45 protein-coding genes and 3 tRNA genes (1 of these 48 running past the window's edge) are annotated in these 51,406 nt (G+C 35.5%); 26 read left to right on the top strand and 22 right to left on the bottom strand.

Annotation, left to right across the window (positions count from 1 at the left end; genetic code table 11):
- Positions 1-62: 62 nt before the first annotated feature.
- Positions 63-443 carry a cupredoxin domain-containing protein gene (locus tag ABD792_RS03855; RefSeq protein WP_345004479.1) on the top strand — a complete coding sequence of 127 codons (381 nt, stop codon included), beginning with the start codon at positions 63-65 and terminating at the stop codon, positions 441-443.
- Positions 444-559: 116 nt separating this feature from the next.
- Here the strand turns inward: ABD792_RS03855 and ABD792_RS03850 are convergent, their stop codons facing one another.
- Together ABD792_RS03850 and ABD792_RS03845 are read right to left on the bottom strand one after the other, a co-directional pair.
- Positions 560-1,717 (bottom strand): hypothetical protein, encoded by a 1,158-nt coding sequence (locus tag ABD792_RS03850; protein ID WP_345004478.1) that lies wholly within the window; start codon positions 1,715-1,717, stop codon positions 560-562.
- A complete protein-coding gene (locus ABD792_RS03845; protein WP_345004477.1) occupies positions 1,698-2,621 on the bottom strand; it encodes a family 20 glycosylhydrolase in 924 nt (307 codons plus the stop codon). The genes ABD792_RS03850 and ABD792_RS03845 overlap by 20 nt, the downstream gene beginning before the upstream one ends.
- Positions 2,622-2,846: 225 nt before the next feature.
- On the opposite strand from ABD792_RS03845, the gene ABD792_RS03840 reads away from it, so the two are divergent.
- The 5 genes from ABD792_RS03840 (at position 2,847) to ABD792_RS03820 (ending at position 8,152) form a co-directional block, all read left to right on the top strand.
- Positions 2,847-3,365: a ferritin gene (locus ABD792_RS03840; protein ID WP_345004476.1), complete on the top strand. Its 519-nt coding sequence runs from the start codon at positions 2,847-2,849 to the stop codon at positions 3,363-3,365.
- A 452-nt stretch (positions 3,366-3,817) separates the two neighbouring features.
- Positions 3,818-4,288 carry a lipocalin gene (locus ABD792_RS03835; RefSeq protein ID WP_345004475.1) on the top strand — a complete coding sequence of 157 codons (471 nt, stop codon included), beginning with the start codon at positions 3,818-3,820 and terminating at the stop codon, positions 4,286-4,288.
- Between the two features lie 16 nt (positions 4,289-4,304).
- Complete coding sequence (locus ABD792_RS03830) at positions 4,305-5,009, top strand: YiaD family glycine zipper/OmpA-like lipoprotein (RefSeq protein WP_345004474.1); 705 nt, start codon at positions 4,305-4,307, stop codon at positions 5,007-5,009.
- A gap of 114 nt (positions 5,010-5,123) precedes the next feature.
- Entirely contained in the window at positions 5,124-7,250 is a 2,127-nt protein-coding gene (locus ABD792_RS03825) for a Tex family protein (RefSeq protein ID WP_345004473.1), read from the top strand.
- A 56-nt stretch (positions 7,251-7,306) separates the two neighbouring features.
- The gene (locus tag ABD792_RS03820; protein ID WP_345004472.1) at positions 7,307-8,152 is read left to right on the top strand and encodes a hypothetical protein; all 846 of its coding nucleotides are present in this window, start codon (positions 7,307-7,309) and stop codon (positions 8,150-8,152) included.
- 73 nt (positions 8,153-8,225) lie between these two features.
- Here ABD792_RS03820 and ABD792_RS03815 read toward each other — a convergent pair whose 3' ends face one another.
- Entirely contained in the window at positions 8,226-8,657 is a 432-nt protein-coding gene (locus tag ABD792_RS03815) for a tellurite resistance TerB family protein (RefSeq protein ID WP_345004471.1), read from the bottom strand.
- 238 nt (positions 8,658-8,895) lie between these two features.
- Between ABD792_RS03815 and mfd the strand changes: the two genes are divergently transcribed.
- Entirely contained in the window at positions 8,896-12,246 is a 3,351-nt protein-coding gene (mfd, locus tag ABD792_RS03810) for a transcription-repair coupling factor (RefSeq protein WP_345004469.1), read from the top strand.
- Between the two features lie 30 nt (positions 12,247-12,276).
- Complete coding sequence (locus ABD792_RS03805) at positions 12,277-13,608, top strand: TlpA family protein disulfide reductase (protein WP_345004468.1); 1,332 nt, start codon at positions 12,277-12,279, stop codon at positions 13,606-13,608.
- Between the two features lie 21 nt (positions 13,609-13,629).
- On the opposite strand, the gene ABD792_RS03800 is transcribed toward ABD792_RS03805, so the two are convergent.
- The 6 genes from ABD792_RS03800 to ABD792_RS03775 form a co-directional block, all read right to left on the bottom strand.
- Complete coding sequence (locus tag ABD792_RS03800) at positions 13,630-13,989, bottom strand: YraN family protein (protein WP_345004467.1); 360 nt, start codon at positions 13,987-13,989, stop codon at positions 13,630-13,632.
- A 79-nt stretch (positions 13,990-14,068) separates the two neighbouring features.
- On the bottom strand, positions 14,069-15,229 hold the full coding sequence (locus ABD792_RS03795; RefSeq protein WP_345004466.1) for a metal ABC transporter permease: 1,161 nt from the start codon (positions 15,227-15,229) through the stop codon (positions 14,069-14,071).
- Entirely contained in the window at positions 15,222-16,349 is a 1,128-nt protein-coding gene (locus ABD792_RS03790; protein ID WP_345004483.1) for a metal ABC transporter permease, read from the bottom strand. Before ABD792_RS03790 ends, ABD792_RS03795 begins: the two co-directional genes overlap by 8 nt.
- A gap of 93 nt (positions 16,350-16,442) precedes the next feature.
- On the bottom strand, positions 16,443-17,177 hold the full coding sequence (locus ABD792_RS03785) for a metal ABC transporter ATP-binding protein (protein ID WP_345004465.1): 735 nt from the start codon (positions 17,175-17,177) through the stop codon (positions 16,443-16,445).
- A 33-nt stretch (positions 17,178-17,210) separates the two neighbouring features.
- Entirely contained in the window at positions 17,211-18,119 is a 909-nt protein-coding gene (locus ABD792_RS03780) for a metal ABC transporter solute-binding protein, Zn/Mn family (protein ID WP_345004464.1), read from the bottom strand.
- Positions 18,120-18,172: 53 nt separating this feature from the next.
- Positions 18,173-20,416, bottom strand: a complete 2,244-nt coding sequence (locus ABD792_RS03775; protein WP_345004463.1) for a TonB-dependent receptor — start codon at positions 20,414-20,416, stop codon at positions 18,173-18,175.
- Between the two features lie 149 nt (positions 20,417-20,565).
- Between ABD792_RS03775 and ABD792_RS03770 the strand changes: the two genes are divergently transcribed.
- Positions 20,566-21,222, top strand: coding sequence for a metal-dependent transcriptional regulator (locus ABD792_RS03770; RefSeq protein WP_345004462.1), 657 nt, complete (start codon positions 20,566-20,568; stop codon positions 21,220-21,222).
- A gap of 11 nt (positions 21,223-21,233) precedes the next feature.
- On the opposite strand, the gene ABD792_RS19230 is transcribed toward ABD792_RS03770, so the two are convergent.
- The 4 genes from ABD792_RS19230 to ABD792_RS03755 all read right to left on the bottom strand — a co-directional run bounded on the left by ABD792_RS19230 (position 21,234) and on the right by ABD792_RS03755 (position 24,571).
- Entirely contained in the window at positions 21,234-21,371 is a 138-nt protein-coding gene (locus ABD792_RS19230) for a FeoB-associated Cys-rich membrane protein (RefSeq protein WP_486387619.1), read from the bottom strand.
- A gap of 53 nt (positions 21,372-21,424) precedes the next feature.
- The gene (gene feoB / locus ABD792_RS03765) at positions 21,425-23,524 is read right to left on the bottom strand and encodes a ferrous iron transport protein B (protein WP_345004461.1); all 2,100 of its coding nucleotides are present in this window, start codon (positions 23,522-23,524) and stop codon (positions 21,425-21,427) included.
- Complete coding sequence (locus ABD792_RS03760; protein WP_345004460.1) at positions 23,517-23,753, bottom strand: FeoA family protein; 237 nt, start codon at positions 23,751-23,753, stop codon at positions 23,517-23,519. The genes feoB and ABD792_RS03760 overlap by 8 nt, the downstream gene beginning before the upstream one ends.
- A 149-nt stretch (positions 23,754-23,902) precedes the next feature.
- Positions 23,903-24,571, bottom strand: coding sequence for an SCO family protein (locus ABD792_RS03755; protein ID WP_345004459.1), 669 nt, complete (start codon positions 24,569-24,571; stop codon positions 23,903-23,905).
- 162 nt (positions 24,572-24,733) lie between these two features.
- Here ABD792_RS03755 and rseP point away from each other — a divergent pair, with 162 nt between their 5' ends.
- The 3 genes from rseP to ABD792_RS03740 all read left to right on the top strand — a co-directional run bounded on the left by rseP (position 24,734) and on the right by ABD792_RS03740 (position 26,378).
- Entirely contained in the window at positions 24,734-26,080 is a 1,347-nt protein-coding gene (rseP, locus tag ABD792_RS03750; protein WP_345004482.1) for an RIP metalloprotease RseP, read from the top strand.
- A 72-nt stretch (positions 26,081-26,152) separates the two neighbouring features.
- Positions 26,153-26,226 (top strand) — tRNA-Asn (locus ABD792_RS03745).
- 78 nt (positions 26,227-26,304) lie between these two features.
- Positions 26,305-26,378, top strand: a tRNA-Asn gene (locus tag ABD792_RS03740).
- A gap of 56 nt (positions 26,379-26,434) precedes the next feature.
- Here the strand turns inward: ABD792_RS03740 and ABD792_RS03735 are convergent.
- Entirely contained in the window at positions 26,435-27,178 is a 744-nt protein-coding gene (locus ABD792_RS03735; RefSeq protein ID WP_345004458.1) for a hypothetical protein, read from the bottom strand.
- 291 nt (positions 27,179-27,469) lie between these two features.
- On the opposite strand from ABD792_RS03735, the gene ABD792_RS03730 reads away from it, so the two are divergent.
- Positions 27,470-27,541: transfer RNA gene (locus ABD792_RS03730), tRNA-Arg, on the top strand.
- A gap of 206 nt (positions 27,542-27,747) precedes the next feature.
- Here ABD792_RS03730 and ABD792_RS03725 read toward each other — a convergent pair.
- A complete protein-coding gene (locus tag ABD792_RS03725; protein ID WP_345004457.1) occupies positions 27,748-28,338 on the bottom strand; it encodes a hypothetical protein in 591 nt (196 codons plus the stop codon).
- Positions 28,339-28,645: 307 nt separating this feature from the next.
- Between ABD792_RS03725 and ABD792_RS03720 the strand changes: the two genes are divergently transcribed.
- Complete coding sequence (locus ABD792_RS03720) at positions 28,646-29,866, top strand: sulfite oxidase (RefSeq protein WP_345004456.1); 1,221 nt, start codon at positions 28,646-28,648, stop codon at positions 29,864-29,866.
- Between the two features lie 53 nt (positions 29,867-29,919).
- The gene (locus tag ABD792_RS03715; protein WP_345004455.1) at positions 29,920-30,357 is read left to right on the top strand and encodes a monoheme cytochrome C; all 438 of its coding nucleotides are present in this window, start codon (positions 29,920-29,922) and stop codon (positions 30,355-30,357) included.
- 36 nt (positions 30,358-30,393) lie between these two features.
- On the opposite strand, the gene ABD792_RS03710 is transcribed toward ABD792_RS03715, so the two are convergent.
- A complete protein-coding gene (locus ABD792_RS03710; RefSeq protein WP_345004454.1) occupies positions 30,394-30,750 on the bottom strand; it encodes an arsenate reductase family protein in 357 nt (118 codons plus the stop codon).
- A 156-nt stretch (positions 30,751-30,906) separates the two neighbouring features.
- On the opposite strand from ABD792_RS03710, the gene ABD792_RS03705 reads away from it, so the two are divergent.
- On the top strand, positions 30,907-31,371 hold the full coding sequence (locus ABD792_RS03705) for a DinB family protein (protein WP_345004453.1): 465 nt from the start codon (positions 30,907-30,909) through the stop codon (positions 31,369-31,371).
- Here the strand turns inward: ABD792_RS03705 and ABD792_RS03700 are convergent.
- The gene (locus ABD792_RS03700; protein WP_345004451.1) at positions 31,351-32,061 is read right to left on the bottom strand and encodes a DUF3298 and DUF4163 domain-containing protein; all 711 of its coding nucleotides are present in this window, start codon (positions 32,059-32,061) and stop codon (positions 31,351-31,353) included. The two genes, ABD792_RS03705 and ABD792_RS03700, sit on opposite strands and share 21 nt — an antisense overlap.
- Before the next feature lie 58 nt (positions 32,062-32,119).
- Positions 32,120-32,950, bottom strand: a complete 831-nt coding sequence (locus tag ABD792_RS03695; protein WP_425568108.1) for a THC0290_0291 family protein — start codon at positions 32,948-32,950, stop codon at positions 32,120-32,122.
- A 200-nt stretch (positions 32,951-33,150) separates the two neighbouring features.
- Here ABD792_RS03695 and gdhA point away from each other — a divergent pair, with 200 nt between their 5' ends.
- The 4 genes from gdhA (at position 33,151) to ABD792_RS03675 (ending at position 40,103) form a co-directional block, all read left to right on the top strand.
- Positions 33,151-34,494, top strand: a complete 1,344-nt coding sequence (gene gdhA / locus ABD792_RS03690; protein ID WP_345004449.1) for an NADP-specific glutamate dehydrogenase — start codon at positions 33,151-33,153, stop codon at positions 34,492-34,494.
- 123 nt (positions 34,495-34,617) lie between these two features.
- A complete protein-coding gene (porZ, locus tag ABD792_RS03685; RefSeq protein ID WP_345004448.1) occupies positions 34,618-36,969 on the top strand; it encodes a type IX secretion system anionic LPS delivery protein PorZ in 2,352 nt (783 codons plus the stop codon).
- Positions 36,969-37,688: a DNA repair protein RecO gene (gene recO, locus ABD792_RS03680; protein ID WP_345004447.1), complete on the top strand. Its 720-nt coding sequence runs from the start codon at positions 36,969-36,971 to the stop codon at positions 37,686-37,688. The genes porZ and recO overlap by 1 nt, the downstream gene beginning before the upstream one ends.
- A gap of 3 nt (positions 37,689-37,691) precedes the next feature.
- Complete coding sequence (locus tag ABD792_RS03675; protein ID WP_345004446.1) at positions 37,692-40,103, top strand: TonB-dependent receptor plug domain-containing protein; 2,412 nt, start codon at positions 37,692-37,694, stop codon at positions 40,101-40,103.
- Between the two features lie 45 nt (positions 40,104-40,148).
- Here ABD792_RS03675 and ABD792_RS03670 read toward each other — a convergent pair whose 3' ends face one another.
- Complete coding sequence (locus ABD792_RS03670) at positions 40,149-42,491, bottom strand: hypothetical protein (protein ID WP_345004445.1); 2,343 nt, start codon at positions 42,489-42,491, stop codon at positions 40,149-40,151.
- 118 nt (positions 42,492-42,609) lie between these two features.
- Between ABD792_RS03670 and ABD792_RS03665 the strand changes: the two genes are divergently transcribed.
- Both ABD792_RS03665 and ABD792_RS03660 read left to right on the top strand, forming a co-directional pair.
- Positions 42,610-43,083, top strand: coding sequence for a regulatory protein RecX (locus ABD792_RS03665; protein WP_345004444.1), 474 nt, complete (start codon positions 42,610-42,612; stop codon positions 43,081-43,083).
- Between the two features lie 28 nt (positions 43,084-43,111).
- The gene (locus ABD792_RS03660) at positions 43,112-44,518 is read left to right on the top strand and encodes a Gfo/Idh/MocA family protein (RefSeq protein WP_345004443.1); all 1,407 of its coding nucleotides are present in this window, start codon (positions 43,112-43,114) and stop codon (positions 44,516-44,518) included.
- A gap of 75 nt (positions 44,519-44,593) precedes the next feature.
- Here the strand turns inward: ABD792_RS03660 and ABD792_RS03655 are convergent, their stop codons facing one another.
- From ABD792_RS03655 to bioB, 3 genes are all read right to left on the bottom strand, one after another.
- Entirely contained in the window at positions 44,594-45,085 is a 492-nt protein-coding gene (locus ABD792_RS03655) for a DUF6646 family protein (protein WP_345004442.1), read from the bottom strand.
- Between the two features lie 27 nt (positions 45,086-45,112).
- Entirely contained in the window at positions 45,113-45,976 is an 864-nt protein-coding gene (locus ABD792_RS03650; protein WP_345004441.1) for a cupin-like domain-containing protein, read from the bottom strand.
- A gap of 114 nt (positions 45,977-46,090) precedes the next feature.
- Positions 46,091-47,185 carry a biotin synthase BioB gene (bioB, locus tag ABD792_RS03645; protein ID WP_345004440.1) on the bottom strand — a complete coding sequence of 365 codons (1,095 nt, stop codon included), beginning with the start codon at positions 47,183-47,185 and terminating at the stop codon, positions 46,091-46,093.
- Between the two features lie 176 nt (positions 47,186-47,361).
- Here bioB and ABD792_RS03640 point away from each other — a divergent pair, with 176 nt between their 5' ends.
- The 4 genes from ABD792_RS03640 to ABD792_RS03625 form a co-directional block, all read left to right on the top strand.
- Positions 47,362-48,534: a hypothetical protein gene (locus ABD792_RS03640; RefSeq protein ID WP_345004439.1), complete on the top strand. Its 1,173-nt coding sequence runs from the start codon at positions 47,362-47,364 to the stop codon at positions 48,532-48,534.
- An 11-nt stretch (positions 48,535-48,545) separates the two neighbouring features.
- Positions 48,546-49,304 carry a hypothetical protein gene (locus ABD792_RS03635; RefSeq protein WP_345004438.1) on the top strand — a complete coding sequence of 253 codons (759 nt, stop codon included), beginning with the start codon at positions 48,546-48,548 and terminating at the stop codon, positions 49,302-49,304.
- Positions 49,282-50,670 (top strand): sensor histidine kinase, encoded by a 1,389-nt coding sequence (locus ABD792_RS03630; RefSeq protein WP_345004437.1) that lies wholly within the window; start codon positions 49,282-49,284, stop codon positions 50,668-50,670. The genes ABD792_RS03635 and ABD792_RS03630 overlap by 23 nt, the downstream gene beginning before the upstream one ends.
- A gap of 123 nt (positions 50,671-50,793) precedes the next feature.
- Positions 50,794-51,406 carry the 5' portion of a LytR/AlgR family response regulator transcription factor gene (locus ABD792_RS03625; RefSeq protein ID WP_345004434.1) on the top strand. It continues 68 nt past the right edge of the window, so 613 of the gene's 681 nt are visible here — the first part of the coding sequence; its start codon is at positions 50,794-50,796; the stop codon falls past the right edge of the window.

Genomic DNA, 51,406 nt, shown 5'->3' with positions numbered 1-51,406 from the left:
GTGTCCTTAACTGATAATAATTAAAATACTGAAAATTAAATGTTTAACTTAAATTTATTCGTGTGAAAAGAATCGTTTTAATTTTAGTTTTAGCATTGGCATTTGTAATTGATGCTAATGCGCAGGAGAGCAGTAATAACGTAAAGGTGATCTCATTAGAGCAAACCCCGGGAGAGTTTACCCAGAAGGCCATAACGGTTAGTGAAGGAACCTACGTTTTTGAGGTGTCAAATAATCATGTTGGAAAGGATGTTGGTCTGGTATTGGTTCCAAAAGGAAAGGATGCCGGTAATCCCGAAAATCACATAAAAACAGCCTATGTAACAACTGTTGTTAAAGACGGAAAAGTTGAAAAGTCTAAAGCTACAACATTGAAAAAAGGGGAATATGTGTATTTCTGTCCATTGAATCCGACTCCACAATATATTTTGGAAGTAAAGTAGTTTTCGAGGTATAAAGTAATAAAGTAAGGCTGTTCATGTTCAAAAGACATGAGCAGCCTTACTCTATTGTTTAGGGTTAATGTTTTCATGATTGGTTTTAGGACTGATAAACATTGTTATTTACTTTGATCGACGGAAAATTTAAGACCTTCCATGTCTAAGGGAATAAACGTAAAGGTGCAGTTTTGAAAATCATTTGTATAGGGTATTTTTACCACTATTTTGTTCCATCCTTTGTTTAGGGTTAACAAAAAGGGTTGTCTGGTCCAATAGAGTTCTTCTTTACTCCAGGGAATTTCCTGATCTTCTGCAGACCCCCATCCCTTTTGTTTGCTGGGTTTCCAATTAGGGTTTTGCCATTGTGGGCCTGGTAATTCTTTGTCGTTTAAGTAAATGATACCGCCATTGGCATCCCACTTTCCGTTATCAGGCAGTCCTGAATACACTCTATTGGCTCTTAGAGGGGTCTCAAAATTGATCCACGATGGGACCTGCTTTTGTTCATCGCTATATATATAGGTCATAGCATAAGCACACTGATCGGGTTTGATCTCGGGGAAGTAGCCGTTATTCAGCCAGCGCGCTTTGATAACCAAAGTATTCCCGGATGCCTTTTGCCATTTGATGTCTTTTCCGTTATAGGAATAGTGAGAAGCATCAATTTTAAGAATGTCGTCACCATCGTTTCCATTAAAGGGGCCTATAACATGCCACTGCTTGTCACTTTGGGCAACATAAGGAAAAGGTTCTTTAGAAAAATAACGATCTTTATGATCGATTAAAAAATTTTCATAGTGTTTAAAATATCTGGCAGCCTCGGCATTGTTAGTGGGTGGATTTACCAAGTAACTGTCGGGAGCCGATGTTATATCCGCGGTCCAGGTAGACCAGGCATAAGTGAGTAAAGCAGGGTATGCGGGGTTTTGTATAAATGCATCGTTTTCATCGTTTAAGTTAACGTCTGGCCATAAGCATATAATACCTCCCAATACCTTATTATGGGATTCGGAGCCAATAGGTTTAAATAAAAGGGTATTGATGAACGACATGGGTTCTCCTCCGTTAATATAGCTTCTTTGTGAATCTATTTCTTCTATTCCGTCCGGATTCAGATTAGGATTGCTACCCCATGTTTGCCTTATCACACTTTTGTCTGCTTCTAGTCCCGGGGACCATACAATCGCTTTTCGATCATTATCTTCAACTATTTTTACCATTTTTGAGATAAACTCCTTCGGGTTTTTGATATGAATTTCATCGGATCCGAATTTCATCGGATCCGATGTGTATCATTGGGGCCATTTCTTTTGGAATTTCACTAAAAAATTCATTCAAAACAGTTTTCAAGGCGTTCATGCCCTCATTCGATTCCATTCTGAATCCCATTGCTTGGACAAACGAATCACTATGACCGGGCATGTCGATTTCAGGGATTATGGTAATTTGACGTTCCCTGGCATAAGATATCAGTTCCCGTATGTCGTTGTAGGTGTAGTATTTACCGGGATCTCTTGTTGGTCTGTGATTTTCAGGGGCCACCAGTTGTGGGTATGCCTTGCTTTCGATGCGCCATGCAGGCCTGTCAGTAAGATGCCAATGAAAGGTGTTCAGTTTATATTTAGACATGATGTCTAATTGCTTCTTCAGGGAAGCCATCGTTTGAAAATTGCGGCCTACGTCGATCATGTATCCGCGTATTGGAAAAGCCGGATGGTCTTCTATACGACATAATTCTAATTGTAAAACGCCATCACTTTTTTGCCTCAAGAGCTGACGTAATGTTTGTAGTGCATAATAATGTCCTGACTCGGTGGAAGCCTTGATATTGATTCCTTTTTTTGTAACCTCCATAATATAGCCTTCAGGTAATACATTCTTGTCGGTTAAAAACGCGATACGATAAGAATTATCTTGTTTTAAAACAATCCTATAATCTTTACAAATTTGCGTTACTTCCTTATCTAAAACGTGAGAATCGGTATTATTGAGAGGGATAAAAGAGATTGCTGTTATTTCGATATGCTTATGCTCCCAACGAATGGTCTGAGGTCTGGGAATGAGTTTTACCGGATCTTCATCTAGTTCGTATGAAGAAAATTTGGAATGAAAAGCTTTGCTGTTATCCGGGGCATTGGAGGAAGCGATGTCTTGAGGCATTGCCTTATATCCGCTAATCATAAGAAGTAGAAGCATTCCATAAGAAAGGAGGCTTCCCGATTTGTAAATGTTCATGAACTATTTATTTTCAATTTTGGAGACTAAAGGTACTTTTTTAAGGTTACATAGACCGCATGGTGTTTTAGAAAATGGGTTTAAAGTATGGGTTTAGGTTTTCATTAAATAATTTGATGTCGGTTTGTGAGAAAAGTCAAGAAAGCCGTAACTTTACAAAAAAGCCGTATTATGTTATTAAAAAAGATAGAAAAAGCACTTAATGATCAAATAAGAATTGAAGCAGAATCGTCGCAGATCTATTTGGCAATGGCCTGCTGGGCGGAAATAAAAGGTCTTGAAGGTATTTCGAATTTTATGTACAAACAATCCGATGAAGAGCGAGACCATATGTTGAAGCTTGTTAAGTTTGTAAATGAGCGGGGCGGGCATGCTCAAATTTCGGCCTTAAAGGCGCCGAATGTAACATTCAAATCGTTTAAAGAAATGTTTAAAAAGCTTTTCGAACACGAAGTCTTTGTTTCAGAAAGTATTAATGAATTGGTTCATGTTACCCTACAGGAAAAGGATTATGCGACGCATAACTTTTTGCAGTGGTACGTTTCTGAGCAAATTGAAGAAGAAGCCATGGCTCGTACGATTTTAGATAAAATAAATTTAATTGGGGACGATAAGGGAGGTCTGTACTTGTTCGATAGAGATATACAGACCCTAACCGTAAATACCGCTTCTGCAGAAGATATTCAATAATTTTAACATTTAACCTTATTTAGATTTAATAAAAACAACTACTTTTGCCCGAAGTAATCATTTAGATGGATTCTCTTGGGCAAAAAGAAGAAAAAAAAGGCAATTAAGAAACTTGAAAAGGCGGGAATAGTACTTCCTGAAAAAGTAAAGAGCAGTTGCTGCAAGAAATACAAAAAAGGCGAGAACAAACGCTGTAAGAAGTGCCCGTGCTATGACTTACTCAAGAAAGTGGCTTAATGTTTCAAGCCGTTTATTAATTATATATGAAGAGCAGATTATTAGATAAAGTAGTCTGTTTTTTTTAGTATATGTGACAATCCCATTTAGATTTGTGTCTATAAAACTAAAGAGTAATACTGTAATAGTTTTTAAGAGTTATTTGTTTTATCTAATCTATAAACGGTATCCTCACGTATATGTTAGTGTATGCTATTAATTTTTATAAATATTATATGAAACGAATAATTTTATTAGTTATGGCCGTGACTTTAATGGCCTGTGGAGGATCAAAAACTATAAGAGATTCTAAAAAAGTTATGAAAGGCAATTGGACATTAAATTCAATTAGTTATAGTGAAGCCGGGACATACAATGTCACTTTGCTTAATGATGTTTCCAAAGCTTGCTTTGAGGGGAGTACTTGGCAGTTTGTACCTAATAATAATACTGGCATATATTCTATCGGTAAATACGCTTGCGAAACTGGTGACCGTCATTTTATTTTTACAATTGATGAAATAAATAAGCAAACAGGGCTTTATGATTTTTTATTGAAGCCTACCAACGAGAAACATAAATCGGAAACTAAACAGGGCTTTAGGTTGCGCTTAGCATCCTTATCGGATACCGCCATGCAATGGCAGCAAACCGTATCAGTAGATGGAAAGCCGTTTACAATTACTATGAACTTTACAAAATCTTAAAAAAAAATATTGACAAATGAGAAAAATATTAAAAAGAGCAAGTATATTAATTTTTGCTGTTGCAATTACAGCAAGCCTTACTAATTGTAAAGCAATCCAGAATGCAAACAATGCTCAAAAGGGAGGTGTAATTGGAGCAACTGGAGGAGCAGTTTTAGGTGCTATTATAGGTAATAATGTTGGAAAAGGTGGTAATGGCGAATTGGGAGCCGTTATTGGTGGTGTTGTTGGAGGAACCGCAGGCGTGCTTATTGGAAAGAAAATGGATAAACAAGCACAGCAAATAGAGGAAGAAATTCCAGGAGCTCAGGTAGAACGTGTAGATGATGGTATTGTTGTAACCTTCGATGAAAATAGTGGTGTGTATTTTGATACCAATAAGTACAATATCAATGCAGCTTCTCAAACCACTTTAAATAAGCTTATAGGCGTTTTTAAAGAATACCCAGATACCAATCTTTTGGTTGTTGGGCATACCGATAGTACCGGTGCTGAAGATTACAATATGACACTTTCTAAAAATCGTGCTTATGCCGTTACGAATTATCTGGTACAGAAAGGTATAAGTCAGGGGCGTTTAACTACCAATTGGTTTGGAGAAACGCAACCTTTACATGACAATGCAACAGCAGAAGGGCGTGCAAAGAACAGACGTGTTAACATAGCCATCTTGCCAAATGAGAAAATGATAGAAGCGGCTAAAGCAGAAGCTGGCAATTAAAAAAAAACAGATTAAATTTGTGAACATCTCGTTTTCAATGTTACTTTGAAAGCGAGATTTTTTTTTAGACACAGTTTAAATTTCTTAATAAACAATTAAGCTATACATATTTTAATGACCAGTATAATATCCTTTATAGTAGGACAAACCCAATTATCGACCCAATCTGTAAAAAATACAATTGAATTATTAAATGAAGATTGTACCGTTCCTTTTATTGCACGTTACCGAAAAGAACGAACCGGTAATTTAGATGAGGTTCAAATAGGTGAAATAGTTAAGTTCAAAGAACAGTATGAAACTTTAGAAAAGCGAAAGTTAACTATTTTAAAGGCTTTAGGGGAACAAGGCGTTTTAACACCCAATCTGGAACAAAGAGTAAAGAATGCTGAAGACCTGATGGCTTTGGAAGACCTATATCTGCCATATAAAAAAAGCCGTAAAACAAAAGCAGACAACGCTAAGGCTTTGGGGTTGGAGCCTTTGGCTAAAATTATAATGGCACAAAATACCAATGATCTTGAGCCTATTGCTAATATATATGTAAAAGGAGGAGTAAATACTATTGACGATGCCTTAGAAGGAGCCCGTAACATTATTTCTGAATGGGTAAACGAACGTAGTGATATTAGAAATTATATTCGTAACCAGTTAGAGCGTTACGCTATGCTCTCTACTAAAGTCATTAAAACAAAAGCAGATGAAGAGCAAGCGCAAAAGTTTAAGGATTACTTTGATTGGTCTGAAAGCTTAACCCGTATGCCGTCACATCGGTTACTGGCTGTTTTAAGAGCAGAAAAAGAAGGTTTTGTTAGAGTTAAGATAGAGATTGATAATGAGCGAGCTATTGAACATATCGAAAACAGGATTATTCGTTCTAAAAACGGATGTTCAGATCAAATACAAATAGCTATTAAAGATGCATACAAGCGTTTAATATTGCCATCGCTTAGCAATGAGGCTTTACAAATAGCAAAAGAAAGAGCTGATGCCTCTGCCATTATGGTATTTGCTAAAAATTTAAAACAGTTGTTATTAGGAGCTCCACTAGGGGAAAAGCGTGTTATGGGTATTGATCCCGGATATCGAACGGGATGTAAAATAGTGTGTTTAGATGCACAGGGACAATTGAAATATAACGAAACAATATACCCTCATCCACCAAAAAATGATACTGCAGGAGCAATGAAAAAGATAAGCTCTCTGGCTGATGCTTATAAGATTGAAGCCATAGCCATTGGAAATGGAACGGCCTCACGCGAAACAGAAGCACTTATTAGAAGAATTCGTTTTAAAAATGAGATAGAGGTATTTGTGGTTAGTGAAGCAGGTGCCAGTATTTATTCGGCTTCAAAGATAGCGCGGGAAGAATTTCCTAATTACGATGTTACCGTGCGCGGCTCGGTTTCTATTGGAAGGCGTTTACAAGATCCTTTGGCAGAACTGGTTAAGATAGATGCTAAATCAATTGGTGTCGGGCAGTATCAACATGATGTTGATCAGACAAAATTAAAAAAAGAACTCGATACGGTGGTTGAGAGTTGTGTAAATGCTGTTGGCGTTAATATTAATACAGCAAGCAAATCCTTGTTGAGTTATGTTTCGGGTATAGGTGTAAAGCTAGCAGAAAATATAGTGGCTTATCGTGATGAACAAGGCAAATTTACTTCAAGGGAAGATATTAAAAAAGTGCCTCGTCTAGGAGGTAAAGCATTTGAACAAGGTGCTGCGTTTTTAAGAATTAAGGATGCTAGAAATCCATTAGACGATTCGGCGGTTCACCCTGAAAGTTATGCCATTGTTGTTAAAATGGCCAAGGATTTGAGGAAGAACATTAGGGAGCTTATTGGAAACACAAAAGAGCTTCAAAGCATAAATTTAGAAACCTACTGTACAGATACTATTGGCTTGCCAACACTTAAGGATATAATTAAAGAACTCGAAAAACCGGGATTGGATATTCGTGAAAAGGCTAAGGTGTTTACCTTTAATCAAAATATTAAAACAATTAACGATCTTCGGGAAGGACAATTGTTGCCTGGGATTGTAAATAATATAACCAATTTTGGTTGTTTTGTGGATATTGGTATTAAAGAAAGCGGGCTAATTCATGTGTCTAACCTGTCAGATGGTTTTGTAAAAGATGTAAACGAACACGTGAGTTTGCACCAACAAGTTATTGTTAAGGTTTTAGATGTGGATATTCCTAGAAAGCGAATTCAGTTAAAGTTATATAAGTAATTTGTAATCAAATATTTGTAAATTGTAGTGTTTTGTGAAACTCTAAATTATAAAAGATGAGGTCTTTTTTGTTTTTTGTGCTTATTGTATTAGGGACGTTTTCGACGGTAGCCCAAAATAATGATATTATATTGAAGACTAATGGTGAAGAGATGGAAGGGACCGTTAAGGAAATTAATGACGATACTGTTAAGTTTGTTTATAAGAATGAATCCGTAAATTACAATGTTAAAAAAAGCGATATTGTAAAAATTACGTTCGCTTCTGGAAGGATTGAGTTTTTTAATAAGACAAGTTCTTTGAAAGGACAAGATGTAAACATTGAGGATCATCACAATAGGGTTGCGATTCTTCCTTTTGCTTATATAAAAGATGAAAGTAAGGGCTCTGAAGTAATATCTAACAGAATTCAGCAGGAGGCTTTTTCAGTTTTTAGCAAGCATAATGGTGAGCTGAAGTACCAAGATCCAAGGACAACCAATGCTTTGTTGATAAAAGCGGGTGTAACCAATAATAATATTGATGGTTTTACTATGGGAGAGATATGTCATGTGCTAGGTGTAGAATATGTTATTCAGGGAACGGTTTCGGTCGAAAAAACACAGCAGAATACTTTTAGTAGTTCAAATGCCACGATTACATCAAAGCGTGATAATAAAGTACATGTAGATAAAAAAGGAAATTTAATAGGTAATATTTTTAATGATAATAAAGTTAAGACTTCAAGTAGTTCCAGTTCAACAACGGTTCAAAATTACTCAACGTCTATGATAATGAATATATATAATGATAGGGGCAGTAGTATATTTAGCCAGGATCATACAGCATTTTGGAACACACAGGATGCTTATAAAATAACACTAAAGTATTTAGCTAAACGGACACCGTTTTATAAGAAATGAGTTGTTAGAGCATTTTATAAAAAAAGGGAGAACTATTTGGTTCTCCCTTTTCGATACACAGAAATATCTGTACTTATCTATTCATGTTTTTTATTTCTTCGGTAAAGGTGTCGAGCGTAGCACCCTCGCTTACTAAAGTCAATGCCTTGTCTATAACATATTTTACGTTTGATGGTGTAAAACCTAAACCAACAGCAATTTTTGTTAACAGAACTTCTTCATGGTCACCTTTAATGTGATCTACGTATACCATACGAGCCAAGTCGTATAAACGCTCTAATCTCATATCGTATGAATGCGGAGGATTAATTGGATGCGATTTATAATCTTTTAAGATTTGTTTATAATCATCCTCGCTAATACTTAAATTATGGGCCAACCTGTCTAAAAAGGCTCTTTCCTCTTCAGAGATTACACCATCATCCATAGCAACACGCACGATAGCGGCAAAATGATCTTCGTTACGCTTTTTAAATCCACTGTCAAATAAATCTGAAATCGACATATTATATGTTGTTTTTATATGCTGCAAACCTACATTTTTTTTTGTACAAATTAAAATGAAAAGTAGGATAAATTAGACCGTCTTTTTTTTCATTGATTTCGTATTATAAGATACTAAAAAAACAAATAGCATTGTATGTTAAAAGCAATAAGTTCAAACGTTTATAATTTGTAATTCTTGGTTATATTTGCACGTAAATATGTGTGGTGTAAAACCAAGGACTTACAAATTTAATTAGTTGAGTAAAACCATTCTCTCTCAGACTTACGCACAGCTTTTGCAAACGCAAAAGCTGGAGGCAGCTATTGCCGATTCCAAAAGGAAAGTACATGTTAAAGGGCTCGTTGGATCGTCTTTTTCTTTTGTTATTTCAAATGTTTTTAAAGCGTCTAAAGCCCCATTTTTAATCGTTTTTAATGATAAAGAAGAAGCTGCTTTTTATCTAAACGACTTAGAGCAGTTATGTAGTGATAAGGATGTTTTGTTTTATCCTGGCAGCTATCGGAGACCTTATCAAATAGAGGAAACAGATAATGCTAATGTTTTGCTGCGGGCCGAGGTGTTAAACCGTATAAACTCTCGTAAAAAGCCGGCCATTATTGTTACCTATCCCGATGCGCTTTTTGAGCAGGTAGTTACTAGAAAAGAATTAGAGAGGAATACGTTAAAAGTTGGTGTTGGAGATAACCTGTCTATTGATTTTGTTAACGAAGTGTTATTTGAGTACAAATTCAAAAGAGTCGATTTTGTAACAGAGCCAGGTGATTTCTCAGTTCGCGGAGGTATTGTTGATGTGTTTTCCTTTTCGAACGATGAGCCTTATCGCATTGAGTTTTTTGGAGATGAAGTAGACAGTATTAGAACCTTCGATGTTGAGACACAGTTGTCTGTAGAGCAGATAAAAAAGATAAATATTATTCCCAATGTAGCCAACAAGCTTTTAGAAGAGCGCCGACAAAGTTTTTTGAATTACATAGCAGGCAAAACGACGATATGTCTTAAAAATGCAGAGTTGTTTTTTTCAAGGATAGATGATTTTTATGCTAAGGCCGAAGCTGCTTTTAAAACACTGTCGGCAGATATTAAGCATGCAGAACCCAATGAGTTGTTCTGTAATTCGGAGATGCTTAAAAGACAACTGTTGGATTTTTCGATTATAGAATTTGGTAGTTCGGCGATCCTGTCAAGTACGGGAAAAGTATCTCATAGCATCGAATTTAATACGATGCCGCAACCAGCCTTTAACAAGCAATTCAATTTGTTAATTGAAGATTTAAATGCAAAGTTTAGTGAGGGATACGATAACTATATAGCCTGCGTTAGTGAACAACAAGCAAAGCGGTTTCACGATATTTTTGAGGATGTAGAAGAAGATGTACACTATAAAACTCTGGTGCTATCGTTACATGAGGGGTTTGTTGATAATGATGCCAAAGTAGTTTGTTATACAGACCATCAAATTTTTGAAAGATACCATAAATTCCATATCAAAAATGGTTATGCTAAAAAACAGGCCATTACACTAAAAGAGCTTACAAACTTAGATATTGGTGATTACGTAACGCATATCGATCATGGTATTGGTAGATTTGGAGGGCTACAAAAAATAGATGTTGAAGGGAAGAAGCAAGAGGCTATAAAGTTGGTGTATGGTGAGCGCGATGTATTGTATTTAAGCATTCACTCGCTACATAAAATAACCAAGTTTAATGGTAAAGATGGGAAACCGCCAAAAGTATATAAGTTAGGGAGCAATGCTTGGAAAACACTAAAGCAAAAAACCAAGGCGCGAGTAAAGCATGTTGCTTTTAATCTCATAAAGCTATATGCTAAAAGAAAGACACAAAAAGGATATCAGTACAACCCCGATAGCTATATGCAGTTAGAGTTGGAATCGTCTTTTATTTATGAAGATACCCCAGACCAGAGCTCTGCAACTGCAGATATTAAAGCAGATATGGAAAGCGAACGTCCTATGGATCGTCTAGTTTGTGGCGATGTAGGATTTGGTAAAACCGAGGTTGCTATTCGTGCAGCCTTTAAAGCTGTCGATAATGGGAAGCAAGTAGCGGTATTGGTGCCTACTACAATTTTAGCCTACCAACATTACAGGACATTTTCTGCACGCTTAAAGGATTTTCCTGTTACGGTAGATTATGTTAATCGCTTTAGGACGGCTAAAGAAAAGCGGGAAACATTAGAAAGCTTAGAAAAGGGGAGTGTAGATATCATTATCGGGACCCATCAACTCGTTAATAAAAATGTTAAGTTTAAAGATTTAGGGTTGCTTATTGTAGACGAAGAACAAAAGTTTGGAGTGGCCGTAAAAGAGAAGTTGAAAACTTTAAAGGACAATGTGGATGTGTTAACTTTAACGGCAACACCAATTCCGAGAACGCTTCAGTTTAGTTTAATGGCAGCTAGGGATTTATCGGTAATTACTACGCCGCCACCTAACCGGTATCCTATTGAAAGTCATGTTATTCGTTTTAACGAAGAAACCATTCGTGATGCCGTGAGTTATGAAATACAACGAGGCGGTCAGATATTTTTTATTCATAACCGTATTGAAAACATTAAAGAAGTTGCGGGGATGATCCAAAGGTTAGTTCCCGATGCTAAAATTGGTATTGGTCATGGGCAGATGGAAGGCAAAAAATTAGAGCAGCTTATGTTGGCTTTTATGGATGGTGCTTTTGATGTATTGGTAAGTACCACAATTGTGGAAAGTGGGCTTGATGTTCCTAACGCAAATACCATTTTTATTAATAATGCAAATAATTTTGGGCTTAGTGATTTGCATCAAATGCGCGGACGTGTTGGACGTAGCAATAAAAAAGCTTTTTGCTATTTCATAACGCCGGAATATTCGGCAATGACCGAAGATGCCCTGAAGCGTATGACTGCTTTGGAGCAATTTACGGAGCTTGGTAGTGGTTTCAATATAGCAATGAAGGATCTGGAAATACGAGGAGCTGGAGATTTGTTAGGTGGTGAACAAAGTGGGTTTATAAATGAAATAGGGTTTGATACGTATCAAAAAATATTGAATGAAGCTATCGATGAGCTAAAAGAGAATGAATTTAAGGATCTGTACCAAGAAGCCGATGAAGATAAGGTTTATGTAAAGGATATTATAATCGATTCGGATTTTGAATTATTGTTTCCAGATGATTATGTAAATAATATTGCTGAAAGATTAAATCTTTATACGCAGCTTAATAACTTAAAAACCGAGGATGAATTGCAAGCGTTTCAGGTGGAGCTTGTCGATCGGTTTGGGGAATTACCGGTTCAAGTATTGGATTTGCTAGATAGTGTTCGTATTAAGTGGTTGGGGACTAAAATAGGTTTTGAAAAGATCGTTATGAAACATGGTAAGTTTGTTGGGTATTTTATAAACGATCAGCAAAGTAGTTTTTATCAAAGTAAAAATTTTTCAAAAGTACTCCAGTTTGTGCAATCCAATCCTGGAGCTTGTAAAATGAAAGAAAAACAAACACGCAATGGTTTACGTTTATTGCTTACTTTTGAAGGTGTTAAATCGGTAAAGAAAGCATTGCAAATACTAAAACCTATTATGGCTTAATTATTGTCTATATAGTTATAAATACCAAATATGTTAAAATCCATTACAACTTTAGTATTATTACTACCAAGTATTCTTTTAGGACAGTACACTATAAAAGGGGTGTTTTCTCCAGCCGAAGAATACAAAGTAGCCTTGCTATACAAGGTTATGCCACAAGTTTCTAATTATGTTGCTAATGCCAAAGTAGGGGTCGATGGAAGTTTTGAGTTTACAATGGATTCTACAGCTACAAAGGGTATATATAGGGTGGTATACGCTATTCCGCAGGAAGAGTATAATTTTGATGTTATTTATAATGGCAAAGAAAACATCGTGCTTACTTTTAATTCGGAAATAGGCGTAAAATTCCAATCCTCTGTCGAAAATAAATCATTAGCATCATATACAAATAGTATGTCTATGATAACCTACAGTATAGGTAAGTTTTATAGGGAAAAAAGTGAAGATACGCTCGCTTTGACATCTATTTTTAAAACGCAAAGAGAAACGCAAGAGCACTATGAATCAGCTACAAAAGAGATGATAGCCTGGCATTTTATTAAAGCCAATAAACCCTATATCCCTAACGGATATGAAGATGTAGCAACCTATACAGATAATTTAAAGGCGCATTATTTTGATCATGTAGATTTTAATAATGAGGTACTCCAAAGTTCCAGCTTTCTTATAGAACGCATGCTAAATTATGTTTTTGGAATGTCGACCAAAGGGCTTGATGAAACAGCAAATTATATAAGTAACATTGATACGTTTTGTAAAGCAATAGAGCAAACAAATCCAGAGATTAAAAAAAGTTTGTTGGTTGAATTATGGCAGCAAATGGTTGATTTAAATGAAGAACCCGTTGCCAATTATATTGCGGAAGCCTACCTGATGGATTTGGCAGTTTTATTAAACGATCAAGAATTGTTAAGAGCATTGCTGTTGTACAAGGATACTTCGATAGGTAGCAAGGCTCCCGATTTTTCTTTAGGAGAACCCAATGAAAACCAAAAAAGACCAAGAAAATTAAGTGAGTTAACGGGGGCAGAAAATTATGTGTTGGTATTTTGGAGTAGTACATGTTCCCATTGTTTGGATCAAATTCCTTTGTTAGAAGCCTACATTAAAAACAGAAAGCCTAGAGATGTTAAGGTGGTAGCTGTAGCTTTGGAAGAAGAGCCAAATGAGTGGGCATCAGTTATTAAAAATTATCCAGATTTTATTCATGTGTATGGTTCTGGTAAATGGGAAAACCCTATTGGGGATAGTTATAATGTTTCTGCTACACCCACCTATTTTATTTTGAATAAAGACAAGGAGATCGTTTCAAAGCCTGAGGATTTTGAAGCTTTAAAGGAGTTTTTTGAGGTAGAATAAGCGTTATTATTATAGGAATGGTTAAAAATGGTAGAAAGCATTTTCCAGGTGTTCTATGGTATAACCGTTACCCTTCTTTATAATAGCGATAATGTCAAACCGAACATCTACGTTTAAATTGTTTTTAATTATATAGGCATCTACAGCTTTAACAAGTTGTTGGATTTGTTTAGGTTTTACAAAATCTTGCGGATTACCGAAATCGATCGTTGATCGTGTTTTAACTTCAACAATGGCTAGTATTTCGTTAAGTTGCGCAATAATATCAACCTCGGCTTTATCAAATCTGTAGTTTCGTTCCTTGATAACGTAGCCTTTTTTCAGCAAGAAATCTTCTGCCAGTTGTTCGCCTTTTTTACCAAGTTCGTTATGTTGTGCCACGAAAGATTTTTATATATGTAGGGCAATATAGTAAAATTTGTAGTTTTTGGCTACGAAATGATTTCTGTTCTGAATAATATTACCCCCTAAACAAAAAGAAATCGTCTTTCATGTCTTCTATTTGAGAGTCTTCGTTGGTAATAATGTAGTCTATGGCTTGCGTTGTAAAGACATTGCCTTTTTCGGTGAGAGATACAATATTGTTTTCAATTTCTATCATATTGTTCTTAAGAGCTAAATCCAGAACTGTCTTAGAGCGCACTTTTTGCCAGTTAATATGTTCGTTAAGATGGTTAACATGACGTTCGGTTTCATCGGTATGATTTTTTAAATGCAACAAAAATGTAAGTAATGATACTTCGGTGCGTTGTTGTTTTTCTCTGTACAAAATGGCAATAATGCCTTTATTGGGAGCAAATAAATAGGTTGTTAAAAAAAGGATTCCCAAAACAGATGTTATAGATCCAGCAATAGAAGCATCCAGCCAATGCGCAATCCAATACCCCGAAATGGCTCCAATTACACCAAAGCAAATGGCGTAGGCTAACATACGTTTTAAATTGTTGGTTATAAGATAGGCACTTGCTGCAGGAGCAATCATCAAGGCGACAACCAATATAGCACCTACAGCATCAAAAGCACCAACAGTAGTAACAGAAGAAACCGTCATTAAGCCGTAATGTATTACCATTGGTGAAAATCCCAGTGCCGATGCCAGGCCAGCATCGAAGGTGCTTACTTTAAGTTCTTTAAAAAAAGCTATTAAAAGTGTGATTGTGATAAGTAGAATAGTGCCAATAATCCATAATGATTTTGGGCCAAGGTCAACTCCCGAAACAAGGAGTCTGTCAAAAGGGGCAAAGGCAAGTTCGCCTAGTAAAACCGCATCGACGTCTAAATGGATATCGTTAGCGTTTTTTGCAATTAATATCACGCCAATGCTAAATAAAGCAGGGAATACCAACCCTATGGCTGTGTCTTCTTTAACTAGCCCCGTTTTTTGTATGTATTCTACAAGTACTACTGTAATAATTCCAGTAAGCGCAGCTAAAAGTATAAGGACGGGCGAATTTAGATCTTGAGTAATGAAAAAGCCAATAACAATACCGGGTAAGATGGAGTGGCTAATAGCATCACTTATCATGGCCATTTTACGAAGTACCAAAAAGGTTCCGGGAATGGCACAGGCTATGGCAACCAAACTAGCAATCAGCTGTATTTCCAATTGGGCGCTACTCATTATTTTCGGATTGTTGGTTGTATAAATTAGCTGCTGTTTTATAGCCTTCGTTAGTTAGGCTCCAATTACCGCTTTCAAGTTTTACATAGCGTTTATCTACTAACTTTTGAAGCGTTCCCTTTGTATAGCCCTGAAAGTTATTTAAAATCTTTATCGTGTGAGGGTGTGAAATATCTTCATGCGTTTTGGCAATATGGTACATAAATGCCAGAGTTTTATGTAGTTTTAAATCGCGACGGTTTTTAATAAACCGTATTTGTTTAAAGAGGAGGCCTCTTCCTGGTGAAAATACAAAGGAAATCAGCACAAAAACACCAGCAACGATAACAATAACAGGGCCTGTAGACAGGTTGTTTTGGCTAGCGCTAATAGCGGTTCCAAACACACCGGAAAAGGAGCCGAATACAGCAGCTAGAAACACCATCATACTTAGACTATTGGTCCATTGCCTGGCAGCAGCGGCAGGAGCTAATAACATGGCACTCATAAGTACAACACCAACAGTTTGTAGTCCTAAAACAATAGCCAATACAATAAACGTTGTAATTAAAATGTCTATAAACTTTATGTTAAAGCCTAGTGTTTTTGTGTAATCTGCATCAAACAATAGGATCTTGAACTCTTTCCAGAAAAGCAACAATACCAAAAGGCAAATGCCTGTAACTATGCTCATGAGCCAAACATCGCTTTCAACAAGTGTTGCCGCTTGTCCGAATAAATACTTGTCCAATCCAGCCTGATTTGCGTTGGGTAGTTTTTGAATATATGTTAATAATAACATGCCAAAGCCAAAAAACAAGGATAAGATAAGCCCTAAGGCAGTATCGGATTTTAAATGGGTTTTACTAATAATGCCCCGAATCCAAAAGGTACCAACAAGCCCGCTAATTAAAGCTCCCAGCAATAAAGTGTTGCTGTCTTTGGCTCCAGTAATTAAGAAAGCAATAGCAATGCCAGGCAAAGCGGCATGAGAAATGGCGTCGCCCAAAAGACTCTGTTTGCGCAATACGGCAAAACTCCCTAACATACCACAAACCGCACCTAAAATAGCTGTTCCGAGTGTGATGGTCCTAAGTGTGTAGTCTGTAAAGACGAGTTCTATGTATTCTGTTAAGTCGATAGCCTTTAGTGATTAGGTTAGGTATAATTTAAAACTATTAAGATTTTCGAATTTAAACTTTGGTTCATCTATAATTATTTTTCAACTAAACAACTAGTCACTAACTACTACTTTATAGTTTATACCGTAAGTTTTTGTTAGGTTATCGTCGTTAAAAATATCTTTAACCGGGCCAGTAGCTATCTTTTTGACGTTTAAAAAGGTTACCCAGTCAAAATACTCGGGTACCGTTTGTAGGTCGTGGTGTACAACAACTACTGTTTTTCCTGCTTTTCGGAGTTCTTTCAAGATATTGATAATAGCTATTTCGGTAGTCGCATCAACGCCTTGAAATGGTTCGTCCATAAAATATATAGAGGCATTTTGCACCAGTGCTCTTGCTAAAAAAATACGTTGCTGTTGTCCGCCGGATAACTGACTTATTTGTCTGTTTTTAAACGATAGCATACCTACTTTTTCAAGAGCTTCCAAGGCTGCTTTTTTTTCTTTTTGTCCTGGACGTTTAATCCAGCCAAGGCTACCATAGGTTCCCATCATTACAACATCGAGAGCGGTAGTAGGGAAATCCCAATCTACACTGCCTTTCTGTGGCACGTAAGCAACCAGGGAGCGTTGCTTGTCGTATGGTTTTCCATAAATGCCAACGCTTCCAGCAATGGGTTTTAAAATACCTAGGATAGACTTGATAAGTGTGGATTTGCCAGCGCCATTAGGACCAACAATAGCCATAAGCACACCTTCAGGGATTTCTAAGTCAATGTCCCAAAGTACTGGTTTGTAATTATAAGCGACTGTTAAATCGTCTACTTGGACAGCTATTTTTGTCATATACGATTATTTATGTCTTTGTTATGACTGTTTTTATTTTAGTGCATTTACAATAGTGCTTACATTGTATTTAAACATGCCTATATAAGTTCCTTCAACTGTTCCAGCACTTCCTAAAGCATCAGAATATAAAGTGCCACCAATTTCTACGTGGTGATCTTTTGAATTCACGGCTGCTTTTAGTGCTTCGATGGTTCGTTTTGGAACCGAACTTTCTACAAAAATAGCTTTTACTTTGTTTTCAATAATAAAAGCTGCCAGTTTTTGAACATCCTGAACGCCAGCCTCTGTAGCTGTTGAGATACCTTGTAGGCCAACAACATTGAAACCATATGCTTTTCCAAAATAATTGAAGGCATCATGTGCCGTTACTAAAATGCGTTTTTCTTTAGGAAGCTGTTCTATAATGGTATTTACTTCAGATTCTAATATAGTGAGTTTTTCGATGTAGCTTTTTCCATTGGACTCAAAAGCTTGCTTGTATTCTGGTTTAGCTTCAGAGAGTATTTTAACTACATAAGATGTGATGGTTTTCCAATAACTAATGTTAAACCAAATATGGGGATCGAAGTTGCCTTGAAAGGATTCCGAACTTATAAGTGTATTAGGATTTAGAGCATCAGAAAGAGCTACTGTTTTTTTATTCTGATGTGCCATTTTTTCAAAAACTTCAACAAGCTTTCCTTCTAAGTGCAAACCGCCATAAAAAATAATATCTGCATTGGCTAATTTTGTAACATCGCCTTCGCTTGCTTTGTATAAATGGGGGTCAACACCACTGCCCATTAAACCTTGAACATTGATAAGGTCGCCACCTATGTTGGTCAGTAAATCGGTTATCATTGTAGTGGTTGTAACGATGTTAAGTTTTTGATCACTTTTTTTTTCGTTTTTACATCCAAACACAACAGGTATTATAAGTAAAAAGAATAGCTTTTTCACGCGATTAAAATTTTTTACGAAGTTACTAATAAAAAGCAGGAAGCATATTAAAATTAATTTAAGGTGTAACGCAATCCCAAAAATAAGCGTCTACCCTGATTTGGCCCATAAACATACGATGGATCGAAAGTTAGGGCGTATGGGTTATCCTGTGTCGCAACTACATCTCCGCTATTGTCAAATTGAACATTTTCATCAAAAGGGTCATGTGATCGGGCTATAATAAATGGGTTTCCTTTATTGGGGGTCCAATTGAGTATGTTTTTCACGCCAGCATAAAGTTCAAAGTTATCAAAGCCATCGTATGTTAATTGTACATTTTGGATACTCCAATAAGGCGAGTTTGCCATTCTGGGATCTAAATCCCCTAAAAGCGGAAGGCGCATGGGTCCGTATAGGTTTCCTGTGTAATCTATAGATAAGTTGTAAGTGTAATTTTTATACGAAGCTGCCCAAGTGCCTGTAAAGCTTTCTGTTAACATTTGACGTTCGGTAACGTTTTGTTCGGTTTTCGATACGTCTTGAACGGTTGCTCCAACAAGTAATTTAATGCCATTTGCAAACATAGCGTCTAAATTTAGGCTAAGCCCTTTGCTTATGGCTTTTCCGTCTAGATTGTCATATATAATCTGGTTAGGGTTGGTGTCGTAATCGGGTAAAATTAAATTAGTAAAATAGGTATACCAGGCTGAAGCGTCCAAACCAATAATAAAGCCATTTTTAGTGAAAATTTTTGTTAGATAGTTAAGGTTAACGTTGTAAGAGCGCTCGGGTTTAAGGGCTTCGGCTATAATAACATCTCTGGCACCTGTAAGGGCAGCATGCTCCTCAGTAAATAGATTTACGACTCTAAATCCTGTTCCAGCATTCAGCCTAAAAATATCATTTTCGGTTGGTTTAAATTTGTATGCAAACCTTGGTGTGAAAATATTGCCATGCCTTTTGTCATAGTCGTAACGAGCACCTAATAAAAGATTGTGTTTTTTACTAAAGGCAATTTCATCTTGTACAAAAAGAGAAGGGATAACAATGGCATCTGCTTTTTCCGTTGCAGGCGTGTTATCATTATAGAAATTATAGCGTGCAGCTATGCCAAATAACATATCATGATTTTTTATGGGTTTATCCCATGTTAATTGACCAAAGCCGATACGTTGCTCTGCTAGATAAGGTGTGTTTCCGTATACCGAGTTTTGGTCGTGATCGGTATAGGAAAATTGAAATAACATTTTTTCGGATACAGGTAATTGGTATTTACCAAGAAGTTCAAAACGGGTAGTATAGATACTTTCGCCATATACTTCATCACCTCCTCTGAACGTTGGGTTCCATTGCATTTCGCCTCCCCACCTATCCTCATAGAAAAAGCGGCCAGCTAAAGAGAACAGTCTGTTTTCCTTGCGTTTAAAATCCCACTTTTGAAATGCGGAAACACGGTTTTGAAGTGTTAAATCTGTAAAGTTATCGTTGTTGTTGTCTATTGGGTTGTTGTAATTAAAATAATTAATTCCAAATAACAAATTACTTTTACGCCCTACCTCGGTTTTAAAGCCAATATCTGCATTATATTCTCCCCAAGCAGTTGTATAAGTATCTGCAAATACCAGAGGAGCATTTTCGGGTAGCTTGGTAATAATGTTTATAAGTCCGCCTACAGCTTCGCTCCCATAAAGAGAAGAAGCGGGGCCTTTAACTATTTCTATTTGTTCAATAAGAGAATTGGGAATCCCCGATAGTCCATAAACGGTCGACAATCCACTTACAATAGGCATGCCGTCAATCAATACCAAAGTATAGGGGCCTTCCAGTCCATTGATGTGAATATCACCTGTGTTACAAACATTACAATTTATTTGTGGTCTAACACCGTTTACATTTTGAAGTGCTTCAAAAATATTAGGAGTTGGATTCTTTTTTAAAAAGGTTGGCGTATAAACCTCTACAGGGACTGGACTTTCCAATCGGGAAACAGCTTTTAAAGTGCCTGTTACGACAACTTCATCCAAAAGCTCAGATTCATATAAATTAAAGTTTAGTGTTGTATTGCCATCTACTATTGAAACTTCTTTGCTTTGGTTCTTATAGCCTGTAAATGATGCTATAAGGGTGTGTTTTCCTGTTTCTATTGAAGCTATACTATAATGCCCGTTTTCATCAGTTATGGTTCCCTTGGATGTGCCTTTAAGGTAAACATTTGCATATGGAAGAGGTTCTCCGTCAGAAAATACCTTTCCCGAAATTTTTTGGGCATGTGATTGAAATATAGTTAAGCTTAAAAAAAGTATTATATGTTTCATGTATTTAATTTTCTGCAAATATAAATATAAATTTAGATTAATCTAAAAATAAATTTAAATTAACAATCAAAGTGTTTTCGATTATCTTGATTTCTATGTGCCTGCAAATGAAAAAAATCATATATTTTTGTGGTTTAATTATGTTAGCTATGATCACATTAACTGAAGAAAACTATATTAAGGCTATTTATCAATTGGGTAAATATGGAACTGTAACGGTAAGTACAAACAGTATAGCTGATGCTCTGGATACAAAAGCCTCTTCGGTAACAGATATGATTAAAAAGCTAGCAGATAAGGGTTATGTTAATTACAAGCCCTATCAAGGTGTGAATTTAACTCAAAAAGGGAAGAAGGTAGCGGCAGATGTTGTTAGAAAACATAGGCTTTGGGAGGTGTTTTTAGTTGAAAAATTAAACTTTTCATGGGATGAAGTACATGAAATTGCCGAGCAGCTTGAGCACATAAAATCTGAAAAATTAATTAATGAATTGGATAAACTACTTGATTATCCAACACACGACCCTCATGGAGATCCGATTCCGGACAAATCGGGGGATATAAAAAAGACAGATAAAATATTGTTATTTAATCTGGAAGAAAGGGCAAAGGGTATTTGTGTGGGGGTAAAAGACACTTCTCCTGCTTTTTTAAAGTATTTGGATAAGCACAACATTGCATTGGGATCTAATATTACGGTTTTGTCCAAAGAGGACTTCGATGACTCTATGGTTATTCAAATAGGAGAAGGCGCTATCAACATTTCTCAAATTGTAGCCAACAACCTATTTGTAAAAGTGCAGTAGCATAAAGGTTACTAATGACAGCCGCAGCCATCGTTACCTCCGCATGATTTTTTTGAAGTAGGTTTTTTCCAAAAGAATTTCTTTACCAAAAAGGCGATAGCCAAGGTTAAAGCTGTAAAGACGAGTATGTTTTGAATAACCGTGTTCATTGTATTTTAATCGCAAACAACCATAACTCCTTAATTTAAGATGTTTGCTGGGTTTATTTTAAAATTTGAAAGGCAATGAGTGCAACTATATAAGCAAAGCTACTCATGATACCTAATTGTAACAAAGGCCATTTCCAACTATTGGTTTCACGCTTTACTATAGCTAATGTACTCATGCATTGCATGGCGAATGCATAAAATAATAAAAGTGAAATACCAGAGGCAAACGTGAAAAGCGGTCCTCCCAAAATAGGATTAACTTCTGCGGCCATTCTATTTTTTATGGTGGCTTCGTCATCACTTCCAACGCTGTAAATGGTTGCAAGGGTTCCTACAAAAACCTCACGTGCAGCAAAAGAGCTTATAATGGCAATGCCTATTTTCCAATCGTAGCCTAAAGGTCTAATGGTAGGTTCTATACTGCGCCCAGCGAGACCTATAAACGAATGTTCTAGTTTGTGGGATGCTATTTTTTGCTGTAGCTCATCAGTGCTCAAATTTTGCGAAGCATATTCTGTTTTAATAATTTCTTCAGCATTATTAAAGTTGTCTCCTGGCCCGTAAGATGCCAAGAACCAAAGAATAATTGATATGGCAAGAATGATTTTTCCTGCGCCATATACAAATGATTTTGTTTTTTCTACAACTGTTAGTGCGACATTTTTTAAAAGGGGTAGTTTGTAATTGGGCATCTCTACAACAAAGAACGTTCTACTCTTAATTTTAAGGACTTTATTGAGCAAGTAAGCTGAAAATACGGCTGCTCCAAAGCCAATAAGGTATAAAAGCATTAGGGTAAGTGCTTGGTAGCCCAGGCCTAAAAAGCGACCTTCGGGAATAACCAAAGAAATAATAATGAGGTAAACGGGTAAACGCGCAGAACAGGTTGTAAAGGGAGTAACCAAAATAGTAATCAGGCGTTCTTTCCAACTTTCTATATTACGCGTAGCCATTATGGCAGGAATGGCACAAGCAGTTCCCGATATAAGAGGAACGACACTTTTTCCGCTTAACCCAAAACGACGCATAACCCGATCCATTAAAAAAACAACACGACTCATATATCCACTTTCTTCAAGAACGGATATAAATAAGAATAGAAATGCTATTTGTGGTATAAATATAACAATGCCACCAAGTCCAGGTATTATGCCCTCTGCTAGTAAATTGGTGAATGCTCCTTTGGGTAGTTGGTGCTTTGTCCATTCGCTAAGGGATGCAAAAGTGCTATCTATAAAATCCATTGGTACACTGGACCAATCGTATATGGCTTGAAAAATAGTCAATAAAATAAAGAAGAAAATAAGATAGCCCCATACTTTATGGGTTAAAACACGATCTAATCTGGTGCGCAAGTCTTTGGCTTGAGAAGCGTCAATTGTTTGCCCTTGTTTAAGGACATTGTTAATAAATTGATAGCGCTTAATTGTTTCTTTTTGTTGTAAGCGTTTCAGATCAGTTTTTGACTTTGTTTTAAAATTGGCCACAGCTTCAATCTCATTTCTATCCGTTTTTCCAAAATTGACATCTTGGGTTATTACTAGCCAAAGTTTATAAAGTAGCTGATTGGGAAAGGCTTTGCGCAAACTGTCAAAATAGGTTTTATCTATTTCTGAAGCATTTAAACAAGGGGTTATGGACAGGTCCTTATAGTGTGAGATTAGATTTTTTAGTTCTTCAATACCTTGTTTTTTTCGTGTACTTATTAAGGCTATTTTGGTTTTTAGGTGCTTTTCTAGGTAGTCAATATCAAGCGATATGCCTTTGTAGTGCATTCTGTCTGCCATGTTAATGACCAAAAGCGTTGGAATTTCTAAATCCTTTATTTGGGTAAATAGCAGTAAGTTACGTTTTAAGTTTTCAACATCACTAACCACTACGGCTATATCTGGAAAATCCTTATCTGTTTTGTTTAAGAGTAGTTCTATAACCACGTTCTCGTCTAGTGACGAGGCATTTAAACTATAGGTGCCCGGTAAATCAATAATGTGTGCTTTAACACCACGTGGTAGTTTGCAAACACCTTCCTTTTTCTCTACTGTAATACCCGGATAATTGCCAACTTTTTGGTTTAAGCCTGTTAATGCATTAAAAACAGAGGTTTTTCCAGTATTCGGATTTCCGATTAAGGCAACGTTTATTTGTTTACTCATGCACTACTTTTTCTATTAAAATATGAATGGCGGTCTCTTTTCGAATGGCTAAATGACTACCATTGATATTTAAGTACATAGGATCTTGAAAAGGTGCCAATTGGACTAACTCAACCACATTGCCAGGTAAACACCCCATCTCTAAAAGTTTTAAAGGAATGTGATGAGACGAAACGTCTGTAATGATTGCCTGTTCTCCGCGTTTAAGGTGTGCTAATGTGTGTTGCAAGCTTATTTAGATTGATTTTAAAGAAGCAAAAGTAATGTAAAAGTTTTAAAAGTTTAAAAGTTTATGCTTTAAAGTTTATTGTAAACAGATAAAATTTTAGAAAAGTTGCTATGTTTTATTTTAATTGAAGGAAATTATATAATAAAAGATTATTTTTCTTTTTTGAGTATAGAAATATCATTGAGCAGGCGGTCAATGTCTTCGGGGTTGGTACCGTCGTAAAACCCTCGAATCTGACGTTTTTTATCAATAAGCATAAAGTTTTCTGTATGGATCATATCATAAGCATCTCCGTTGCCTTGATCTTTTACTGCTAAATAAGATTTTCTGGCTAATTCGTAAATTTGTTTTTTGTCACCAGTTACCAAGTGCCATTTAGTGTCATCAATCCCTTTTTGTGTAGCATATTTCTTCAATTGGGTAACATTATCAATTTCTGGGGTTACAGTATGGGATAGTAGCATAACTTCATCGTCATTTAAAATTTTTTTTTGTATTTCTACCATATGGTTGGTCATAATGGGGCAAATGGTCTGGCAGGTTGTGAAAAAGAAATCGGCTACGTAAATTTTGTCTTTGTAAGTTTCTTGGTTTACGGTTTTTCCATTTTGATCCGTTAGAGAGAAATCAGCTATTTTGTGGTATTTCTTTTTATATTGAATGGTACTGTCTACAAGTTCGGTGCTCACCATAGTCGGTTGGTAAATGGGTAAGGGCTGGTAGACATTTAAAGTATTATATATTATGGTAATGATAATAATCGATAGGATAGCAAAAATAATAGCAAAGTTTCTGTATGCTTTAAAAAATGATAGCATGGGTGTTCGTGAAAAATTAAATTAATGCAAAAATACAATGAAATTTAAACAGACATCCTTTATTGAAATTTAAATTCGTGTTAAAATGCACATATTGTCTTTTTTAAAGTTGGTTTAAAAGCTTACTTTTGTGCGATTATAAAAATATGATTGAAGTTATATATGGAGTTTGTTATTAAAATATCTCAATTTTTATTGAGCTTATCATTGTTAATTATTTTACACGAATTAGGGCATTTTATTCCAGCAAAAGCATTTAAAACCCGTGTGGAAAAATTTTACTTGTTCTTTGATGTTAAATTTTCACTTTTTAAGAAAAAAATAGGCGAAACAGTTTATGGTATTGGTTGGTTGCCATTGGGAGGGTATGTTAAAATATCTGGTATGATTGATGAAAGTATGGATACCGAGCAAATGTCGCAGCCAGCACAACCTTGGGAATTTCGTTCTAAACCGGCCTGGCAACGCTTAATTATTATGTTAGGAGGCGTTACGGTTAATTTCTTGCTGGCTATTTTAATTTATATTGGGATGAGTTACTTCTATGGTGATAAGTACTTGCCCGTTGACAATATAAAAGATGGTCTTGCAATAGAAAGTACAGTAGCCAATAAGGCTGGCCTACAAACAGGAGATATGATCTTAGCTGTTGATGGCGAAAAAATTGAAACCTTTTCTGAAATTTCGGAGAAAGTGCTCTTTGGAAAAGAAATTACCATAAGGCGTAATGGAGAGCAGTCAACTGTAACATTGCCAGAGGATTTTCTAGCACAGTTGATCGATTCCAAAGAAAAGAGATTTATCAATTTGCGGGAGCCGTTTGTTGTTTTTCAAGTTCCTGACACCTCTTTTAATAAAGGAAGTAATCTGGTTAAAGGAGATATAATAACAGCGGTAAATGATGTAAAAACCAAATATGCCGATCAGGTAAAAGAGGCATTGAAATTATTTAAGGGTAATGAAGTTAATGTTGAAGTCTTAAGGGATGGAGATACGTTTAATACCTCTTTAAAGATTAATGAAGAAGGCATGTTGGGGATGATTTATGCTACTAACATTACTTCGGAAACATTAGAAGCCTTAAACTATTATAAGTTCGAAACGAAATCTTATGGTTTTCTTGAGTCTTTTTCTGTAGGATTAACCAAGGCTAAAGATAGAATGACTTCATATTGGGATCAATTAGGTGCTATCTTTACGCCTAGTACGGGAGCTTATAAAGGTGTAGGAGGATTCAAGGCTATATACGATATATTCCCTAATGTGTGGAGTTGGCAAGTGTTTTGGAGTATTACGGCGTTTTTATCCATTATGTTGGGGGTTTTAAACCTATTGCCTATACCGGCGCTTGATGGTGGACATGTTATGTTTTTACTATATGAAATGGTATCGGGAAGAAAGCCGGGAGACAAGTTTATGGAGTATGCACAAATGGTCGGATTTTTTATTTTAATAGCCCTAGTTTTATTTGCAAACGGAAACGATATTTTTAAAGCAATTTTTGATTAAAAAAGATTAAAAATATTTGGAGTGATATAAAAATAATATATATATTTGCGCTCGCAAAAGTGAAGCGAACACTCCTCCTTAGCTCAGTTGGTTAGAGCATTTGACTGTTAATCAAAGGGTCCTTGGTTCGAGCCCAAGAGGGGGAGCAAAGAAAAAGCCTTACATGACGTGAGGCTTTTTTGTTTCACTTATATAGAATTTCCTTTGTGTTAGCAAAGTATTATTCCTCCTTAGCTCAGTTGGTTAGAGCATTTGACTGTTAATCAAAGGGTCCTTGGTTCGAGCCCAAGAGGGGGAGCAAAAAAAGCCTTACAAAACGTAAGGCTTTTTTGTTTTTCTAAGAAAGGTTGATTTTTAGTATGCTTTAAGTTGCCACAATTCTCTTGTTACAACAGGGAAGTAGTATCGCCAAAGCGACATGACCTCTTCCCAACTGCCTTTACCATATAACTCTTCGTACCCTTCTTTGAAGTGTTTATTTATGTCCAGATCAGCCAATTTAGTATGGGGGAAAACAAATGCAAGCCCCCTGTGCGTGTTGGAAGGCCCAAACAGATTATAGAATTCTCTCATGTCTGTGTCCAGTTTTTCGTTAACACTTCTCAAGCGCTTGATAAAAACAGATAATTGTTCATTGTTTGCCTCTCTATTAACTTCTAAAAACCAAACAGTAGCATATTTAATGCTTTCATTCGGCAGGCTCACATAGGAAAGCGCTTCATTGAACCCCCAATATTCTGTACGGCCATATTTTGCAATATGTGGAGCTACTGTAGTATTCCAATGGTTGTTGTGATCTTCATTATCTGGACGGTTATCCAGATGATTAAAGCCTGTAGGTCCCATTTGCCATACATGCCATCCGGATTCATCTCCTGTCATTACTAAATTTAGTGACGCACTGTAGGGATCATTGCTGTGGTAAGTTTCATTATGTACTTTAACAGCTTTAGTAAAAAGAGACTCTTCCCCTACCTTAGGTAAGATGTACTGTAACTCATATAATACATTTTTTTTCTCATTTTGAGAAATTAAGAGCGATGGTGTTAAGCACAATAATGTAATTAACAAAACAAATTTTAGAACATTTGGTTTCATAGTTGGTTGTATTTAATTATAAGAAAGTTAATTTAAGAGGTAGAAAAGGGATTATGTAACCTCACTTAGAAAGAACCATTTTAGTGAAAATGGTCATTGAAGTTACAAAACATAACTATAAATGACAAATAATTTTTCGTATAAGTAGTTGAAAAACAAAGAGTAAAGTCGAGGTGGTGTTTGCATGGCTATTGTTTTAAAGCTTTTCTAAGCAAAGAGATGCTAAAAAGAGCCCTGAAGGGTTTGTTTTAAATAAAAAAGATTCATATAATTGCGCGAATTTTTGATTTAGGCTCCATAGTTCAAGGGATAGAACAAAAGTTTCCTAAACTTTAGATCCAGGTTCGAATCCTGGTGGAGTCACGAAGTGAATAGGCCAGAAGTGCGTAGTACTGGCAAAGCAAGGCTTTGCGATTCGGGGTTTATCCTGAGCCCAGCCGAAGGGAATCCTGGTGGAGTCACGAAGTGAATGCGCCAAAAGTGCATACTACTAGTAAAACAAGGTTTTACGGTCTGAGAATTGTTTTGGGGCTATTAGAAGGACGTTCTATTGTATGTTAGGAGGATTTTTAATCTTTACTTGTTTCGGGATAAGTTGGTGTAATCATGATGTGGGCTCTATGGGTTCCGGGATTCATAATCCACGGGTGGCCAGCAGCATGGGGAACAGATGGTATTCCAGTAGTTTTGGTAGTAGCATATGGAATATATACAACATACCTAATATGTTGGTTTTCTATTGCTTTTGTTTCTGGGTTTACGCTTCCATTCATTACAATTAATGTGGAGCTATAAGGGATTTTTAGATTCCCATTCTTAACTTCATTTTCTCTAATATCAAAAATTTCTTGGAATGTTTTCCCTTGCTTTTTTAGCTCACGTCCTCTAGCCATAAAGAGGTCTAAATCTTTATGGTAAGCAGCAGTTTCGAAGCCTTCTTTGTTAGGATTGTCTGCAAGGCAAACATATTGGTTTGTCCCTTCCTTAAGTACAGTAAAGTTTCCGTTAGAATCGTAGCCATAGACTTTTGCTTCTTCGCGAAATTCTTTAGCTATTCCCAAAACAGCTGTTTTTATTTGCCATTCCTTAGTAGGGATCTTTGTTTGGCCTACTATATAAAATGGTAAAAGTAAAAATGTAATTATTAATTTAAGTTTCATGTGCTTTTTTTATTAGTCAAACTTGCCTATTAGTAGATAGCTAATTGTCATTTTTTTGCCTTTGCCTCTTTAAATGAAGAGGGATAATGTCTATAACTTGAATTTTGGGAATCATTATAAATATACAATATTTCAGCTTATCTTTTTAATCAAAAAGAATTCCTCGACGCTCAGCCTCGGGGATAGTTCGTTTCAAGAAATTCTTTATTTTAAGGATTGATGAAGAAGGTTGAGTCCCATCAGTTAAGATTTTAATACAGATATACTTATATTCGTCGAATGATTGTTAATTGATCTCTTAATCTTAATGGATAGAAGGAAGTTTATTAAAGAAGCTGGGTTGGCTACGGCGGCATCGGTTGTTGGTTTAGACATCGTATTTTCGTCTACATTGCCAGAAAATTATATACCACTGGTTAAAGAACCAGGGAACCCATATAAATTATTTGGAATAGATCCCGAAATGACTGTGTTAAATAACAAACCTTGGAATATTGAGGCTAAAGCACATTTGTTAGATGATAAGATTACTCCTAATAAGTATATGTTTGTTAGGAACAATGGGCTGATACCACAGGGTGTTGACGCGTCTAAATGGGAATTGGTCATTGATGGTGAGTCTGTTATAAGATCTAAAACATATAGTTTACAAGAACTAAAAACGAAATTTAAACAGTATTCATACCAATTAACCCTTGAATGTGGGGGTAATGGCAGAAGTGAATTTAACCCACCGGCCAAAGGAAACCAATGGACGATTGGAGCTGTTTCCTGTGCTAAATGGACAGGGGTTCGTTTAAAGGATATACTCGAAGATGTCGGGGTTAAAGAAGATGCTGTTTATATTGGATATCATGGTGCAGATGTACATTTAAGTAAAGATCCAGAAAAAGAAACTATCTCTAGGGGTGTGCCCATGCATAAAGCATTACAGGATGAAACGTTATTGGCCTTTATGATGAATGATAAAGATATCCCTGTAGCTCATGGATACCCTTTACGGTTAATTGCGGGAGGGTGGCCTGCATCTGCTTCAGGAAAGTGGTTAAATCGAATTAGTGTGAGAGATAAAGTTCATGATGGAGCCAAGATGAAAGCGCCATCATACAGTGTGCCTTGTCATGCTGTGGCTCCAGGAGAAAAGGTTAAGGAGGAGGATATGTGCATTATTGAAAGTATGCCGGTTAAATCTTTAATTACTTATCCTAAAACAGGGGCGATGATAGAAGAGGGGAGAAAACTTGAAATTAGGGGCCATGCTTGGGCAGGTGAACTCGAGGTGGCAAAGATGGAATATTCCATAGATTTTGGAGCTACGTGGAAAACTTGTGCTTTGGAAAGACCTGTTAACCGTTTGGCTTGGCAGCATTTTAAAGCTTACATAGCGTTTCCTAAAAAAGGATATTATGAGGTTTGGGCCAGAGCAACAGATGAAAAAGGTGTATGCCAGCCAATGCTGGTGCCGGGGTGGAATCCTAAAGGTTATTTAAATAATGCCTCTCATAGAATTGCCGTAAAAGTTAATTAGAATAGAAGATGCATTACGAGGAGTTTAAAAACGTGGTAAAGCGTATTTATTTAATGTTTTCACTTTTGGCGGTAATGTTATTTATTATGGCTTTAGGAGTGGTTTGTAATATGCTGTACCCTTCATTCTTGGGTTTTAATAAAGAATCAACTCCAACTTATGAAACACCTGAAAGTTTAGGTGTTATTGACAGAAATGATATAAAAAATGGTATACATCAACCAACTGGGTTGGTCGAAGGAGAAGGATTGGAACAGGTTGTTGTTAGTTGTACACCATGTCATTCTGCAAAACTTGTAACGCAAAACAGGGCAACCAAAGAAGGTTGGGTAGGTATTATTCGTTGGATGCAGGAAACACAGAATTTATGGGACTTAGGAGCCAACGAAACGATTATCGTTGATTACCTTGCTACACATTATGCACCAGAAAATAAAGGAAGACGAGACGTTTTAAGTAATATCGAATGGTACAATTTAGATGTTAAATAATAATGTTAAGGTTACTACATAACCAGAGTAAAACTTTTAGGTTGAACTAATTTTAGATTTAATGGCTTCCACCGTTTTTTTGGAATTCCCTATAAATATGGTATTGTCGATAATTATTACTGGTCGGCTTAAAAAAGTATAGTGTTCTAAGATGTAATGTTTGTAATCTTTCTCCTTTAAATCTTGATGCTTTAGATCCATTTCCTTATAAAGTTTTGACCTTTTGCTAAATAAGGCTTCGTAACTTCCGGAAAGGGCGTGCATTTCCTCTAATTGTTTTACGGTAATGGGATTGGTTTTGATGTCTTGTAAAATAAATTCGGAAGATAGGTTTAGTTCTTTTAAGATCCGAGTGCAGGTGTTACATGTTTTAAGATAGTATGCTTTCTTCATGGGTTTTGAGTTTTAATGTTTTTTTTACAGAGGGAAAGATAATCACATTTTATTTAAATGATACCATTTGTTGATTAACAAGGGTATTATAATTTGGGTCTAAATGTTTTAATGTTATTATGCCATTTAAATTATATTTGTTGCAAAATTATAAATATGAACTTTACATTTGAAGTATTAAATAATACCCGTCGCTTTTTCAAAGATTTTATAGAGAATAACTCTTTGGAGGATTTAAATAAGATACCGGAAGGTTTTAATAATAATGTTATTTGGAATATAGGGCATATAGTTGTAACCGGGCAATTATTAGCATATAAGTTGTCGGGATTACCTCTTATGATTGATGATGCACTTGTAGCAAACTATATGAAAGGAACACAACCTGAAAGAAAGGTTTCTCAGGATGAGGTTGATGAAATTAAAAACTTGTTGTTTTCTACAGTGAAGCAAACAGAGATCGATTATAACAACAAGATGTTTGTTGATTTTAAGGAGTATACAGTTTCTACAACAGGTAATACGTTAACAAATATTGATGATGCCTTACAGTTTATATTGTTTCATGAAGGCATGCATTTAGGCTATGTAATGGCATTGTTACGAGCCATTAAACATTAAAAAAGTATTTATTTCGTGATACGGAATAGTAAATTCAATAATACCACTAGAGTATGGAGCTATTTCGTATGTGTTGTAAAGTAAGATAAGGCCCTCTTCACTAAATCCAATTTGCTTGGGGAGAATAAAACTTTTGCTGTCAATAGCTATATCCTTGTTTGAGACAGTGCTTTTAAAATGAGACTTGGCTACTTTCTTAAAAGACTCTAAGTCTTTAAATAAATCGATATTGTTAAGTGCTTCTCCGTTTTTGGCATTGAAATTTAAAAACGAAATTTTGGTGATTCCGTGAGCTCCTCCAGTATTCGTATAAGAAGTAATAGCAATGCTTATAATGTCTTGCGATTGGAACATTAAGTCTCCATCAATTTGAGCTTCCCATTGTTGTGCGCTATCAGGGAAATCATTTTTAAACGTATTATAGGCATCGTTAAATGCTATAATGTTGTCTTCAATAGATCTGGTGGTGTTTTGGGAGTCTGTTTGTAGTGCAAAAGCAGCCTCTTTTTTTATGACCGAATTAATGTGTTTAGAAATAGGAGTATTGCCATTTGCCAAGGGGAGGTTAATTGTGACTATAGAATTGTTGTTGGTTGTAATGGCATTTTCATCAAAAGTGACCCCTGCAGTTTTACTACAGTTATAAACAATAAGAAGGCAGATGATGTATAGGTGACGGGGTTTTATCATGAAAGTATTTTAAGTAGTATTATAAATTGGGCTGTTTGCGTGTTTGAAGGGGTTTTGCTTAATCTAAATAGTAAACATAGCCAACATTAAGCCATATAAGCCAGTCATTAAATTTATTGTAGCTCAGTTTGTGGTTAAAGCCATCAACCCAATCGTTAAAATAGAGTTGCCATCTTAAATCTAATAACAAATCTGAAAGCACTCCTATTTTGTAACGAACCCCAACACTTGTAACCATGGACCAATCTCCTCTTTGGTTTAAATTGATTGGGTACTCCCTTGTTTCGCCAGCAGGGATAGGAGGTAAAAAACTAGGGTCTTGATACCAATAAGAGTATATGTTGTTCCCGTTAAAAATATTTTTATCACCATAATCTGTGCTGCCCTGAGGTGAGGAAGTCGTATAATGAATGCCTAAGCTTATATATGGGGCTAATAAATAACTAAATGCCTGAAATGAACGAATACTTCTAGGGAAATATTCTAATTGGGTGCCAATGTCAAAGTTTTCCGCTACGCCATGATGAGCTCTTAGTTTATCTGCATTGGGAGACGTGTACCTAGGTTGTACCCATTCGCCATGATGGTCCAGTACAGTATAATTCCATGAAATCTCGTTTCTAAGTTTAAAGTGATCGTTAAAATAAGTGTCGGTAGAATAACAATTACAATCGGCGCGATAAGCAAAATTTATATAATGGATGATTCCGATACCTATTCCAGAGTTTCCTAGATTTGTGGCTTCGCTAAACCTGCTGCCAAAATCAGATCTAAATTCTACTGGACCAGCTATAACTCCAATTTCGTGCGAAAATCCTAATTGAGAGTTAGCAGTTTGGAAAACTAAGAATAGGCAAAAAGCAATGGCTAAATGATTAAAGTTAAGCATAATAAGGTGTTGCTTTTTAGGGGCATCCAATGTAACAAATATAAAAAAACTCAAATAACAAACAAAGGTTAAAAAGTTAGTAGGATTTTTTTATAATTTTTAATTGCGAAATTCAAAAAAAAACAATGTAATTTTTAAAGATAACGTATATTTGTGCTCTAAAATTACATAATCAATAAAATAATTAAAATTTTAAGTAGATGAAAGATATAATTGAGGGGTTCATGGACCTAGTTAAAGAACGTAATGGTCATGAACCTGAGTTTTTGCAAGCTGTTGAAGAAGTAGCAGAAACAGTAATACCTTATATTGTTCAACATGATATATATCATGGTAAGAATATTTTATTGCGTATGGTAGAGCCAGAACGGGCGATAACATTTAGGGTATGTTGGGTAGATGATTCTGGTGAGATTCAGGTAAATAGAGGTTACCGTGTTCAAATGAATTCTGCCATAGGTCCATACAAAGGAGGTTTGCGTTTTCATCCAACAGTTAATATGAGTATTTTAAAATTCCTGGCTTTTGAGCAGGTCTTTAAAAATAGTTTAACAACGTTACCAATGGGAGGAGGAAAAGGAGGAAGTGATTTTGACCCAAAAGGAAAGAGCGATAATGAAATTATGCGCTTTTGCCATTCGTTTATGAGTGAGTTGTTTAGACATATTGGGCACAATACCGATGTCCCTGCTGGAGATATAGGAGTGGGAGCCAGGGAAATTGGCTTTTTGTTTGGTATGTACAAAAAATTAAGGAATGAATTTACTGGTGTTTTAACAGGCAAAGGAATGTCGTGGGGAGGATCGTTAATTAGACCTGAGGCTACAGGTTATGGGACTGTTTATTTTGCTGAAAGTATGCTTAGCACTAAAAATGAGAGTTTAAAAGGTAAGCGTGTAGTCATCTCTGGATCAGGAAATGTGGCTCAATACGCAGCCGAGAAGGTGATTCAACTGGGAGGAAAAGTGTTAACGTTATCAGATTCTTCGGGATATGTTTATGACGCTGATGGCATTGATGCCGAAAAGTTAGCCTTCGTTATGCAGTTAAAGAATGTAAAAAGAGGTCGTATTAGTGAGTACGTGAAAGTATATCCTAATGCTGCTTTTGTTGAAGGTAAAACACCTTGGGATGTTACGTGCGATGTTGCATTGCCCTGTGCTACACAAAATGAATTGAACGAAGATGATGCCAATGCACTTTTAAGAAATGGATGCATGTGTGTGAGTGAAGGGGCTAATATGCCGTCTACCAAGGAAGCTATAACCGCTTTCCATAAAGCAAAGATATTATTTGCTCCAGGTAAGGCCTCAAATGCTGGAGGTGTAGCTACGTCTGGTTTGGAAATGACCCAAAACTCTTTACGTTTTAACTGGACTCGAAACGAAGTGGATATTAAGCTAAAAGAGATTATGGCTAATATTCACGATACGTGTATTGAATATGGTAAAGACGATGACGGCTATGTAGACTATGTAAAAGGAGCGAACATTGCAGGATTTGTTAAAGTAGCCGATGCTATGTTGGCACAAGGTATTGTATAAACCTTATTTTTAGTTTATTAATTAAGCTTCCTGAATTTTTGGGAAGCTTTTTTGTTTAAATTATATTATTATAAAGTAAAACTCGTTAGTTATAAATATATTTGAATATCCAAAAAAGCAAGTATGTTTAAAAGCTTTATTGTATTTATAACCTGCTTATTCTCTTTGTTTTCGTTTGCTCAAGATTATTCTTTACTTTGGCAAGGGTATTTCTCATATAATAATGTTAGGGATGTTGTTCGAGGGAAGGATAAGCTTTATGCTGCTTCCGAAAATGCTGTTTTCAGTTTAGATTTGGAAACTCAAGAGCTAACAGAACTTAGTACGGTTAATGGTTTGTCGGGTGAAACTATTTCAACAATTTACTATAGTGATCTTTATGAGTTGTTGCTTATAGGCTATGAAAATGGTTTGATTGAAATAGCTTTCGATAATGATGAAAACATTCTTACTGTGGTTGATATTATTGGTAAAGTGACCATTCCTCCAACCGAAAAACGAATAAACCATTTTAATGTTTTTGATAACCTTGTATATATAGCTACCGATTATGGGATTTCTGTTTACGATTTAGAGCGGCTAGAATTTGGAGATACTTACTTTATTGGTAGTGGGGGTGCACAGGTAAAAGTAAGTCAGACTACTATTTTTGGAGATTTTATTTATGCAGCATGCTTAGGGGGTAATGGATTAAAAAAGGCACAAGTGGCCAATACTAATTTAATCGACTACCAAAATTGGCAACAAGTAACTTTAGGTGATTTTTTAGCTGTAGAAAGTGTAGGTAACAACTTATACGCTATAAGAACCAACAGGCGTTTGTACACTGTGGTGAACGACGTGCTTACAGAGCAGTTTTTATATGCAGATACGCCTCTCGATATGCGATCTGTTGGTGCTAATCTGGTTGTGACCACTATGAATGATACGTTTATTTATGATGAAAGTTTCAATTTAGTAATTCAGGCGTCAGTTACCCCTGATTTTAACACAGCTTTTAATGTCGCTACTATCGATAACGAAATTGTTTATATTGGCACCAAAGATTTCGGGATCTTAAAAGCGGGATATGCGAGTCCGAATGTTTTTGAGGAAACCCATCCAGAAGGGCCATTATTAAATACTCCTTTCTCAATTAAAGCTATGGCCAATAGCCTTTGGGTAACATTTGGGGAGTATGATATTTATTATAACCCTTATCCAAATGGAGGGCCCCATAGGCGTGGCTTTAGTCATCTAAAAGAAGAAAAATGGATTAACGTTCGTTATAATGAGGTGTTAGAAGCTAGGTCTTTAAACACCATTTCTGTTAACCCTTTTAATAATGATCAGGTGTTTATAAGTTCTTTTTTCAGCGGTCTTTTGGAGGTTAATGAAGATGAACCAACTATTTTATTCAATCAAACCAACAGTGGCCTGGAATCCTTGATTGTACCATCAAACCCTAATTATGTGGATATTCGGGTAGGCGCTTCAATGTTTGATCTCAATGGTGTTTTGTGGACAACAACGAGTTTTGTTGAGAAACCGTTAAAATCATACAACCCATCAAATAATCAATGGAAATCTTATAGTTTTAATGAGATAGTTACCGAGGCATTTGATAATCGTTTTTCAGATATTGTCATTGGAAGCGATAATGCTAAATGGCTTGGTAGTTTTAATCATGGTCTTATTGGTGTTAATGATAATGGTAGTAATTATTCGTTAAAACATTTAAGTGGAGAAGAAGCTAATATGCCAACAGATTACGTAACCGCATTGGCAATTGATAAACGAAATCAGCTTTGGATAGGTACATTTAAAGGCTTACGTGTTTTATATAACACCTCCAACTTTTTTACTGATGATGATGTCCGAGCCGAAGAAATTGTTATTTTAGAAGATGGAATAGCAAAAGAATTATTGTTTCAGCAAATTGTTACCGATATTGAAGTGGACGGAGCTAACAATAAGTGGGTAGGTACAGCCGATTCAGGGTTGTTTTATTTTTCATCGGATGGGCAAAAAACAATATTTCATTTTACAAAAGACAACTCTCCTCTTCCTTCAAATATAATAAACGATGTGAGTTTAGACGAATCAAATGGTATTGTATATATAGCAACAAACAAGGGGTTGGTGTCGTTTCGTTCAGGAAGTTCCGGAGCACAGGAAGATTTACAAAGTGCTTATGCATATCCTAACCCTGTAAGGCCTGGTTTTAATATTGTGGAAGAGAAGGTAAAGATTAAGGACATTTCAGAAAATGTAAATATTAAGATTACAGATATAGAAGGCAATTTGGTTGCCGAAGCACAATCAAGAACTAACCAAAGGTATAGTGGATATAATCTTGAAATAGATGGCGGTACTGCCTATTGGAACGGAAAAAACCTTGCTAATAATATCGTAGCATCTGGGGTCTATTTGGTAATGCTTTCCGATTTGGATACCTACGAAACAAAGGTTTTAAAACTAATGGTAGTTAGATAATGTTAATCGATACCCATGCCATTGTACTTTCAAAAACTAAATATCGAGATCATGACCTCATTGTTAGGTGCTATACTAAAGAGTTAGGGGTTGTTGGTTTTTTGTTAAAAGGAGTTTTTAATAGTAAAAGAGGAAAGGCTAAAGCGGCCTATTTCCAACTGCTTTCCCAATTGCAATTAGTTGTTGTTTATAAGGCAAATCGTTCTTTGCAGATTATAAAAGAAATTAGGTTGGCTAACATGTATACTAGTTTGCACTCCAACGTATTAAAGAGCAGTATTGTTATGTTTTTAGCTGAGGTTTTGACTACAACTATAAAAGAAGAAGAACCTAATGAATCGCTTTTTAGTTATATTGAAACGGCGCTACTTTGGTTAGATGTGCATACTAATTATGCTAATTTTCATTTGTTGTTTTTACTTAAATTAACACGATATCTTGGGTTCTACCCAGATGAGGCAGATGATGGTAATAACTACTTTAATTTGCGAGAGGGTAAATTTGAGAGCAAAGCCCATGATATATATGCTATTTCGGGGGATAATTTATTGCTTTTAAAAACGCTGTTAGGCACGACATTTGATGAGTTATCTGGAGTAAAAATCAATTCAAAACAAAGACAGGCATTTTTACATATGATTTTGAGTTATTTTGAATTACATTTGGGTGGTTTTAAACCGCCTAAATCATTACAGATATTTAATCAAGTTTTTAATTAAGGCATGAAGTTTTTTTATATAGGGTTCTTTTTTTTATTTGTTTCCGCGACATTGTATGCTCAACAAATAAGAGTATTAAACAAAATTACGGAAGAACCTGTTTTTGGAGTAGCAATATTCAATGTGGATAAGACAAAGAGTGTTTTTACCAACTTTAGGGGAGAGGTGATATTAGATGGGTTTACAGATTCCGAAATTATTTATTTTCAGCATTTATCCCATATTTTAAAGAAACTTACTAAGCCACAAATAGATAAATCTAATATAGTATATCTTGATGTAAACACACAGGGCTTGGATGAAGTTGTTGTTTCAGCTTCTAAGTTCGGTCAGAGTAAAAAAGATATCCCGCAGCGTATAATTAATTTAAATGCAGAAAATGTAACTTTTTCAAATCCACAAACAAGTGCAGATTTGTTGGAAACGACAGGTCAGGTTTATATACAGAAAAGTCAATTAGGAGGAGGAAGCCCAATGATTAGAGGGTTCTCAACTAACAGGCTTTTAATTACAGTGGATGGTGTTAGGATGAATAATGCCATTTTTAGAGGTGGCAATTTACAAAACGTTATAGCTATTGATCCATTTTCAATTGAAAGCACCGAGGTTACACTGGGGTCTGGATCTGTAATTTATGGAAGTGATGCAATTGGTGGTGTGATGAGCTTTTATACACAAACACCTAGATTATCTTATACAGATTCACTTTACTTTAAAGCCAATACCATTGTAAGATATTCAACAGCTAATGACGAAAAAACAGGGCATTTCGATTTTAATATAGGGCTTAAAAAATGGGCCTTTGTTGCCAATGTAAGCTATACGGATTTTAATGACTTAAGAATGGGTAAGCACGGGCCAGATGAATACTTACGACCTGAATTTGTTATTACTAATAATGGAACAGATGTTGTAATTCAAAATAACAACCCTTTAGTTCAAAGACAATCAGGATATAGCCAGTTAAATACAATGCAAAAAGTACGGTATGAGCCGTATGAAAATTTGACTTTCGATTTAGGTCTTTATTATACTACGAGTTCTGATGTACCAAGATACGATCGATTAATTCGTTACAAGAACGGTAACTTGCGTTCGGCAGAATGGAATTATGGACCACAGCAATGGTTTATGACCAATTTTGAGGTGACCAAACTAAGTAGTTCGACGCATTTTTATGATAAAGTTAAAGCATCTGTAGCATATCAAAATTTTAAGGAAAGTAGAAAAGATAGAGATTTTCAGTCCGATATAAGAAATATTCGTAAGGAGTCTATTAATGCGTATTCTTTTAATATGGACTTTGAGAAAACTTTAAGTTCTAAAACTCGTTTCTTTTATGGACTGGAATATATTTATAATAAAGTCATGTCTCATGGAGAAGAAGAAAACATAGCTAATAATACCTTGTTTCCAACTGTGTCTAGATATCCTAATGGAGCTACTTGGGAATCGGCGGCAGTATATTCAAGTATTAAATACAAACCTAATGATAAGTTTGTTTTTCAGTCAGGTTTACGCTTTAACCATGTGGCCTCTAGAGCAAGTTTCGAAGAAAATAACGTGTATTTAAATTTACCGTTCGATTCTGCAAAAAATAAATCGGGAGCCTTAACCGGAACCGCTGGAATTAGCTGGTCTCCTAATACAATTATACAGTGGAAGTTAAACGCATCGTCTGCCTTTAGAGCGCCTAACATAGATGATATAGGCAAAGTATTCGATTCGGAACCTGGATCTGTGGTCGTTCCCAATAATAATTTGAAACCAGAACACGCTTATGGTGGTGAGTTAGGGGTAAAATTAGACTTTAATGATAAGGTTGTATTGGATATGAGTACATATTATACCTATTTAAATAATGCATTGGTTCGTAGGGACTTTGCTGTAAATGGAGAAACCGAAATCGTTTACGATGGCGAGCTAAGTAGGGTACAGGCCATACAGAATGCTTCAAAAGCTTGGATCTATGGTTTTGAAGTTGGATTAAAAATGATGTTAACGAATCATTTAAAATTAACGTCTCAGTATAGTGTCATTGGAGGCACAGAAGAGAATGATGGTATAGAAGTACCAGTGCGTCACGTAGCTCCTAGTTTTGGGAATTCACATCTTGTATGGACCGATAAAAGCTGGAAATTGGATGTGTTTGCCAATTATAATAATGAATTATCTTTTCAACAGCTAGCACCTTCCGAACAAGGAAAGGACTATATTTATGCCTTAGATGAAAATGGGAATCCGTATGCGCCATCTTGGTATACGTTTAACGCAAGGGTACAATACCAAATAAGCAATTCCACAACAATAACAGCAAGCATGGAGAATATTACAGATCAACGTTATAAAACCTATTCTTCAGGGATTGCAGCAGCTGGACGCAATTTTATTTTGTCATTGAAGTATTGTATATAATGAAGAGGGTGTTTTAAAATTAAGAAATACGCATTCGTAAACTTTTTAGTGCCATACTATTTTTTTAGTAATAATATTGCCGTCTGAACATTCAATTTTAACAATGTAAATTGTCTTTTTGTTTAATTGAAAGCGATCTGCTTTAAAAGCTATAGGAGTTTTTAAATAGCATAATTGGCGTCCGTGAAGATCGAAAATCTGTATCGATTTTATTGTGATTGATTTAGGCATGTTAAAGTGAAATGGATTGTTTGCTAATGTTAATGCCTTAATTACGGTTTCTCCGTTATAGACTAAGTTGTCTTTTTTAGGTTTGGATTTAAATACTATTTCAAAGCGTTTATTATATACTCCTTTTTCAGATGTAAATGAATAGTCGGACTCAGATAGGTTATGCAGTTTGTCAAGCAGCTTATCCTTTAAATAAATGCTATGATTTTGTAAAAAACTACCCTTCAATTTTGGAATGGATAATTTGTAAAGTGTAGTTGTGTTAATATTCGTGCTAAATCCTAAGGTGATAATTTCATTTTTGTTTAAACTCTTGGGGGCTTTTCCTTGTATGGCAAAGCTTTTATTGGTGTTATTAATGATAGTATATAATGTGGCAGTAGATGCATTAGAAGAGGATTTAGGAGCATCGTAAAAAGAACCGTCATCAAAGTCGGATGCGCCATTTAAATAGCTTACCAATGTTTGGCTGAAAATACCATTGTTAGATGTTAGATTAATCCATAGCTTATTCGATTTGTCCTTAAATTCTATATTTGAAGCCTTAAAGAATTGGTCATTACCACTTCCATTTGCAATTCGCATGGCATTGTTAAAGTTAATTTCTCCTTCTTTAATAGCTCCATTTGAATTAATTACTGTTCCTGAGTTTGAATAACTAATAAAGAAACTTTGACAGGAAGGTATGGAGCGATTGGGAGTAACGCCATCGCCCCCAGCCGTTTCTCCACTGCCATTTATAACGGCGTAGTCAGAATTGGAAAAGTTGTAGGCTTGATTGCCATTATTTGTTGAAGAAGGCACTGTATTATGAGACCAAAGGTAGATAGCGCCATCAATGCTGCTGTTTGCAGCTAAAAATGAATCAATATGAATGGCTGACGGGTAAGGGTTTCCAACCAAATTCCAATTAGTATCATTTAATTCTGAGTCATTTCTATAAATGGAAACCGATATGTTGCCATTGTTAAAGGGGCCTGTAAATTTATATTCAAATTGGTGTGGTGGAGAACCCATTTCTGCATAAAAAAGTGTTTTAGAATGTGAGCTAATATAACCAACACCTGGTGTCATAGTAGTTGAATTGGTTGCTATTTGCCAATCATCTCCATTGTCATCAATATCGTCTTGCCCAATGTTAGCAGAGTTATCATTATTAGTTTCCATGGTAGCGTCTAAATAGTTCTGGGCATTATAATAAAAGCGCCTGTTGGGTTGAGAATCACTTAGTGCCGAGCCTATGGTTGTCCCAGATACTGGAGAGCTCCAATAGGTGTATTCATACCAAGCATTTGTAAGAGCAGTTTCTTTTTCTACCTCAATTAAACCAGTAGCTGTAACGATTCCATCGTTGCTGTTTTGTACAACAGCTCCTTGTGATTTTACAATTATGTTACCTTCTGCATTAATATCGTTTTCAACTTCTATATAGGTAGAGTTGCCGATTGTAAGTGTAGACCCGGAGTTAATCTTTAGATTGCAAGCACTAAGATTACCATTGTCAGAGGTATTATAATCCCCATCAATTATAGCCGTAGTAGAAATATCAGGTAAACCATTGTCCCATGATGAACCGTTCCAGATGGTTGTGAAAGAGGGAGAAACAACACCGTTAAAAGTGAAATCATTTATGCTGAATGTACCATTACCGCTAGTAGCACCCCATGCATATATTCTAAAAGTTATGGAAGAGCTTATGTTTTGGTACTCTGACCCTGATAAATCTATTGTAGATATTGTTTCGGACAATCCTGTTGTAGGGGCTCCAATACTTGAGGTGTAATCATCTATACTGCTTCTAACCTCAATGGAAGAAGGACCCAAGAGTGAGGTTTGACTACTAAAAGCAAAGCTTGCTAAATCTATTTCATAACAGGCATTGGGAGAAATAGTAATATAGAAATAATCGATTGAGTTAAATAGGAGCCCCCAGCTTCTTGCATTGTATCTATTGTTTGTTGTTACCCCAGGAGGATTCAACCCAGATCCGCGACCGATACCAGATCCAGTAATATTAAGATCTGTAACTTCTCCGTTAGTATATGGATTGTCGCTACTTGGATTAGTTCCAGCTATAGGGTTCGAGTATATACTCTGCCCATTAAGAGCTGATATGGAGAATAGTATTAATAATATTATAAAAATTAGTTTATTCATATTGTAGGATAAATATATTAAAAATAACACGAATAAACTTACATGTTGTTTTATTTAATTGTAAGTCAGTATATTGTTTAAAGATTGTATTTTCTTAATTTGTTTATATTTTTGACTTATGCAGCATAGAAAGATATATACATTGGAAGAGGCCATAAAAAAAATGGAACATTATTGTGCTTATCAGGAACGTTGTCATAAAGAAGTTAGGCAAAAACTAACTGGTATGAGAATGATCCCAGAGGCGATCGATCATATTGTTGTTCACTTAATAGAGCAGAACTTTTTAAATGAAGAGCGTTATGCCAAAGCTTATGTACAGGGCAAGTTTCAGATAAAAAAGTGGGGAAAACAACGCTTAATTTTAGAATTGAAACATAAGGATATTTCAAAGCGTAATATTGATATAGCCATTGGGGAATTGGATGAAGAAACTTATTTAACTACATTTAACAATTTGGCGAAAAGGCGTGTTTTGAGTATTAAAGAGGCAAATGTTTTGAAAAAAAAGAAAAAACTAGCAGATTACTTATTGTATCGTGGCTGGGAGTCGTATTTGGTTTACGATAAAGTTGCTGAGTTGGTTAAATAATGCGTCTGCAATTTAAATTAATGAGTATATGGAAAATTCACAGACAAGAAGGCAGTTTTTATCGGCAGTATCCATGCTTGCCGCTGGAACAATGGTTGAAGCATCATCATTGCATTTTCCTTTTTTAGGAAGAAAATTAAAAGTGGTATTGGTAGGGACTGGTGTTAGGGGAACTAGCTTTTGGGGGAAACGATTGGTTGAGGTGTATCCAGAAATTATAGAGTTTGTAGGATTATGCGATATAAACCCGGGAAGAGTTGCATATGCCAAAAAATATATGGGGGTGGGTTGTGGAACCTATACCAATTTTGATAAAATGGTAATAGAAAATAAACCAGATTTGGTTATTGTTACTACAACCGATGCTACGCACCATGAGTATATTGTAAGGGCATTGCAACTAGGGTGCGATGTATTGACCGAAAAGCCGTTGACTATAGACGAGCATAAGTGCCAACAAATCATTGATGCAGAACGAAAATATAATAATAAGGTCGTTGTTGGTTTCAATTATCGGTGGAGTCCTTATAGTACTAAGATCAAAGAGCTGTTACAAAATAATGAAATAGGTAAGGTGACCTCAGTAGATTTCCATTGGTATTTGAATACCTATCACGGGGCTTCCTATTTTAGGAGATGGCATGGTCTGCGTCAAACCGGGGGAACTTTATTGGTGCATAAAGCAACACATCATTTCGATTTGTTGAATTGGTGGCTCGATTCAGATCCCAAAGAAGTCTTTGCGTATGGTGATCTGGAGCACTATGGCAGTGTTAACGCCTTTAGAGGTAACAACTGCAGGGATTGTGAGTATGCTAAAAAATGTGACTATTATTGGGACATAACTAAAAGTGAAAGGGATATGGACCTTTATGTCAATAATGAGAAGCACGATGGTTATATTAGGGATAACTGTCTTTTTAGAAAAGATATTAATATTTATGATAAAATGTCTGCTCAAGTCAAATATGCCAACAATACGGTGGTAAACTATTCGTTAACCACTTATTCTCCTTTTGAAGGTTGGCGTATAGCTTTTAATGGCACAGAAGGGCGTATTGAGGCTTGGTTGGATATTCCGTATCATAAAAAAGAAGCACTTACACAAGAGGCACTTCATGCACTAGAAATGCGTCAAGGAGGCAAAGAAGTAACTAAGTACGAACCTGTAATAGTGCATAAACTATGGAATGACCATAGCACTATACAAGTGCCATATGAGAGAGGTGGCCATGGTGGTGGAGATAAACGATTACATGATAAGGTGTTTGTTAATCCAGGTACCAAAGACCCTTTTGACAGGGCTGCAGGTGTTCGTGATGGTGCTATGTCTGTCCTTATTGGTGTGGCAGCCAGAAAGAGTATAGAAAGTGGAGATCCAGTCAGGATTTCTGAGTTAACCGATTTGGAACCTAGAGCGAAAAGGTTGTTGTAATATAATATTGGGATTATGGTATCCTTTGCGCTGTAATCTAATCTCCGAGAGGACTTAAACTCCAGACTTTAGAATCTATAAATTAAAAGCCGCACCAAGATTAATCGTAAACTGATTATGTAATTTTTGGGCTGGTGTTAAGGTATCTGTTTTATACTTGGCAAAAGGCGTGTTTAATTCGGTGTAGATTCCAAAACCATCAGTAAAAAAGTAACGCATTCCTAAGTGTCCGCCAAAGTTTTTAAGGCTTATATTTAATCCGGGGTAAATATCAAAGTTTTCATCAATATTAACAACATTACCCAAATTGGCATTAAAACGTGCTTTAATATCAAAACGATCGGTAAAATCGGCATCTAAATCTTCGTCTATACTAAGCGCATAGGTAGTTGAGAATCCTACGGACATATTTTCTCCCAAACCAAAATCGTAGCTGGCATTAATTCCTGAAGCAGTATTTTGAAAATTAGCACCTACCTGAAATTTGTTGTCGCCACTTCCTATAAAAACTTGGGCATTAACGAATGATACAATTAATAAGGAAATAATTAAGATTGTCTTTTTCACGTATTTTTATTTTTAAAAGTTTAAGTTTTATTTGAAAGTCTTATGCGCTCTAATGATAGCCTGTTCGTTTTTCCAATCTATCCATTTCTGACCTTTTAAGCGGCGCATCGCATTATCATAATTTCTCATAATAACAATGTTGTAAATAGCCATAGCAAAACGTTTTGGATTTCTGGAAATGGCGCGTAAGCTCATGGAAAAACCTGGCGTTATGTAGCGCATATAATGCCAATACCCTTCGGGCATGTAAAGTATTTCTCCGTGGTTTAGTTCTGCTTTATATCCTTTTGCTTTTGCTAATAAAGGCCATTTTTTAAAATCAGGATTATTAAAATCGATATCTTCTCGTGTAATTAACGAGTGCGGTATCTTGTATAAATAATCGTTTTGATCCTGGTCAAAAAGAATACATGATTTCTTCCCCTCAAAATGAAAATGAAAAATATTTGCCAGATCGATGTCGTAATGCATAAATGTATGCGAATCGCGTCCTCCAAAAAACAACATGGGAAGTCCTTTCATGAGTTTAAGGCCAAAATCTGGAAAGGAAAAGTCCTTTTGAAGTTGCGGAACTTCTTTAAGAATGTTCCAAAGGAAAATGCGGTATTTAGTAGGTTCGCTCTTTAACAAGTCTATGTAATTGGCCATTTTCATTTTGGAATGGGGCTCATTAAAACCATCCCTGTAATCTACAGGTCTATCGTCGTAAAGTGGCACAATCTTTTCTCCCGCAATGGCTTTCATGTAGTCTAAGTTCCATTTCGAAAAAGCAGGCCAGTCTTCAATAAAACGCTCAATAACCACTGGTTTTTGCGGTTTAAAGTAGTGCTTTATAAAGTCCTCTTTGGTAATGGTTTTTACGCGAGGTACATCTTGTAAGTTTAGAGGCAATATCGATAAATTTAGTTAACCAAAGTTAAGAAAACGTTATGTAATTTAAAATAGTGTTTTACCGTTAACTTATTTTCAGAATATACCTAAATAGTTGAGTTTTTAGGATGTAAACTATTTTAGCGTTTTCGCTTTTTCTTTAGCAAGTTCATTACGCTCAATGGTATGATCTGGACGTGTCCATTTAGGTTTTTCACCTAGAGCTTGGTATTGTGAATCGTTAGCCTCTACTGTTTGTGGCTGCACTTTCTTTGTAAAAGGTTTTTGCGGATTTAAACCTAATAATTCAAACATTTTCATGTCTTCGTTCACATCAGGATTAGGTGTTGTTAACAATTTGTCTCCTGCAAAGATGGAATTAGCACCAGCAAAAAAGCACATCGCCTGTCCCTCACGGGTCATTTGGGTGCGTCCAGCACTCAATCTTACCTGCGTTTCTGGCATAACAATACGTGTAGTAGCTACCATGCGTACCATGTCCCAAATAGATACCGGTTTTTGGTCTTCTAAAGGTGTTCCTTCTACTGCAACTAAAGCGTTAATAGGTACCGATTCCGGTTGTGGGTTTAATGTCGACAAAGCAACTAACATGCCTGCACGGTCTTCTGTTTTTTCTCCCATACCAATAATGCCGCCACTACAAACCGTTACATTTGTTTTGCGTACATTGTCGATAGTGTCTAAACGATCCTGATACCCTCGGGTTGAGATCACTTCTTTATAATATTCTTCCGAGGAGTCTAAATTATGATTATAAGCATACAGTCCGGCCTCAGCAAGGCGTTTGGCCTGGTTCTCTGTAAGCATGCCCAAGGTACAACATACTTCCATATCCAATTTGTTAATGGAGCGTACCATTTCGAGTACTTGGTCAAACTCTTCACCATCCTTTACATTTCGCCAAGCCGCTCCCATACATACACGAGAACTTCCACTTTCTTTAGCGCGTAGAGCCTGAGCTTTTACTTGTTGTACAGACATGAGGTCGTTACCTTCAATATTGGTATGGTAACGTGCTGCTTGCGGACAATACCCACAGTCTTCCGAACAACCACCAGTTTTAATGGATAACAAAGTACTTACTTGAACCACATTAGGGTCGTGGTGTAACCTGTGTACCGTTGCGGCTTCGTAAAGCAATTCCATAAACGGCTTGTTATATATCTCCAGAATTTCTTCTTTAGTCCAGTTGTGTCTTGTCGCGCTCATGCTCCGATGATTTTTTAGCAAAAATAAGTATTATGCCCAATAAACGTGTAGCGTTGCCTTATAAATTTAACTTTAAAAGTTAGTTTTATACCATGATATGTAATATCCATAACATTGTTTTTTTAATGGTTTAAAGTGATTGTAGGTTTGATGTGTGAAAATTTAAATCATATATTATGAAACAATTACTATTACATGTTTTTCTTTTAATCTTATTGGCCATTAATGCTACAGCCCAAGAAAGCATAACTGCTATTAAAGGGAAAGTACATTTTTGGCCAACAGACACAATCTACTTACAAACAATGCCTTTCCATTCGCCACATTTAAGTGAATTAAAGCATCAAATAGTTTCTAAAGACAGTACATTTAGTTTTGAGTTTAAAAATATAGACAAGCCTTTTGTTGTCCAATTGTTTATGAGTGAGCAAAATGCCAAACTAAATAAAGAACACTTACTCTATAATAATTTAACAGATCAATATTTTTATAATCAATGTGAAAAATTTTATACTTACGGAACTACAACCTTTTTGTTAGAACCCAACAGAACACTAAACATAGAATTGGAAAGAAATTGGAGTATCTCTAAATTAACTCCACAGATGGCTAAAAAGTACAGAGAAACAGGGGTTGAAGTTTCTAAAGATAACACATTAGAAGCCACTCAAAAAACAAGTATTAGTTTTTTAGGAGAGAATACATTTCAAAATGAGTATTTTCAAAAATCTTTTTCATTAGATAACAAGATAGACAACAGATTAGATATTTATAAAACTTTGCCTATAGATAAAGCTATTATTAGTCTTAAAAAAATAAGAAGAAATTTTTTAGATGAGTTAGAAAAAAATAAAAATAAGCTCTCTCCTACATTTTACAATTATATCTATGCCGAAATTGAATTTAGCATAAAAAAAGAGTTTTTGAGATTTTTGATGCTAACAAAAGAAAAAGAGATGAATGTTTTTTATACAAATGAAATTCCTCAAGAAATAATGGACATCATTGAGTTTGATAATGAAAACATCAATATTGAAACATTAATAAGTGAATCTTACAATAAATTTTTACCTCTTTACTTAAATTTTAAATTGAATATTAAGAATAAATCTTACCAAAGGTATTATGAATATGATATAAATAAAATTAGAACTGCCATAAAAAACTTTCCTGAAAAATCCGTCTACTATTTTATTACAAATTATTTATTGCAGCCTCAAACCAATAGAAAAGAAATGATAAAAACTATTAAAAATGAAGAAGCTGTTGAAGAATTGATTTTAAAAACTATATTGAAATATCCAAATGGTGAATTGAATGATAAACTCATAGAAAAATACAACTTATAATTTTAAAAAAGATGATTAAAGACCTAGTAAAAATCATTGGAATTATTAGCTTTTTTACTGCTATTGGATATGCACTTACCTATCCCTATGAGGTGAAATTTAATGGCACTGATGATATTGTATTAATTGAAGATTATTCTAATTATAATTCACTTGATCAAATTATCAACCATCCCAAACTACAAAACAGCATTTTATACATAACTGTTTGGGAACCTTTAAAAAATGTACCTGTTTGGTTTGGGCGCAAAGACTATGAAAAGAGAATTGAGGAATTAACCCTAAAATTAGCCGAAAAAAACGAAAAGGATCTTCAGCAGCGAAAAAAGGATTCCGCTCAGCTAAACCATCTTACAAATGGAAAGACTACTTTAGTAAAAGACATAATCAAATTTGAAAATTACGTGTCCGGATTAAATAGTTTGTATGACAATTATAATGACAAAAATGTAAAAATTGTATTTGTAGATTATCCTAACACCGATTCTAACAGAAAGGCAGATGATATAAGAAAGTGGAAAAAAACCATACAACAATATCAAATTAAAGGCTATCATTTTTTAGCTTCCCCAAAATTAATAACTGACATTAGAGAACATATAAAAGCCAAAGATGCTAAACTGTTTTTTCCATACCGAATACTCGTAAATACTGGTGAGCAGTATATAAATTATAACGCCCCTGCTGTTATTCTAGAACAAGAAACATTGTACAAGAATTTAGATATCCTTCTAAACAAAGAAAATTATGATGACACTTTATCAAGATAATACCAAAAAAATAACGTGGAATATTACTTTTTTAGTAGTTTTTGCTTGCACTATTGTTTTCGCAACACCTGATTTCCCTGTTTTCTACACGACTATTTCTAGGAAAATCAGTTACTTAATTTTGGCTGCTGCTACGGTATTTTTTATTCACTCTATCGTTTTGTTGCCTAAATACTTTAATAAACAAATCACCACATATAGGTTTTGGTGTATAGGATGTTTGCTTGCTTTTATAATTTTTGAAATATTTAATTTTAAAGACGAACTTGCCAGAGATTATGTTCGTTACAGCCAAAACATGATTGTTTTTTTGGTTATAATAATTGTACCAATCATTGTATTAGTTTTTACAAACTACTTATATACTGCCCTTTTTTTAGATAAAAAAGGCAAACTAAATTTCTTGGAGTTTTTTGTAAACTTTATAGTTGTTGGATTTTTATTGGTTTTTATAATTTCTGAAGGGCAGCCGCAGGCAGCTTTGGTTTTTTTAATTGTAATTGCTGTTTTTTATTTTCATGCTTTTTATGCTGTGTCATTGCTTACAAAATATGATAAGCAAAAGTATTATGGGACATTACTATTGTTATCAGTATTTTATTTGGTTTCCGTTTACGCTTGCCTTAATCATCCTTTACACTTTAACACTAGTGAAGATATTGTACAGTTCTTGTTTTTTTTAGCAGGTAGTTTATTGCTTATTCTTTTCTTATCGTTCATCTACGGCTACTTCCGAATAAAAATCATATCCAAAGAAAAACTCTTCGCTTTAAAACTCGGCGCCAAAGATTCTGAACTTCAACTCCTAAAATCGCAGGTTAACCCTCATTTTTTGTTTAACACTTTAAATACCTTGTACGCCACAGCGCTTGAGGAAAAGGCAGATAGAACTGCCGAGAGTACTGCTAAATTAGCGAGTCTTATCCGCTATATGCAGGAAGATATAAACAAAGATTTTATTCCGTTGGATCATGAAATAAGCTATTTAAAAGATTATATTGCTATTCAAAAGTTGCGTTGTGCCGTAGAGCCGCAAATAGAGACCCAATTTACCAATATTGAACGGCATAGTATAAGTCCGGGGTTACTTATTCCCTTTGTGGAGAATGCTTTTAAGTATGGCATAGACCCATCGGCACCATCTTCTTTAAAAGTATCGGTTGTTTGTAATGGTAATACCATTAGTTTTGAATGTGTAAACAGTTATAATGAGGCTTTTAAAACCTACTATAAAGAGCAGGGGTTTGGCATTGGTATTGCAAATGCCAGGCAACGCCTAGAGTTGGTCTATCCCAAAAAGCATACTTTAGAAGTGCTTAAAGAGAATAATATATTTTCTGTGAGCATTAGTATTAAAACAAAATAATGTTTAACCAAAAATATAAACGTCATTACGAGGAGCGAAGCAACGAAGTAATCTGTTAGTTTTGAAACCCATAACCAAGATATTGCCACGTCGTTCCTCATCGCGATGACAAATGAACAATTAATGATAACAGCCATTGCCATAGACGACGAACCCAAAGCCATACAGGTTATTCAACATCATGTTTCTAAAGTAGATGGTTTAGAGCTTATTGCCCATTTTTATAATGCGCAGGATGCTTTGGGCTTTTTAAAGCAGAACCCCGTCGACCTAATGTTTCTGGACATCAATATGCCGCACGTGTCTGGTTTGGAATTACTGGATGGATTACAATTTAAGCCCCAGATTATCTTTACCACAGCCTATAGTAAGTTTGCTGTGGATAGCTATGCTTACAATGCGGTTGATTATCTGTTAAAGCCATTTGAATTTGATCGTTTTCAAATAGCAATCCATAAAGTAGAAGAACGCTTAGCAAGTTTAAAACAACACAATCCATTCTTTTTTATTAAAGATGGCTTTAAAAACATAAAAGTTGAGTTTAAAGCTATTTTGTTTGTTAAAGGGGCTGGTAATTATTTAGATATTACTACTAAAGATAAGGTGTTTTCACCTCGTATGACCTTTACGGAGTTAGTTGCTAAATTACCGGCATCACAGTTTGTAAGAGTGCATCAATCCTATATGGTTAATATTTCTGAAATTAATAAAATTGAAAACAACCATGTGTATATCA

Source organism: Snuella lapsa (assembly GCF_039539345.1).
Taxonomy (GTDB): domain Bacteria; phylum Bacteroidota; class Bacteroidia; order Flavobacteriales; family Flavobacteriaceae; genus Snuella; species Snuella lapsa.
Note: the sequence above shows the minus strand (reverse complement) of the source record. Positions and strands in the feature narration are given on the sequence as shown.

What these genes read in the sequence shown, in the direction of transcription:
- ABD792_RS03850 (WP_345004478.1), bottom strand. Translation starts at nt 1,717, where the DNA reads ATGAAATTCGGATCCGATGAAATTCATATCAAAAACCCGAAGGAGTTT.
- ABD792_RS03770 (WP_345004462.1), top strand. Translation starts at nt 20,566, where the DNA reads ATGATCACATTAACTGAAGAAAACTATATTAAGGCTATTTATCAATTG.
- ABD792_RS03710 (WP_345004454.1), bottom strand. Translation starts at nt 30,750, where the DNA reads ATGAAGAAAGCATACTATCTTAAAACATGTAACACCTGCACTCGGATC.
- ABD792_RS03715 (WP_345004455.1), top strand. Translation starts at nt 29,920, where the DNA reads ATGTTTTCACTTTTGGCGGTAATGTTATTTATTATGGCTTTAGGAGTG.
- ABD792_RS03670 (WP_345004445.1), bottom strand. Translation starts at nt 42,491, where the DNA reads ATGAATAAACTAATTTTTATAATATTATTAATACTATTCTCCATATCA.
- ABD792_RS19230 (WP_486387619.1), bottom strand. Translation starts at nt 21,371, where the DNA reads ATGAACACGGTTATTCAAAACATACTCGTCTTTACAGCTTTAACCTTG.
- ABD792_RS03665 (WP_345004444.1), top strand. Translation starts at nt 42,610, where the DNA reads ATGCAGCATAGAAAGATATATACATTGGAAGAGGCCATAAAAAAAATG.
- ABD792_RS03660 (WP_345004443.1), top strand. Translation starts at nt 43,112, where the DNA reads ATGGAAAATTCACAGACAAGAAGGCAGTTTTTATCGGCAGTATCCATG.
- ABD792_RS03725 (WP_345004457.1), bottom strand. Translation starts at nt 28,338, where the DNA reads ATGAAACTTAAATTAATAATTACATTTTTACTTTTACCATTTTATATA.
- ABD792_RS03630 (WP_345004437.1), top strand. Translation starts at nt 49,282, where the DNA reads ATGATGACACTTTATCAAGATAATACCAAAAAAATAACGTGGAATATT.
- ABD792_RS03795 (WP_345004466.1), bottom strand. Translation starts at nt 15,229, where the DNA reads ATGAGTAGCGCCCAATTGGAAATACAGCTGATTGCTAGTTTGGTTGCC.
- bioB (WP_345004440.1), bottom strand. Translation starts at nt 47,185, where the DNA reads ATGAGCGCGACAAGACACAACTGGACTAAAGAAGAAATTCTGGAGATA.
- ABD792_RS03785 (WP_345004465.1), bottom strand. Translation starts at nt 17,177, where the DNA reads ATGACAAAAATAGCTGTCCAAGTAGACGATTTAACAGTCGCTTATAAT.
- ABD792_RS03830 (WP_345004474.1), top strand. Translation starts at nt 4,305, where the DNA reads ATGAGAAAAATATTAAAAAGAGCAAGTATATTAATTTTTGCTGTTGCA.
- ABD792_RS03820 (WP_345004472.1), top strand. Translation starts at nt 7,307, where the DNA reads ATGAGGTCTTTTTTGTTTTTTGTGCTTATTGTATTAGGGACGTTTTCG.
- ABD792_RS03815 (WP_345004471.1), bottom strand. Translation starts at nt 8,657, where the DNA reads ATGTCGATTTCAGATTTATTTGACAGTGGATTTAAAAAGCGTAACGAA.
- ABD792_RS03835 (WP_345004475.1), top strand. Translation starts at nt 3,818, where the DNA reads ATGAAACGAATAATTTTATTAGTTATGGCCGTGACTTTAATGGCCTGT.
- ABD792_RS03695 (WP_425568108.1), bottom strand. Translation starts at nt 32,950, where the DNA reads ATGCTTAACTTTAATCATTTAGCCATTGCTTTTTGCCTATTCTTAGTT.
- ABD792_RS03755 (WP_345004459.1), bottom strand. Translation starts at nt 24,571, where the DNA reads ATGCTATCATTTTTTAAAGCATACAGAAACTTTGCTATTATTTTTGCT.
- ABD792_RS03735 (WP_345004458.1), bottom strand. Translation starts at nt 27,178, where the DNA reads ATGAAACCAAATGTTCTAAAATTTGTTTTGTTAATTACATTATTGTGC.
- ABD792_RS03720 (WP_345004456.1), top strand. Translation starts at nt 28,646, where the DNA reads ATGGATAGAAGGAAGTTTATTAAAGAAGCTGGGTTGGCTACGGCGGCA.
- ABD792_RS03705 (WP_345004453.1), top strand. Translation starts at nt 30,907, where the DNA reads ATGAACTTTACATTTGAAGTATTAAATAATACCCGTCGCTTTTTCAAA.
- feoB (WP_345004461.1), bottom strand. Translation starts at nt 23,524, where the DNA reads ATGAGTAAACAAATAAACGTTGCCTTAATCGGAAATCCGAATACTGGA.
- gdhA (WP_345004449.1), top strand. Translation starts at nt 33,151, where the DNA reads ATGAAAGATATAATTGAGGGGTTCATGGACCTAGTTAAAGAACGTAAT.
- ABD792_RS03845 (WP_345004477.1), bottom strand. Translation starts at nt 2,621, where the DNA reads ATGATTAGCGGATATAAGGCAATGCCTCAAGACATCGCTTCCTCCAAT.
- ABD792_RS03805 (WP_345004468.1), top strand. Translation starts at nt 12,277, where the DNA reads ATGTTAAAATCCATTACAACTTTAGTATTATTACTACCAAGTATTCTT.
- ABD792_RS03675 (WP_345004446.1), top strand. Translation starts at nt 37,692, where the DNA reads ATGAAGTTTTTTTATATAGGGTTCTTTTTTTTATTTGTTTCCGCGACA.
- ABD792_RS03700 (WP_345004451.1), bottom strand. Translation starts at nt 32,061, where the DNA reads ATGATAAAACCCCGTCACCTATACATCATCTGCCTTCTTATTGTTTAT.
- ABD792_RS03635 (WP_345004438.1), top strand. Translation starts at nt 48,546, where the DNA reads ATGATTAAAGACCTAGTAAAAATCATTGGAATTATTAGCTTTTTTACT.
- ABD792_RS03775 (WP_345004463.1), bottom strand. Translation starts at nt 20,416, where the DNA reads ATGAAACATATAATACTTTTTTTAAGCTTAACTATATTTCAATCACAT.
- ABD792_RS03840 (WP_345004476.1), top strand. Translation starts at nt 2,847, where the DNA reads ATGTTATTAAAAAAGATAGAAAAAGCACTTAATGATCAAATAAGAATT.
- ABD792_RS03640 (WP_345004439.1), top strand. Translation starts at nt 47,362, where the DNA reads ATGAAACAATTACTATTACATGTTTTTCTTTTAATCTTATTGGCCATT.
- rseP (WP_345004482.1), top strand. Translation starts at nt 24,734, where the DNA reads ATGGAGTTTGTTATTAAAATATCTCAATTTTTATTGAGCTTATCATTG.
- porZ (WP_345004448.1), top strand. Translation starts at nt 34,618, where the DNA reads ATGTTTAAAAGCTTTATTGTATTTATAACCTGCTTATTCTCTTTGTTT.
- ABD792_RS03825 (WP_345004473.1), top strand. Translation starts at nt 5,124, where the DNA reads ATGACCAGTATAATATCCTTTATAGTAGGACAAACCCAATTATCGACC.
- recO (WP_345004447.1), top strand. Translation starts at nt 36,969, where the DNA reads ATGTTAATCGATACCCATGCCATTGTACTTTCAAAAACTAAATATCGA.